General features: G+C 32.5%; 58 protein-coding genes and 1 tRNA gene (1 of these 59 only partly in view). 34 read left to right on the top strand and 25 right to left on the bottom strand.

The window, feature by feature from the left end; all coding sequences use genetic code 11:
- The 3 genes in view from NHF50_RS05325 to gldD are tightly spaced (at most 22 nt apart) and all read left to right on the top strand, a layout consistent with a single transcriptional unit that may run on beyond the window.
- A protein-coding gene (locus NHF50_RS05325; protein WP_109568683.1) for a single-stranded DNA-binding protein crosses the window boundary here: on the top strand, positions 1-262 show its 3' portion. 182 nt of this gene lie to the left of the window's left edge; 262 of the gene's 444 nt are visible here — the last part of the coding sequence; its start codon lies beyond the left edge, outside the window; the stop codon is at positions 260-262.
- A 22-nt stretch (positions 263-284) separates the two neighbouring features.
- The gene (locus tag NHF50_RS05320) at positions 285-1,580 is read left to right on the top strand and encodes a gliding motility-associated protein GldE (protein WP_109568682.1); all 1,296 of its coding nucleotides are present in this window, start codon (positions 285-287) and stop codon (positions 1,578-1,580) included.
- Positions 1,580-2,149, top strand: a complete 570-nt coding sequence (gene gldD, locus NHF50_RS05315) for a gliding motility lipoprotein GldD (RefSeq protein WP_109568681.1) — start codon at positions 1,580-1,582, stop codon at positions 2,147-2,149. Before NHF50_RS05320 ends, gldD begins: the two co-directional genes overlap by 1 nt.
- Positions 2,150-2,201: 52 nt before the next feature.
- Here gldD and NHF50_RS05310 read toward each other — a convergent pair whose 3' ends face one another.
- A complete protein-coding gene (locus tag NHF50_RS05310; protein ID WP_252775292.1) occupies positions 2,202-2,588 on the bottom strand; it encodes a heavy-metal-associated domain-containing protein in 387 nt (128 codons plus the stop codon).
- Positions 2,589-2,684: 96 nt separating this feature from the next.
- Here NHF50_RS05310 and NHF50_RS05305 point away from each other — a divergent pair, with 96 nt between their 5' ends.
- Positions 2,685-3,554, top strand: coding sequence for a DMT family transporter (locus NHF50_RS05305; protein ID WP_109568679.1), 870 nt, complete (start codon positions 2,685-2,687; stop codon positions 3,552-3,554).
- Between the two features lie 51 nt (positions 3,555-3,605).
- Here NHF50_RS05305 and NHF50_RS05300 read toward each other — a convergent pair whose 3' ends face one another.
- On the bottom strand, positions 3,606-5,657 hold the full coding sequence (locus NHF50_RS05300; protein ID WP_109568678.1) for a pitrilysin family protein: 2,052 nt from the start codon (positions 5,655-5,657) through the stop codon (positions 3,606-3,608).
- A gap of 7 nt (positions 5,658-5,664) precedes the next feature.
- Positions 5,665-6,990, bottom strand: a complete 1,326-nt coding sequence (locus tag NHF50_RS05295) for a pitrilysin family protein (RefSeq protein WP_109568677.1) — start codon at positions 6,988-6,990, stop codon at positions 5,665-5,667.
- Positions 6,991-7,174: 184 nt separating this feature from the next.
- Between NHF50_RS05295 and rplU the strand changes: the two genes are divergently transcribed.
- Positions 7,175-7,792 carry a 50S ribosomal protein L21 gene (gene rplU / locus NHF50_RS05290; protein WP_252775291.1) on the top strand — a complete coding sequence of 206 codons (618 nt, stop codon included), beginning with the start codon at positions 7,175-7,177 and terminating at the stop codon, positions 7,790-7,792.
- A gap of 31 nt (positions 7,793-7,823) precedes the next feature.
- Positions 7,824-8,084: a 50S ribosomal protein L27 gene (rpmA, locus tag NHF50_RS05285; RefSeq protein WP_109568675.1), complete on the top strand. Its 261-nt coding sequence runs from the start codon at positions 7,824-7,826 to the stop codon at positions 8,082-8,084.
- Positions 8,085-8,152: 68 nt separating this feature from the next.
- Here the strand turns inward: rpmA and NHF50_RS05280 are convergent, their stop codons facing one another.
- On the bottom strand, positions 8,153-9,349 hold the full coding sequence (locus NHF50_RS05280; RefSeq protein WP_170108172.1) for an ABC transporter permease: 1,197 nt from the start codon (positions 9,347-9,349) through the stop codon (positions 8,153-8,155).
- 1 nt (position 9,350) lies between these two features.
- On the bottom strand, positions 9,351-9,743 hold the full coding sequence (gene rbfA, locus NHF50_RS05275; RefSeq protein ID WP_109568674.1) for a 30S ribosome-binding factor RbfA: 393 nt from the start codon (positions 9,741-9,743) through the stop codon (positions 9,351-9,353).
- A 118-nt stretch (positions 9,744-9,861) separates the two neighbouring features.
- Between rbfA and mce the strand changes: the two genes are divergently transcribed.
- The 8 genes from mce to NHF50_RS05235 all read left to right on the top strand — a co-directional run bounded on the left by mce (position 9,862) and on the right by NHF50_RS05235 (position 16,311).
- Positions 9,862-10,263, top strand: a complete 402-nt coding sequence (mce, locus tag NHF50_RS05270) for a methylmalonyl-CoA epimerase (RefSeq protein WP_109568673.1) — start codon at positions 9,862-9,864, stop codon at positions 10,261-10,263.
- Between the two features lie 51 nt (positions 10,264-10,314).
- A tRNA-Ile gene (locus NHF50_RS05265) sits at positions 10,315-10,391 on the top strand.
- A gap of 107 nt (positions 10,392-10,498) precedes the next feature.
- Positions 10,499-11,791: a hypothetical protein gene (locus tag NHF50_RS05260; protein WP_252775290.1), complete on the top strand. Its 1,293-nt coding sequence runs from the start codon at positions 10,499-10,501 to the stop codon at positions 11,789-11,791.
- A gap of 131 nt (positions 11,792-11,922) precedes the next feature.
- Complete coding sequence (locus NHF50_RS05255) at positions 11,923-12,219, top strand: AlpA family transcriptional regulator (protein WP_252775289.1); 297 nt, start codon at positions 11,923-11,925, stop codon at positions 12,217-12,219.
- On the top strand, positions 12,216-13,109 hold the full coding sequence (locus tag NHF50_RS05250) for a hypothetical protein (RefSeq protein ID WP_252775288.1): 894 nt from the start codon (positions 12,216-12,218) through the stop codon (positions 13,107-13,109). The genes NHF50_RS05255 and NHF50_RS05250 overlap by 4 nt, the downstream gene beginning before the upstream one ends.
- Before the next feature lie 60 nt (positions 13,110-13,169).
- Complete coding sequence (locus NHF50_RS05245; RefSeq protein WP_252775287.1) at positions 13,170-14,423, top strand: site-specific integrase; 1,254 nt, start codon at positions 13,170-13,172, stop codon at positions 14,421-14,423.
- A gap of 30 nt (positions 14,424-14,453) precedes the next feature.
- On the top strand, positions 14,454-15,314 hold the full coding sequence (locus NHF50_RS05240) for an AAA family ATPase (protein ID WP_252775286.1): 861 nt from the start codon (positions 14,454-14,456) through the stop codon (positions 15,312-15,314).
- Entirely contained in the window at positions 15,289-16,311 is a 1,023-nt protein-coding gene (locus NHF50_RS05235; protein ID WP_252775285.1) for a DUF3871 family protein, read from the top strand. Before NHF50_RS05240 ends, NHF50_RS05235 begins: the two co-directional genes overlap by 26 nt.
- 31 nt (positions 16,312-16,342) lie before the next feature.
- Here NHF50_RS05235 and NHF50_RS05230 read toward each other — a convergent pair whose 3' ends face one another.
- The 6 genes from NHF50_RS05230 to NHF50_RS05205 all read right to left on the bottom strand — a co-directional run bounded on the left by NHF50_RS05230 (position 16,343) and on the right by NHF50_RS05205 (position 23,523).
- The gene (locus NHF50_RS05230) at positions 16,343-17,440 is read right to left on the bottom strand and encodes a hypothetical protein (protein WP_252775284.1); all 1,098 of its coding nucleotides are present in this window, start codon (positions 17,438-17,440) and stop codon (positions 16,343-16,345) included.
- Positions 17,441-17,442: 2 nt separating this feature from the next.
- On the bottom strand, positions 17,443-17,664 hold the full coding sequence (locus tag NHF50_RS05225) for a hypothetical protein (RefSeq protein WP_252775283.1): 222 nt from the start codon (positions 17,662-17,664) through the stop codon (positions 17,443-17,445).
- Between the two features lie 85 nt (positions 17,665-17,749).
- Positions 17,750-19,447: a DUF6035 family protein gene (locus NHF50_RS05220; RefSeq protein WP_252775282.1), complete on the bottom strand. Its 1,698-nt coding sequence runs from the start codon at positions 19,445-19,447 to the stop codon at positions 17,750-17,752.
- Position 19,448: 1 nt separating this feature from the next.
- Positions 19,449-20,675 carry an ImmA/IrrE family metallo-endopeptidase gene (locus NHF50_RS05215; RefSeq protein ID WP_252775281.1) on the bottom strand — a complete coding sequence of 409 codons (1,227 nt, stop codon included), beginning with the start codon at positions 20,673-20,675 and terminating at the stop codon, positions 19,449-19,451.
- A gap of 8 nt (positions 20,676-20,683) precedes the next feature.
- A complete protein-coding gene (locus NHF50_RS05210) occupies positions 20,684-22,465 on the bottom strand; it encodes a hypothetical protein (protein WP_252775280.1) in 1,782 nt (593 codons plus the stop codon).
- Positions 22,462-23,523 (bottom strand): hypothetical protein, encoded by a 1,062-nt coding sequence (locus NHF50_RS05205; protein ID WP_252775279.1) that lies wholly within the window; start codon positions 23,521-23,523, stop codon positions 22,462-22,464. The genes NHF50_RS05210 and NHF50_RS05205 overlap by 4 nt, the downstream gene beginning before the upstream one ends.
- 254 nt (positions 23,524-23,777) lie before the next feature.
- Here NHF50_RS05205 and NHF50_RS05200 point away from each other — a divergent pair, with 254 nt between their 5' ends.
- The 3 genes from NHF50_RS05200 (at position 23,778) to NHF50_RS05190 (ending at position 25,425) form a co-directional block, all read left to right on the top strand.
- Complete coding sequence (locus NHF50_RS05200) at positions 23,778-24,197, top strand: hypothetical protein (protein WP_252775278.1); 420 nt, start codon at positions 23,778-23,780, stop codon at positions 24,195-24,197.
- Positions 24,198-24,286: 89 nt separating this feature from the next.
- Positions 24,287-24,727: a JAB domain-containing protein gene (locus tag NHF50_RS05195; protein ID WP_252775277.1), complete on the top strand. Its 441-nt coding sequence runs from the start codon at positions 24,287-24,289 to the stop codon at positions 24,725-24,727.
- Between the two features lie 125 nt (positions 24,728-24,852).
- A complete protein-coding gene (locus NHF50_RS05190; RefSeq protein WP_252775276.1) occupies positions 24,853-25,425 on the top strand; it encodes a hypothetical protein in 573 nt (190 codons plus the stop codon).
- Here the strand turns inward: NHF50_RS05190 and NHF50_RS05185 are convergent.
- Positions 25,422-25,643 (bottom strand): helix-turn-helix domain-containing protein, encoded by a 222-nt coding sequence (locus tag NHF50_RS05185; RefSeq protein WP_252775275.1) that lies wholly within the window; start codon positions 25,641-25,643, stop codon positions 25,422-25,424. The genes NHF50_RS05190 and NHF50_RS05185 overlap by 4 nt on opposite strands.
- A 416-nt stretch (positions 25,644-26,059) precedes the next feature.
- Between NHF50_RS05185 and NHF50_RS05180 the strand changes: the two genes are divergently transcribed.
- From NHF50_RS05180 to NHF50_RS05170, 3 genes are all read left to right on the top strand, one after another.
- On the top strand, positions 26,060-26,773 hold the full coding sequence (locus NHF50_RS05180; RefSeq protein WP_252775274.1) for a hypothetical protein: 714 nt from the start codon (positions 26,060-26,062) through the stop codon (positions 26,771-26,773).
- On the top strand, positions 26,761-27,087 hold the full coding sequence (locus tag NHF50_RS05175) for a hypothetical protein (RefSeq protein ID WP_252775273.1): 327 nt from the start codon (positions 26,761-26,763) through the stop codon (positions 27,085-27,087). The genes NHF50_RS05180 and NHF50_RS05175 overlap by 13 nt, the downstream gene beginning before the upstream one ends.
- A gap of 478 nt (positions 27,088-27,565) precedes the next feature.
- Positions 27,566-27,781: a hypothetical protein gene (locus NHF50_RS05170; protein WP_109568654.1), complete on the top strand. Its 216-nt coding sequence runs from the start codon at positions 27,566-27,568 to the stop codon at positions 27,779-27,781.
- A 25-nt stretch (positions 27,782-27,806) separates the two neighbouring features.
- On the opposite strand, the gene NHF50_RS05165 is transcribed toward NHF50_RS05170, so the two are convergent.
- Entirely contained in the window at positions 27,807-28,397 is a 591-nt protein-coding gene (locus NHF50_RS05165; protein ID WP_109568653.1) for a riboflavin synthase, read from the bottom strand.
- 59 nt (positions 28,398-28,456) lie between these two features.
- Here NHF50_RS05165 and pdxA point away from each other — a divergent pair, with 59 nt between their 5' ends.
- The 6 genes from pdxA to accC all read left to right on the top strand — a co-directional run bounded on the left by pdxA (position 28,457) and on the right by accC (position 33,511).
- Positions 28,457-29,500 carry a 4-hydroxythreonine-4-phosphate dehydrogenase PdxA gene (gene pdxA, locus NHF50_RS05160; protein ID WP_252775272.1) on the top strand — a complete coding sequence of 348 codons (1,044 nt, stop codon included), beginning with the start codon at positions 28,457-28,459 and terminating at the stop codon, positions 29,498-29,500.
- Between the two features lie 86 nt (positions 29,501-29,586).
- Positions 29,587-30,126, top strand: coding sequence for a DUF177 domain-containing protein (locus NHF50_RS05155; RefSeq protein ID WP_109568651.1), 540 nt, complete (start codon positions 29,587-29,589; stop codon positions 30,124-30,126).
- Positions 30,127-30,128: 2 nt separating this feature from the next.
- Positions 30,129-30,323, top strand: coding sequence for a 50S ribosomal protein L32 (gene rpmF, locus NHF50_RS05150; RefSeq protein ID WP_109568650.1), 195 nt, complete (start codon positions 30,129-30,131; stop codon positions 30,321-30,323).
- Between the two features lie 207 nt (positions 30,324-30,530).
- Positions 30,531-31,532, top strand: a complete 1,002-nt coding sequence (locus NHF50_RS05145; protein ID WP_109568649.1) for a beta-ketoacyl-ACP synthase III — start codon at positions 30,531-30,533, stop codon at positions 31,530-31,532.
- A 28-nt stretch (positions 31,533-31,560) separates the two neighbouring features.
- Positions 31,561-32,049 carry an acetyl-CoA carboxylase biotin carboxyl carrier protein gene (gene accB, locus NHF50_RS05140; protein WP_109568648.1) on the top strand — a complete coding sequence of 163 codons (489 nt, stop codon included), beginning with the start codon at positions 31,561-31,563 and terminating at the stop codon, positions 32,047-32,049.
- 112 nt (positions 32,050-32,161) lie between these two features.
- Positions 32,162-33,511 carry an acetyl-CoA carboxylase biotin carboxylase subunit gene (gene accC, locus NHF50_RS05135; protein WP_109568647.1) on the top strand — a complete coding sequence of 450 codons (1,350 nt, stop codon included), beginning with the start codon at positions 32,162-32,164 and terminating at the stop codon, positions 33,509-33,511.
- Between the two features lie 65 nt (positions 33,512-33,576).
- Here accC and NHF50_RS05130 read toward each other — a convergent pair whose 3' ends face one another.
- Entirely contained in the window at positions 33,577-35,472 is a 1,896-nt protein-coding gene (locus tag NHF50_RS05130) for a S9 family peptidase (protein WP_252775271.1), read from the bottom strand.
- A 90-nt stretch (positions 35,473-35,562) separates the two neighbouring features.
- Positions 35,563-39,225 carry a reprolysin-like metallopeptidase gene (locus tag NHF50_RS05125; protein ID WP_252775270.1) on the bottom strand — a complete coding sequence of 1,221 codons (3,663 nt, stop codon included), beginning with the start codon at positions 39,223-39,225 and terminating at the stop codon, positions 35,563-35,565.
- A 232-nt stretch (positions 39,226-39,457) separates the two neighbouring features.
- Here NHF50_RS05125 and NHF50_RS05120 point away from each other — a divergent pair, with 232 nt between their 5' ends.
- From NHF50_RS05120 to NHF50_RS05095, 6 genes are all read left to right on the top strand, one after another.
- Complete coding sequence (locus NHF50_RS05120) at positions 39,458-40,720, top strand: dicarboxylate/amino acid:cation symporter (RefSeq protein ID WP_252775269.1); 1,263 nt, start codon at positions 39,458-39,460, stop codon at positions 40,718-40,720.
- A gap of 1 nt (position 40,721) precedes the next feature.
- On the top strand, positions 40,722-41,411 hold the full coding sequence (locus NHF50_RS05115; RefSeq protein WP_109568645.1) for a DedA family protein: 690 nt from the start codon (positions 40,722-40,724) through the stop codon (positions 41,409-41,411).
- Entirely contained in the window at positions 41,411-42,523 is a 1,113-nt protein-coding gene (locus NHF50_RS05110) for an FAD-binding oxidoreductase (protein ID WP_252777308.1), read from the top strand. The genes NHF50_RS05115 and NHF50_RS05110 overlap by 1 nt, the downstream gene beginning before the upstream one ends.
- Positions 42,524-43,261 (top strand): monofunctional biosynthetic peptidoglycan transglycosylase, encoded by a 738-nt coding sequence (gene mtgA, locus NHF50_RS05105; RefSeq protein ID WP_252775268.1) that lies wholly within the window; start codon positions 42,524-42,526, stop codon positions 43,259-43,261.
- 54 nt (positions 43,262-43,315) lie between these two features.
- Entirely contained in the window at positions 43,316-44,116 is an 801-nt protein-coding gene (locus NHF50_RS05100) for a TIGR00266 family protein (RefSeq protein WP_252775267.1), read from the top strand.
- 181 nt (positions 44,117-44,297) lie between these two features.
- Positions 44,298-44,738: a hypothetical protein gene (locus NHF50_RS05095; RefSeq protein ID WP_252775266.1), complete on the top strand. Its 441-nt coding sequence runs from the start codon at positions 44,298-44,300 to the stop codon at positions 44,736-44,738.
- Positions 44,739-44,816: 78 nt separating this feature from the next.
- Here NHF50_RS05095 and NHF50_RS05090 read toward each other — a convergent pair whose 3' ends face one another.
- Together NHF50_RS05090 and NHF50_RS05085 are read right to left on the bottom strand one after the other, a co-directional pair.
- On the bottom strand, positions 44,817-45,812 hold the full coding sequence (locus tag NHF50_RS05090) for a transglutaminase domain-containing protein (RefSeq protein ID WP_252775265.1): 996 nt from the start codon (positions 45,810-45,812) through the stop codon (positions 44,817-44,819).
- Positions 45,813-45,823: 11 nt separating this feature from the next.
- Positions 45,824-46,495 (bottom strand): carboxypeptidase-like regulatory domain-containing protein, encoded by a 672-nt coding sequence (locus tag NHF50_RS05085; protein ID WP_252775264.1) that lies wholly within the window; start codon positions 46,493-46,495, stop codon positions 45,824-45,826.
- 344 nt (positions 46,496-46,839) lie between these two features.
- Here NHF50_RS05085 and NHF50_RS05080 point away from each other — a divergent pair, with 344 nt between their 5' ends.
- Positions 46,840-47,514, top strand: coding sequence for a hypothetical protein (locus NHF50_RS05080; RefSeq protein WP_252775263.1), 675 nt, complete (start codon positions 46,840-46,842; stop codon positions 47,512-47,514).
- A 315-nt stretch (positions 47,515-47,829) separates the two neighbouring features.
- Here NHF50_RS05080 and accD read toward each other — a convergent pair whose 3' ends face one another.
- The 3 genes from accD to NHF50_RS05065 form a co-directional block, all read right to left on the bottom strand.
- Positions 47,830-48,684 (bottom strand): acetyl-CoA carboxylase, carboxyltransferase subunit beta, encoded by an 855-nt coding sequence (accD, locus tag NHF50_RS05075; protein ID WP_109568639.1) that lies wholly within the window; start codon positions 48,682-48,684, stop codon positions 47,830-47,832.
- 81 nt (positions 48,685-48,765) lie between these two features.
- Positions 48,766-49,833, bottom strand: coding sequence for a class II fructose-bisphosphate aldolase (gene fbaA, locus NHF50_RS05070; protein ID WP_109568638.1), 1,068 nt, complete (start codon positions 49,831-49,833; stop codon positions 48,766-48,768).
- Between the two features lie 46 nt (positions 49,834-49,879).
- Entirely contained in the window at positions 49,880-52,441 is a 2,562-nt protein-coding gene (locus tag NHF50_RS05065) for a BamA/TamA family outer membrane protein (RefSeq protein WP_252775262.1), read from the bottom strand.
- A gap of 36 nt (positions 52,442-52,477) precedes the next feature.
- Between NHF50_RS05065 and NHF50_RS05060 the strand changes: the two genes are divergently transcribed.
- Positions 52,478-53,206, top strand: coding sequence for an RNA methyltransferase (locus NHF50_RS05060; protein WP_252775261.1), 729 nt, complete (start codon positions 52,478-52,480; stop codon positions 53,204-53,206).
- Here the strand turns inward: NHF50_RS05060 and NHF50_RS05055 are convergent.
- From NHF50_RS05055 to NHF50_RS05035, 5 genes are all read right to left on the bottom strand, one after another.
- Positions 53,203-53,895, bottom strand: a complete 693-nt coding sequence (locus NHF50_RS05055; protein ID WP_109568636.1) for a porin family protein — start codon at positions 53,893-53,895, stop codon at positions 53,203-53,205. The two genes, NHF50_RS05060 and NHF50_RS05055, sit on opposite strands and share 4 nt — an antisense overlap.
- 1 nt (position 53,896) lies before the next feature.
- Positions 53,897-54,628: a bifunctional demethylmenaquinone methyltransferase/2-methoxy-6-polyprenyl-1,4-benzoquinol methylase UbiE gene (gene ubiE / locus NHF50_RS05050; protein ID WP_252775260.1), complete on the bottom strand. Its 732-nt coding sequence runs from the start codon at positions 54,626-54,628 to the stop codon at positions 53,897-53,899.
- 36 nt (positions 54,629-54,664) lie between these two features.
- Entirely contained in the window at positions 54,665-55,168 is a 504-nt protein-coding gene (locus NHF50_RS05045) for a dihydrofolate reductase (RefSeq protein WP_252775259.1), read from the bottom strand.
- A 1-nt stretch (position 55,169) separates the two neighbouring features.
- The gene (locus NHF50_RS05040) at positions 55,170-55,994 is read right to left on the bottom strand and encodes a thymidylate synthase (RefSeq protein ID WP_252775258.1); all 825 of its coding nucleotides are present in this window, start codon (positions 55,992-55,994) and stop codon (positions 55,170-55,172) included.
- Between the two features lie 86 nt (positions 55,995-56,080).
- Positions 56,081-57,658, bottom strand: coding sequence for a NupC/NupG family nucleoside CNT transporter (locus NHF50_RS05035; protein ID WP_374672841.1), 1,578 nt, complete (start codon positions 57,656-57,658; stop codon positions 56,081-56,083).
- Positions 57,659-57,671: the final 13 nt, after the last annotated feature.

The following is a 57,671-nucleotide window of genomic DNA, read 5'->3' as shown; positions in this document are numbered from 1 at the left end:
TAAAGCTGCTGAAATTTGTGAAAAATATCTTTCTAAAGGAGATAAAATTTATATTGAAGGTCGTATTAAGTCAAGACAATGGCAGGCTGAAGATGGTAATACCAAATATACCACTGAGATTCAGGTTACAGAGTTTACTTTTCTGACTACTAAAAAAGATCCTGATGCAAACAGACAAAACTTAAAGTCTAATGAACAGGAATCTCCGAAAAATAGTAATTTTGACGACGAAAATTTAGGTAATGACGATTTACCTTTTTAATGTTTAACTAATACGTACTAATTTGGACTCGGACCCTTCCAGTTTTTTTTCTACTATTGATTTTGAAATGCTAACCGGAATGTTAGTTGTTTTCGTTCTGCTTATTTGCTCAGCTTTTATTTCCGGTTCTGAAGTAGCTCTTTTTTCGCTTTCACAGAAAGATATTGATGATTTAGAGCATGAGGATACAAATAAAGGCAATCAGGTTACTAAATTACTTAACAGACCCAAGCAGTTATTGGCTACGATCTTAGTGGCTAATAATTTCATTAATATTGGTGTAGTTATTATTTTTTCTTCTTTTAGCGAAAGGCTTTTTGGAAGTGTTCATTCGGTTGTGATGCGTTTTGTACTCGAAGTAGTTGTCGTTACATTCCTGATATTGCTTTTCGGGGAAGTGTTACCGAAGATCTATGCTAATAGAAATAATGTAACTTTTGCTAAAATGGTTTTAATTCCGGTTTCTCTATTGTTCAGAGTTCTGGCACCAATAGCCATTCCGATGCGAAATATCACCTTGTATATAGAAAAGAAATTTAGTGTTCAAAAAACAAATTTTTCGGTAGATCAGCTTTCTCAGGCTTTAGAGTTGACCAATCAGGAAGAAACAACGGTAGAAGAACAAAAGCTGTTGGAAGGAATTGTTTCTTTCGGGAATACGGAAGTACGTCAGGTAATGAGTCCTCGTATTGACCTTTTCGCATTGGATATAGAAGAAACTTTTGATGAAGTCTTACCGAAAATCATAGATAAAGGATACTCTCGTATTCCGGTGTATAAAGAAAGTGTCGATCAGATAGAAGGCGTTCTTTTTATTAAAGACCTTATTCCTTATATAGACGAAAAGAAAGATTTTAAATGGCAAAGTCTGATCAGAGAACCGTTCTTTGTTCCTGAGAATAAAAAACTGGATAACTTGTTGAAAGAATTTCAGGGAATGAAAAATCACTTAGCCATTGTGGTAGATGAATACGGAGGAACTTCCGGTTTGATTTCTCTGGAAGATATTTTGGAAGAAATTGTTGGGGATATAAGCGATGAGTTTGACGATGAAAACTTGGTGTATTCGCAGATTGATGATAAAAATTATGTGTTCGACGGAAAGATAGGACTGAAAGATTTTTTCAGAATTGTAGAGGTTGATGAAGAAGTATTTGAACAAGCAAAAGGAGAGGCAGAAACCTTAGCCGGATTTATATTAGAGATATCCGGTAATTTTCCTAAAAAAGGACAGAAAATCTCATTTGAATCTTACTTGTTTACAATTGAGAGTTTAGATAAGCGAAGAATAAAACAGATTAAAGTTACGTTATCGTAATGTTGAAAAAGAGTATTATGCGAAAAATTATATTGATTCTGCTTTTTTTAGGTTTACAATCTTGTGGTGAAGACACTTTGCCTAAACCGCAAGGGCAATTGCGATTGGAATATCCGAATCCTGTTTACGGGAAGTTAGAAGGTAGTTGTCCTTTTACTTTTGACGTTAATAATGAAACAAAAATAAAAGGAAATGAGAATTGTTCTTTTGAACTGCATTATCCTAAAATGAAAGCAACAATATATGTTACGTATAAAAAAGTTGAAGGAAATGTAGAAGACTTATTGAGAGATGCTCAAAAACTAACATACGAACATGCCATTAAAGCAGATGAGATCAGTACGCAACCCTATATAAATTCAGAAAAAAAGGTATACGGTATGTTTTCGGAAGTCGGAGGAAATGCAGCTACAAATGCACAGTTTTATGTTACGGATAGTACAAAGAACTTTTTAGTAGGCAGTATGTATTTCTATGCAAAACCTAATTTTGATTCTATTTTACCTGCAGCCAGTTATGTCAAGGACGATATCAGGAGGATTATGGAATCTGTTGAATGGAAAGAATAATAAAAAAGCCTCTGTTTTATACAGAGGCTTTTTTATTAGAAATAAATTTTCATTATGCTTTCGGAGTTACCTGAATATCACTTACGGTGTAAGTATCGCCGCCGGCTACATCTTCAACAGTTGATTTTAAACTTTCAGCAGATTGTTTGTTAGCGTCAAAAACAACAGTAGCTTTTTTCTCTTCAAAGTTTACTTTTGCTTCTTCTACACCTTCCAGACCGGAAAGTTTACTTTCAATTGTTTTAGCACAACCTATTTCGCAAGTCATACCGTCAATTGTAAAACTAGCTGTTTCAACTTTTGCCGGAACGTCATTTTGAGTTTCTGTTTTTGTAGTTTCGGCTACTTGAACTTTGGCAGATTCTTCGTTTTCTTTTTTACAGCTTGTTAAAGCTATAGCAGAAAGGATTATTAGGGAAAAAACTTTTATTTTTTTCATAACAAATTGAGGTTTAACATGAATTATTGACAAAAATACAAAATTTAAAACCGTATTTAAAAATAAAGTTAGAATTTTGAACCTTAAAAAAAAGGTATGGGAAAGAATAATTTAAAGTGGTATTTGTTAGGGTTCTTGGGGTGCGTATGGGGTAGCTCATTTATCCTGATGCAATTAGGTTTAAAAGGCGTAAATCCGATTCAACTAGGTTCGTTGCGGATCATTTTTGCAGGATTGTTTTTGTTAGTGATCGGTTTTAATCATTTAAAGAAAATACCATCCTATAAATGGAAATATATAGCCTTAACAGCTTTATGCGGAACGTTTGTTCCGGTTTTTCTGTTTGCTATGGCTTTGTCAAAAATTGACGGATCCATAAGTTCTATTTTAAACTCACTTACTCCGCTGAACACGCTTTTGGTAGGCTTGCTGTTCTTTAAAATTCCGGTAGAGAGAAGACAGTTTTTTGGTGTAGGTTTAGGTTTTCTAGGATGTGTTTTATTGGTATTATTCGGAAATAATCACGGAACAACAGAAAATTATTTATATGCCGTACTGATAGTTCTGGCTTCACTTTTTTATGGAACCAATGTAAATCTGATAAAGAAGTATCTTTCAGATTTGCATCCGTTGACCATTAGTGTGGGGAATTTTTCAATTATGATAATACCCGCTATTCTGGTATTGTATTTTTCAGATTTCTTTTTGATCGCAGATCAGCCGAAAGTACAGACTTCCTTGTTGTTTATCGGGATCTTGGGAATGGTAGGTACGGGGATTTCGAATATCATTTTCTTTAAGTTGATCCAGTTGTCTTCACCGGTTTTTGCTTCTTCCGTTACTTATATCATTCCGGTTGTGGCTATCTTTCTCGGAACATTTTTTATGAATGAAAGTTTGAACGTTCTTCAGATAATCGGAGCTGTAGTAGTGTTAATCGGAGTCTATTTCTCCAGTAGAAAATAAAAAAAGGGTTTCCGTTAGGAAACCCTTTTCTGTTTGTATAAAAAGTAAGTTTTATTCAAAATCCGAATCAGAAACCCCTTCATTGATCTTAACATCAGAAGTTGTGAATTCAAGATCCATTCCTACGCTTAAAGTCGTATTGTACGGAAACTTGATTCCTTTTACATCTACATAATTATCATAGTAAGTGAACTGAGTCATTTTTTGTCCCATTTGTTCTTTCTCTCTGGATTCAGCAACTTTTAATCCTGATTTTACGTCGTAGTAATATGTTGTTTCGCCTTTTTTGATAGCATAAGCATCTTTGTCTTTGATCGTTTCAATTCCGGCTAATTCAATATCAGGGTTGTTTAAAAGTTTTAACTCTTTGAAAGTTCCTGCAGATTCCTGCATTTGTTTCAAATCATCTCCTGTGATGTCCATTCTTTGTCCTTGGTTAATAGTGTAACCGTATTTAGGAGTCACAACGGTTTTTGAAACAGTCATTCCCATCATGCTGATCTCAGCAGAGAATTTATCCTGAGCTGATTTAGTAACCATATCAAGTTTTTGTCCTTGAATAGTAGCACCTGAAAAGCTCATAACACTTTTTACTTTTTTAAGAGCTTCTAAGCCACCGATAGCCTGAATGTGTTTCTCAATTACAGATTTTGCAGTTACGCCTGCAGGAATTGGTTTTTTTACAACAGGTTTGTCAGTAGGGTTACCATATTTGTCAAAATAGAAAATAGGTAATTTAGCGGATTTGCTTAAATCCTCAAGTCCCGGTAAAACATCTGCTGCTTTCCCAACGATGATTACTCTCGTATTGTCAGCTAAGAAATATTTTTTGGCAGCATTTAGAACATCCTCTGAAGTTACAGCGTTGATGTTTTGCATGTATTTTTCGTAGAAATCATCCGGTAAGTTCTGTGTTTCTTTGTTTAAAGCATAACGAGCGATAGTTGTAGGTTTCTCGATCTGCATTACAAAGTTACCGATGTACTTAGCTTTAGCGTTTTTCAGTTCTTCTTCAGAAACTAATTCTGTTCTGATTCTTTTTAATTCATTGAATATTTCAACAACAGCACTGTCAGTTACAGTATTACGTACTGAAGCACTTGATCTGAATTTATTGATATATTTTCCGGCTCCTATTGAAGAGTAAGAACCGTAAGTCCAACCGTGTTTTTCACGAAGGTTTAAGAATAAGCGACCTTCTCCGCCACCGCCTAAAATTTGGTTCGCAATTAAAACTGCAAAGTAGTCTTTGTCTGTCATTTTCAAATTAGAAAGATTTACTAATGAAATCTCAGACTGTACAGCGTTTGAAGCATCAACGAAGTTGATTTGGCTATATTGAACGTCTTTAGGGTCGTTGTAAGCAATTTGCGGAGCAATTGCTTTTTTCCATTTACCGAAAAGTTTTTCTACTTGTTTTTTTGTTTTCTTATAATCAATATCTCCTACGATCACTAAATAAGCATTTCCCGGAACGAAATATTCGTTGTAGTTCAATTTAACATCTGCTAAGGAAACATTTTTTAAAGTTTCTTCTGAAACGAATTCTCCTTTATAGTGTTTTTTACCGAAAGTCAATGCGTTTTCAACTCGACGAGCAATTGAAGGAACGCTTTTTTCGTCAGCTTTTAAGCCTTCGATCATTTTATCTTTTTGCTTGTCAAACTCTTCTTGAGTGAATACAGGGTTTAAAGCACCATCTGCCATTAACTCTAAAATTCTGGAAGAATAACGAGATAATCCGTTTGCAGAAGCTCCTTCTGACCAAAAGTTGATATTTGCTCCTAAGAAATCGATCTCTTCATTAAAAGCATCTTTAGAGATGTTTTCAGTGCCACTTCCTAACATGGAACCCAATAAGTCGGCAACTCCTTTTTTATCGCCCTGAGCATAAGGAGCATTGTCTAAAGTTAAGGTGTAAGAAACTCTGGGTAATTTATGATTTTCTACAATCAAAACTTTCAATCCGTTTTTCAAAGTGAACGTTTCAGGATTTTTAATATTAATTGTAGGAGCCGGGCCCGGTTTCGGCATGGATCTGTCTTGTGCTTGCATTGTTATTGTTAAAAATAAGCAGGTAGCAATATATACTATTTTCTTCATTGTCGTCTTAGTTTTGAGTTTTTTCCTTAGCAGGTACGTAATCTAAAACCATTCTTTGGTTAGGTTTTAGGTACTTGTTAGCTACTTCTTTGATTTCTTCTCTGGTAATAGAACGGAAAATGTCAATTTCTGTGTTGATCAGATTGATGTCTCCATATAGTAAATAGTAATTGGCTAAGTTGTTAGCAATTCCTTCCACACTTGCATTACTGTTTACATAGTCACTTTCAAATTTATTCTGAAGTTTTTCATAGTCTTTTTCAGAAATAAGTTCTGTTTGCAGTTTGGTTATTTCTTCATCTATACCTTTTAATAAGTCTTCTTCTGTAGTTTGTCCCATTGGTAAACTGTAGATAAAGTACATACCATAATCTTCCTGACTGTAGTTAAAAGCGCCGATTTGCAATGCTTTTTTCTGATCGTCAACTAACTTTTTGTATAGTTTTGAACTTTTTCCGTCAGAAAGGTAAGAAGAGATCATGTCTAAAACTCTGGCATCACGTGTTTTCATAGAGGGTGTTCTGTAGCAAGCCACATACATAGGAATCTGAATGTTCGGGTCTTCCCAGGTGGTTTTGAATGACTCAGTGATCGGAGCTTCTTCATAATGCTTGCGGGTTACAGGAGTCCCTTTTGGAATAGGACTGAAATATCGCGCAATCCATTCTTTTGCCTGAGCTGTATCAAATTGACCGGCAACTACTAAAACAGCGTTGTTAGGAATGTAGAATTTTTTGTTAAAAGCTTGGAATTCTTCTAAGGTCGCTGCGTCTAAATGTTCCATTTCTCCGATGGTTGTCCAACGGTACGGGTGAACTTTAAACATGTTTTGTTTTACGGCTTTAATAAGATTTCCGTAAGGTTGATTGTCAACACGAAGTCTTTTTTCTTCTTTTACTACCTCATTTTGCGTGTCAACACCAATTTGATTGATAACCGGATGCATCAAACGTTCCGATTCCATCCAAATGGCTAATTCTAAGTTGTTTGAAGGGAATACTTCATAGTAGTATGTTCTGTCGTCGGTAGTATTGGCATTATTTTGCCCTCCGTTGGCTGTAACAATCTTAAACCATTCTCCACGGTCGATGTTTTTAGTGCCTTCAAATAATAAGTGTTCAAAAAAGTGAGCGAATCCGGTTCTGTCCGGTTGTTCATCTTTAGCTCCTACGTGGTACATTACAGATGTAATGACTACCGGTGCTGAGTTGTCTTGGTGAAGCACAACGTGTAATCCATTGGCTAAATCATATTCTTCAAATGCTACCTTTTGAGCATTGGTAACACCTCCAAGTAGTAATGCAGTACTCAAAGCCATTAAAGATTTTTTCATAAATTATAATTTAATTAAAAAACGTTTTTAATAAGTTGCAATTTCTGATTTTTTGTTACAATAGAGGGCTGTTTTTTGTCTTTTTTAACAAAAAGTAGTCAAGGTGATTTTTTAAGTGTTGGAAATTAAAGAATTAGTTGTATATTTGCACACTTGAAATTTTAACTAAAAAAATTCATACTGTATGTACGCAATCGTAGAGATAGCAGGGCAACAATTTAAAGTAAGCAAAGACCAAAAAGTTTTTGTACATCGTTTAACAGGAGCTGAAGGAGATAAAGTTTCTTTCGATAAAGTTCTTTTGTTAGAGGATAATGGTACAGTAACTTTAGGCGCCCCAGCTATAGAAGGTGCTTCTGTGGAAGCCAAAGTTTTACAACATGTAAAAGGTGACAAAGTAATCGTTTTCAAAAAGAAAAGAAGAAAAGGTTACAAAAAGAAAAATGGTCACAGACAAGCATTGACTCAAATTATTATTGAAGGTATTGTAGCTTCAGGAGCTCCTAAAAAAGCTGCTGCGCCAAAAGCAAAAGCTACTGCTAAAAAAGGAGATGATTTGAAAAAAATTGAAGGTATCGGGCCTAAAGCTGCTGAGGTGTTAGTAGCTGCCGGAGTAGATACTTATGCTAAATTAGCTGGAACTTCTGCTGATAAAGTAAAAGAAATTTTAGATGTAGCTGAAGCTAAAGTACAACATTTAGATCCTACTACTTGGGCTCAACAAGCACAATTAGCTGCTGACGGGAAGTGGGATGAATTACAGAAATTACAAGATGAATTAAACGGTGGTAAAGCTGTTTAATTTGAGTATTAACTTTTAAAATCAAAACGTCATGGCTCATAAGAAAGGTGTCGGTAGTTCGAAGAACGGTAGAGAATCAGAATCGAAACGTTTAGGCGTTAAAATTTATGGTGGTCAAGCTGCTATCGCAGGGAACATCATCGTTAGACAAAGAGGTTCTAAACATAACCCAGGTGAAAACGTTTACATGGGTAAAGATCATACTTTACATGCTAAAGTTGACGGAATTGTTCAGTTTCAAAAGAAAAGAGATAACAAATCTTATGTTTCTGTAGTTCCGTTTGAAGCTTAATAAGTGTAAAAAACAGATAAAAAAAGGGTTGTGAAATTTCACAGCCCTTTTTTTATATTAATATGTGTTTATTTTATAAACTTAGAAATACTTCTGCTGGCAATTAAGGAGGCTAAGTAGCCTAATGTGGTAATAGTGATGATAACGATAGCTATGTTTTGTATTTCAAAAACAACAGGGTAAGCTAAGTTAGGGGTGATCATAATTAAGCTGAATTGTTGTTGTAAAATAACAAGCAAAATGCCTAAAAGTAGACCGATTATTCCTCCTGAAAAGGTCATTAACAGACCTTGGTATAAAAATATTCTGGAAAGTTCCTGTTTTAAACACCCTAAAGAGAGTAGTGTTTTTAAATTGTTCTTTTTGTCGATAATCATCATGATTAAGGCGCCGATCAGGTTAAAAAGAGCAATGATGATGACAAGGGTAAAAATAAGATATACGGCAATATTTTCGGAATTGAGCATTTTGTACAGCGCATCGTTTAATTGAGCTCTGTTTTTAATCTTGATCTGGTCTTTAAAAATTCTGTTTAATTCTGTAATTCCTTGATCTTCACTTATGCCTTCGTTGAGTTTGACTTCAATAAAACTAATCTGGTTCGGTTTGAAGAATAATAAATTTTGAGCCAGACTTAAATCGCAAAATACATATTTATTGTCAATGTCTTCACTAATACTGAAAATACCTGTCGGGGCTAGTTTTTTTATGGTAAAAGCATCTTCTATATTGTCAATAGCGCCTTTTCCGGCTTTTGGTGTGTAAACTTCTAAGGCATTGTTGAAATCAAAAAGCCCTAAGTTTAATTTTCTGCTTATCTCAGAACCGACAACCACTTCGTTCGATTGGGTTTCAAGCCAGTTACCGGCATAAAGATGTCGCTTGATGTCGGTTACCTTGCTGAAATTTGAGTCTACACCTTTTATATAAGCGACTTGTTCTTTTTCCTTGTAGTAAAAAAGTACGCGTTCTTCAATAGTTTTGCTGAAATCGGCAATGATGGTACTTTTTTGGAGTTCTTTTTCAATTTCCGGAGAAAGTGTTAAAACTTTGCCCTGAATAGGTTGTATACGTAAATCAGGATCTGTTGCATTGGTAAAGCTCAGGCTGAAATCGCGTAAGCCGCTAAAGACAGAAAGGACAACAAAAAGAGCCATGGAGCTGGCAATAATGCCTATAGAGGCAATAATGGTGATAAAGTTGATTGCTGAACTTTTACTGAAAGAAATGCTATACCGTTTAGCTATGTATAGAGAGAAATTCAAATTATGATTTTTTTCTTTTGGCTAATAGATCAGGGTTTTTAACCGGATTTTCTTCTCCGCTTAGTGCTTGATCTATCTTTTCTATGTAGTCTAAGCTGTCATCGATATAGAAAACTAAGTTCGGTACTTTTCGTAATTGGTTTTTAACACGTTGAGCTAAGTCATTTTTGATTAAGGGACTGTTTGATTTTATTGCTTTTAAGATTTCTGCTCCTTTTTCAGAAGGGAAAACGCTTAAGAAAATCTTAGCGATCGATAAATCAGAGGTGACATTTACTCTTGATACGGATATAATAAGATTGTGAATTCCGTTTTTTCTCACTTCACCTTGTAAAATATCAACCAAATCATTCTGTATGAGGTTGCCAATTTTTTTTTGTCTGTTTGTTTCCATACTGCAAAAATACATAAAAAGTAATTTAGTTTTTTAGTGCTGAAACTTTGTTTTACTTTTGTGAGTCAGGAATTCAAATTTGTTTTGGTATAATAGGTAAAAATAAATTATAAAAAAGATGAATAAAATAGAACATATAGGAATAGCGGTAAAAGACTTGAAAGAGTCTAATTTGATTTTTGAGAAGCTTTTCGGGCAGCCGGCTTATAAAGAAGAAGAAGTGGAAAGTGAAGGGGTGAAAACTTCTTTTTTTATGAATGGTCCTAATAAAATAGAATTATTGGAAGCAACCAGAGAAGATAGTCCTATTGCAAAATTTATAGAAAAAAAAGGAGAAGGAATTCATCATATTGCTTTTGATGTAACAGATATTGTAGCTGAAATTGAGCGTTTAAAAGCAGAAGGGTTTGTGGTTTTAAACGAACAACCTAAAAAGGGAGCGGATAATAAATGGGTAGCTTTTTTGCATCCAAAAACGACAAATGGAGTTCTAGTTGAACTTTGTCAGGAAATAAACTAAAATTTTCTTGCAACAAAAAGAAATTAGTATTAATATTGCAACCTCAAAACTGGTCCTATAGCTCAGTTGGTTAGAGCACCTGACTCATAATCAGGTGGTCCCTGGTTCGAGCCCAGGTGGGACCACCAGTAAAACAAAGCCTTCCAAGACAATTGGGAGGCTTTCTTTTTTTTAGGTAAAACATAGGTAAAACATATAATTTTAATTATTACTTTGCGGTATTAATTAAGTAAGTATGTTATCCAATTTTACAGATAATCCACTTCATATTTTTCATTTAATTTACTTTGAGGATTTCTTGAATATTCTCAAGCAAGATTACTATTCCGATAAAGTTTATTTAAAAGAAATTTTAGGCGTAGAGAATTTTGAAGAATACCCAAATGAAAAAGATTATATTCATTCATTTTTTCAAGAAATAAGGAAAAAGATAGTTAATAATGTTATTAAAGAAATTTCAAATTTAAATGAACTTGAAATTGAAAACTACATTAGTACTTTAATAAGCAAACTCAATAATTACAAATCAAATATTGACCGCATTAAAGATTACCAAGAAGATGTAAATTTTGAATTAGAAAATATCATTAAATACATTAAGATAAACTATAGCGATGTATTAGAGAATGTTGAAATTAAACATAATACATCTATTTACTTTAATTTAGGTTCTGATTTAACTCCTTTTAAATTTTTGGATGATTTATTATATAGTGATGGGTTTGAAAGATTAAGCCAATCATATGAATATAAAACAATCCATACTAAAGATTACAGGTATATTTTTCATAGGGATGAAAATATATTTTTTGAATCTTGGGTTCAGAAAAAAGACATGAGTTATCAAATGGATTTTCCAAAATATAGTAAAGTTGTAAGTGATTATTATTCTACTGCTGGTTTGGAAATAGTGTATAATAACTCTCAACAAACTGATTTTAAGAATTATTTAATTCAACAATTAGATACTTTGTTCAATTATTATTTAAAAGCAGAAGATTTAAAGCAACATCAATTTGAATTAATTTGCTATTCAGTAAATAGTATTGTATCAGTATTGTACTCAAAATACAAATCATTAGATATAAATCATAAATTATATAGAATTATTATTGAAGGCGATGACGTTAGTAAATCTGATTTTAAACCAAAAAGAAATTTAAGAATAGAACTTTTTATTGATTTATATATAAAGTCAGAAGAAATTGAAATGTTTGATTCAGAGGAATTATCAGAGGATGATTTTTTGAGTATTTTGGTTTATAAGGAAAGTGAGAATGATTTGAAATTGAAGTTTACAAAATCAAATCCTTTCATTGCTTACTACTTAAAATCAATTGAAGTATTTTTTGATAATTTGAATCCTCTTACAATTGAAAAAAGCCAAAAATTTTATAATAAACAAAATAAGCTTATCAAATCATCAGATTTATATACCGCATTATCAAGAGGGAATATTGAAAATACCAGATTGAAAAGTGATATAGATTTATTAATAAACGAACTTACTAAAAAATATTTAGAATAAGTGTCTTACACTTTACCTTACACTTTGCCTTACACCCTTATTACACTATAGAAATAAGGGTTTTTTTATGCGTTTTCTTTGCTTCATTATTAACAAGGAAAAGCAGCTTTTCCATAATTTTTTTTAAGATTATGGACTTATTCCAAAAACTAAATGAAATTGAAGCATTATTAAAGAGACAATATGCTTTAAGTAAAGAAATTTTAACACTTGAAGAGAGTGCAGATTATTTATGTCTATCAAAATCTGCGTTGTATAAAATGACCAGCAAAAAGGAAATTCCTTTTTATAATCCTGGAGGTAAAAAAATTTATTTCAAAAAGTCAGAACTTGATAATTGGGTTTTGAATAGCAAGTCAATTTCTACTGAAGAAATAGAAGATGAAATAAATTCATATTTAGGTCGAACTCAAAAATCAAGATTATGATTGACTTTGTAAGAGTTCACTATAATGATAAAAGCAAATTAGAGACTTTTATCAAAGACCCAAATAATTTTGAGAAGATGTTTTCTGTCTTAGAATATCATTCAGCAGAAGTATTATATCCTTATAAAGTTAATCTCGAAAATATTGAGGTTGTAGTTAATGAGAAAAGTGGATATGCAAAGAATTCAATTCACAAACTGAATAATTTGTTGATTGAGGGTAAAGAACACAATCATAACGATTTTACTTATTCTCAATTATGTTCTGTTATTGATTACTTAAGAGATAATGTTATTGAAATAACGAATAAAAAACTAACACAACTTGAATTCGGATTTAACTTAAGAATTCCTATTCCAGCTCAAGAATTAATTTCAAAAAGTGTATTAATGCACAATTTTGACAGACATTCTATGATAAATAAGTTTAAAGGAAAAGGTTACTTAATGAGTTTTGAACATTTCAATTATATCATAAAAATTTATGATAAAGCAAAACAATATAAACTTAGTAATGAGAATATTTTAAGATTTGAAATTAAGTTTTTAAGCTCAAAAGAATTTAACCCACTTGGTGTTTACAATTTAAATGATTTAAAAAATAAAGAAGTACTTGAAAACTTATTTGACTATTTACTAAAGAGATTTAATGAGCTATTAATTGTTGATGATTACTCTGAGGATTTAATATCTGAGAAAGATTATGAGAAGTTAAACATGTATTCGAGTTTCATTTTTTGGAATAAACTAAATGAGGCAAATAAAAGACAAGTTAAATCCAATCATAAGAAGAAGTACTTAGCTCTTTTAGAAAAGCACAATCTTCAGAAAGTAAAAAATCATTTGAGAATACAATTAACAGAAAAGTTCAATCAATTATTAAGCAAATAAAAATATTGACAAATTCCACACTTCCTATTGTTAGAATTTGTCAACTCAAAATATAAAATTATGGCAAGTATAAAAATATTATTAAGAGATAAATCAACAAATGAAGGACTTTATCCAGTCATATTGAGAATAACTAACAACAGAAAGTCAAAGATTATTTCATTAGGATTTAAGTGTAATATATCAGATTGGGATGAAATTAATATTCAATTTAAGAAGACATTTCCAAATCATACACAAAGTAATTTGTTGTTAGCTAAGATGAGAGAGAAAGCATTGAAGATTATCAATGACTTTGAATTAGAAGAGATTGATTTTAGTCTTGACCAATTTGAAGAAAAGTTTAGAGGTATTGAGCCAAACAAAATTACTGTGTTAGAATTTTGGAATGAAGTAATTTCAGATTTGAATAAGTCAGGAAAAGCTGGAAATGCAAAAGCATTAAGTGAAACAAAGAAATCCGTATTTAATTTTCATAAAAAAAACAACTTGATGTTTAAGGAGATTACACCAACTTTTTTGGAGAAGTACGAAGTTTATTTGAGAGAAAACAATAATTCAGATGGAGGGGTAGCTTTTAAAATGAGAGAATTACGTTCACTATATAATAGAGCAATCAAGAAAAATGTTATTGATGAAAAGTATTATCCTTTTAAGGTTTATAAAGTATCTAAGTTAAAAGTTGGAAATATTAAAAAAGCATTAACAAGAGAAGAGGTAAGATTGATAGAGAATTTTGATGAAACAAAATATCCAAATCTTGCAGAAGCTAAAAGAATTTTTCTCTTTTCTTATTACTGTAGAGGGATGAATTATTTTGATATTATGATGTTAAAATGGTCAAGTGTTTCAGGAGATAGAATAACCTATATTAGGTCAAAAACCAAAGGTAAGTTTAACATCAACATACTAAAACCTGTCAAAGAAATTTTAGATTTTTATAGAAATAGACCATCAACAACAGATTATGTTTTCCCAATATTATTAAGTAATAATTTAACTGCAACTCAGATTCAAAATAGAAAACACAAAAAGCTTAAAAAGTTTAATAGTGACTTGAAGAAAATTGCAGAAATAGTTGGAGTTGATAAACCTTTAAGTAGTTATGTTGCAAGACATAGTTATGCTACAAATTTGAAACAAATTGGTGTTTCAACTGATATAGTATCTCAATCTATGGGACATAAAAATGTTGCAATCACAACAGCATATTTAAAGGATTTTGAAGATGATGTTATTGATAAAGAAAACGAAAAATTACTTCAAGAGAGTTTAGTTAGTTATAATCAAAACAATTTACAACCTGCTGTATAGCAGGTTTTTTTATTTAATCAAATTACAAATATGCAATTAAGAAAATCAGAAAGAAGTAAAGCTAAAATCAAGATGGCTTTACAAGGACCAAGTGGTTCAGGAAAAACTATGAGTGCAATTTTAATTGCACAAGGATTGACAAATGGAAACCTTAATAAAGTTGCCATCATTGATACAGAAAATGGAAGTGCTGACTTATATGCTCACTTAGGAAAGTTCAATGTACTTACATTGGATAATCCACATTCACCTGAGAGGTATATTGAAGCAATTGAAGTTTGTGAAAAAGCAGGTATGGAAGTAATTATTTTAGATTCAATCTCACATTGCTGGGATTTTCTACTTGATTATCATTCTTCTCTTGCTGGTAATTCTTTTACTAATTGGAATAAAATCACACCAAGACAAAAAGCTTTTGTAGATAAGATACTTAATAGCAATTCTCATATTATAGCAACTATGAGAGTAAAACAAGATTATGTTTTATCTGAAAAGAATGGTAAAATGGTTCCTGAAAAGGTAGGATTAAAAGCAATTCAAAGAGATGAGATTAGCTACGAATTTACCATTGTGTTTGACATTGATAGTAAACATTTTGCTACTTCCAGTAAGGACAGAACTTTACTATTTGAAGGCAAACCACAATTTATCATTAATATTCAAACAGGTAAGAAAATCTTGAATTGGTGCAATAGTACCATGACTAAAGAGGAACTTAAAGTAAAAGTAATTGAATGTAATACTTTGAAAGAACTCACAGAACTCTATCAAAATAATCTTGATTTGGCTAAAACTATTGAGAAAGATTTCATTGATAAAAGAGATTTACTTCAGAACCTAATTAATAACGCAATTAAACCAACAAATGGAAATGGAACTACACACAATTGAAACTGATGTACAAATACCAGCAAAGCAAATAATTATTTCTTCTGCTGGTTTTCACAGAGAAGCACCAATTTTTAAAAAGACTTCTCCATTTATAGAGGCTAACACAGAAGAGGTTAGCCTTTCTAAATTAAAACAAGACTGCATTATTCCTGTTTTTACAAAGGATAACGAAATTACCATATCTCACCAAGAGTTTATTGATTCTGCTTTTGCTGGTATAAGTAAATTGTTCCCAAATGAAGTGATTGATACTCCTGAAATTAGAACAAGTCATTTAATCAGGGGTAGAACCCCTGATGCTTTACATGTTCCAGCAAAGGAATTATTGGAACATCAAAGAACAATGTATTATGAGAGAATGGCTTTTATTATTAGGATTCCTTCCATTACTGAAAATATTAATGGTAATGAATTAGCTTTAACCATAGGCGGAGTAAGAAGCTACAATTTGGAAAACCTTTACAACAAAAAGACTTTTGAAAAGTTCAAGTTTTTTATTGGCTTCCAAAATATGGTATGCTGTAATCTTTGTGTTTCTACTGATGGATTTAAAGATGAAATTAAAGCCACAAGTAGTCATGAACTTTCAGGTAAAATCATGGAAATAGTACAATCATATAACATACACCAGCAAATAAAGAATATGAATGATTTGGTTGATTATAAATTAACTGAAAAGCAGTTTGCTCAAATTATTGGCAAAAGTAGATTGTATAATTACTTACCAAAGAGTGAAAAAGCACTTTTACCTGAATTGCTTATGAATGACGGACATATTTCTACTATTGCAAAGGATTATTACAATGATGAAAGTTTTTGTAGAGAGAGCAATGGAGAAATCAATCTTTGGAATATGTACAACCTATTCACAGGAGCAAATAAAAGCTCTTACATTGATACTTTCCTTGATAGAGGAGTGAATGCCTTTTCATTTGTAAAAGGTATCTCAAATGCACTAAGTGATAGTAATTCTAACTATTCTTGGTTTTTGAGTTAAAGATGACAACCCCTAATTGGGGTTGTTTTTTTTAATATATAAAGTATAAAACTGCACCAAAGATTATTAATAAAATAATTTTTAAAACGAAAGCCTTACCCCCAATAAACTCAACTTTTTTATCTTTCAAATTAATTGTAAATGGGGTAAATAGTCCTAAAAATATATTTATCGTAAACAATAAAAGTATTTTATACCAAAAACCTTTTTCTATTAATGAATTTAAAAAATCATTCTTAAAAATTTTAAATGAGAATAATAATATTATAAGAGAAACGAAAAATGCAATTACGGTTATTATTTGTGAAGTTATTAATAGATATTTTTTTGAGTTGAATTTCTTGGTTTGAATTTCATCTTCGTTGTAAAAGACATAAGTACAATTAATATTTAAAATCTTATCTCCTATGATTGTAAATAGATTTCCAGGTATATTTTTAATTGCTGTATTGTTGTTTACCTTTTTATATCTTGTGGCTTTAAGTAAATGAATACGTTCAATTTTATTAATGTTTTCTGAACATAAATCATAATCTGCTAATAAACCTGAATACAATGAAGGCTTATCACTTTCTTCTGCAACCAAAACATCAACAAAAGTATATTTGACTTTAAGAGTGTTTTCTAAACTATGTTCAGAGTATTTTTTGAATTTAAAAATTTTACCACTGAAAATATAATGCCAATTATTTTTGAACCTTAAAAATTTAAAACGAGTATCCCAATTAAAAAGAATTATTATTTTACTTGTAAAAAAACCAATTGTTCCTGAAAACACATATAAACTTAAAATAAAAGGGAAGTAGTATTTATAGATGTCTTTAGTTGTACCCTTAAAATCTGTTGGGGTCACTTTTTCGCTATCAATTGAGATAAATTTTTTATCAAACTGTGTTAAAAAGTTGTCTAAATTAATTTCTAATTTGTCAAAACAATTTAACAAAGAGATAAACACTAAAATTGTTATTAAGCCAACAAAAGAAGAATAAATTAAATGAACAAATACATTTGTTGAGTGGTTAATTTGCTTGGAAAATTCACCATGATAAAAAAATCTTCTAACAATAAATCCAGGTATTAAAACATAGATAAATATTATTGTTATTGCATATATACCTAACGATACCAAATCTATTCAATAATAATTAGATTATGACCTGAATTTTCTATTTCTCTTGATTTGTTTATTTCCGTAATTATTTTTTCATATTCTTCTTCATTATCTTGATTAGCTAAATTAAGATTATTAGTAGAGATGGCAGATGTATTAGTTTCTCTATTGATATTTCTTAAATCACTTATCACGGGCAGAAATAATTCCTTCCAATCTAAATCTGAAAAAAAATTTGACATAATAATAAGTTTTGTTTGTTATACGAATATATAACATTAAAAGTTACAAAAGTATTTAATTAACCTTTATTTAAAATAATTATTTTTAAAATGTAGTTAACCTGTCTATATTTGGATATAAGGCATTGAATAAATAATCTATTGAATAATCAGTTTTTATTTCTTTACTATAAAATGAATATAATTTTTTTTGAAAAGTTTTTTTATGGTCTAATTTAATCAGATCATCAAATAACCCAAATTTCTTAAATGTCAACTCTATATATTCCCAATATTCAGGGTAGTGTTCAATGGCATTATTTGCAAAATTTATCCATTCATTAGGTTTATATTTATAACCAATTATTCTTTTTTGTTTTGCACTTTCAATAATGCAAATCTCTTTTTCAAAGTCAAATAAATATTGAATAAATATTGAATTTTCAAAATTGTTAGCTAAATAAGAAATTGTTATTAAGCTATCTGCTTTATGAGGTTCATTAGGAAAAGAATTTAAAATATATTTTTCATCCTGTTTTGTAAATTTATACCCTCTTTTAAGTGCCAACTTAAAAAAGTAAACGAAGTTCAAATTTTTACTGTTAAATATATAATCAAGTATGTTTTTTTCCTCTTTATCAGCAATTAGATTTATATTGTATTCAAGGTAGTTAGTCTCTAAAATAAATTTAATGAAGAAATCATTATAAGATGCATTTGAAATCCAATTTAAAAGTTTATCGTTTTTATCTAAATTAAATTTTAAATTAAATTCTAATAACTCATTTTCTTCAAAATTCATTAACTCATCGGTTACACTTTTATAAACAGCTATTTTATTGTCTTTAAGTCTTTTAATTTCATTGAGAACATTATTAATTTTCGATTCTAACCTTTTTTTGGTGTTTATTTCTTCCTCAATTTTCTGTTTTTCTTTCTGTAATTTTTCTTTTAATAACTTTTCAGCTTTGATTTTTTCTTGATTCTTTTTTTGAAGCTCAAGAATTACAGTTTTTTCATGTCCAAAATTGTAAAAATAAACTTCGTAATTGTCAGAATCAAATTTCAATTTATCAATTGGAATGTACACCTCATTCCATTTGTCCATGAATATGTTTTCATTTGATAAATAGGTAGATTTGTATTTACATGTCAAATTGAATTTTTCTTCTTCTTCATTAAGTTTAAAGAAATTTTGATGATTTGATAAATATTTGATATCCTTCTCAGTTTGACTTTGACCTAAAACATCAAAATTATCTAATATCCATATTAAGTAAATTCCTTTAGCTTTATAAAAATCATACCTACTTAAAATATATTTTTGAGATAAAGATGATAATTGAATTTCAAAAACAATTTCTTTATCATAATACTTGCAATAAACATCAGGTTTTCTTTTGTTTTTGCCTTCAAAAATAAACTTGTCATCTATACTAACATCTGAAATGCCTTCAATCTCAGAAATAGAAGCTCCAATTCTATTTTTTAAGTATTTGTGTCTATCTGATTCTTTTGATTTTAGACAATCAAAAAAATCTTTCTTTTCTTTTGGACTTAAATTTTCATCTTTTAGTATGCAAATATCATCTGTTGGATAATGTTTAAAATATACTCTATCATATACACTTAAAGGAACAGATAATTTGTTATTACATTCTAAACATATGGGTTTAATCTCTCCTCTATTGTATTTTTTTCTTGTTTCAAATCCAATTAGTCTATCATCATATAGTTCATCTGCATCAATAATTTCTCCAGTATTTTTATCAATAGCGAATTTTATAGCTCTTTCTGTTGCCATTTTACCATTTATTTTTAGAATTTAAAATAGATAGTTTTCTTAAAAATTCTTTTTCACCATCAGAATTATTTTTAATAGTTGGTCTGTCTATTAATTTCAAATCATTTAACCGATATTCCACACTAACTTTTGAAACATTAAAGTGTAGGGCTAATCTATCAATTATGTCTCTATGTGCAATTTTATTGCAATCTTGACTATCTAAAAAAATTCTTCCAGCTTTACTAATTCCCATATTTTTTTGGATTACATAGAGTACTGCTTTAAAACTTTTTTCAGGCATTAACAAACATGAGGCAAAACAATTTGCTTGCCATTCAACCCAGTTTTTAGGATTGTTTAACACATAATTTTGTTCAAAGAAATTAAAACAGGTGTCTTTAAAGTTATTGTATAATGTTTTATTTACTTTTAACTCTTTATGTAATACATAATGTCCTAATTCATGAGCTAAAACAAAAGGTTCTCTTGGTGTGTTTTTTATTGACTTATTCAATATTATTTCATTAATTTCTGAATTAAAGTAACCTAAAACATCATTTTTTTTATCATCTTTAATTTGAGAATATTTGAATTTTAAATTATCTTTTTGTTCAAGATGTTTAAGTAAATCAAATAAAGGTATTGCTAAACCATAATTTAAAATTTCTGGTCTAAATTCATTGATAAAATTTGATGCAATCTCATCAATTTGTTTTGCTGACAATCTTCTAAGTCCTTCTATATCGTCAGGTAATAAGGACTTTTGAATAGCATTGATTATTACTGAATCAAAATCCTCTGTTTGATTTTTTTGTTTCTCATTTTTGTAATGGATAATATTGTAATTTTCATCATCAACTTCAATTAGCATTATCCCATGAGAAGTTATCTCTTCTATTGCTCCACTTTGAAGTTTATTATTTGTTATGAAAACTCCTTTAATTGCATAGTCGTGAATTTCACTAATATATTTTGCAAATAATGCTACATCATCTACAGGGATAGTTGAGGAATATTTTTTACATTCTATTAAATAAAGTAAAGTAGGTTTATCAGCTTTTGCTGGTGTAACTTCAATTGATAAATCAAAAATTATATCTTTTTTTCTTCTTGAAGAATAATATCCTTTTTTTCTATATACTTTACAATTTTCAGGGATTAATCCTAAATCTTTATTGTTTAAAGCATTCTCAATAATTTTATATGATTTATCTTCAAAATCATTGCCTATTTTAACTGTATTCATTTGATAAACTATTCTAAAATTAAAAAGTCTACGGAATCAGGAATAATATACTCAAACTTAAAAATAACTTTAACATTAACATTATTGTTTTCTAAAACATCTACTTCGTCATGATTGTAAGTTATGTTGTCTTTTTCTTTCCATTCTCTAATTGTTTCATCTGTGATTATCTCTTTTTGGTATTCAGTAACATCAACAATTAGCATATTTTTATACCAATTTTCTTCATCATTTGTGTAGACTTTTATTTCAATGTCACTAAAATCTACAATAAATATGTAATCTTTATAGGAATTAAAAACATTAATGATTGGTATATTATTGTAGGTTTTGTTAGAGAAAGGAAAATTGTTTTCCACATTTTCTTCAATATTTGTAAGTTTTTTTTCAGTTCTCCAATTCGCGAAAATTATTAGATTATTTTTATTTTTCGATTTTTCAATGAACAAATCTATTTGTCCAATGATATTTTTATTTATTATTTTAGTGTTAAAATCGATTAATTTCTTAAAAAATAAATCATCCATACTCTTTGCTAAACTTGCGCCAAAATCAGCTAACCCAATTATGTTTTGATGATGTTTACCTTCTATAAAAGCGAACCTCATTTTTAACATAGTTCTGAAAAAACCAAAACCATCAATACTTCTATCGTTAGCTAAATAAATTACTTTCTCAAGTTTTTGTAGAACATTAAAAATTACTGCGTTTCTTTCCCATAATTCACCTACATTGCTTCTGAATTCTTTAATTTTATTATTAGATAAAGGAACTCTCATTATTTGTTTGTAGTTTTCTATCTCTATTTCCTTTTTCAAATAACTAAATAGGCTTATTATTTTCTCTTTTCTATAATTAAGTTGAACATCATCAGTTTGTTCAGTTCCATTGAAAACAAAATCCATATATTCTTTATTTTCAATGGTAATCCCGTTTAATATTTTTTCAATATCGTCAAAAATATATTTGAATCTATCTTTAAGTTTTATTTTTTTTAAGTCATCTGTAGCTCTAATAAGATAGCTGTATTTTAATAGTATCATTACAAAACCAAATGTAAGCCAAGTTTTTGGTTGTAAAACAAAATAGGCTTTATTCATTGGAGGTTTTTTAGTTTCCCAATTATTTACAGACCAAAGATTTTCCTTTTCTATTTCATCAAATAAATTAAAAAAATCATTAAAAAAATTATTATCATATCCTACAACAGAATCATAATTATCTTCAAAGTAACTAAAGTTAAATTTATCAAATGATATTTTAGTGTGGAATTTTAAATAATAACCCCAGCATAACATTATCGTCAGAAATTTGAATGAATAACCACTATTATCTTTTCGATAATCAATACTAAACAAACTATTTTCAATCTTTTGAAATCCTTCATTAAATAAATCAAAGTCCTCTTCTTCAAGAATTAATTTTGATAAATTGATTAATGGGAGATATGATAATTCTACATAGTTAAATTCTTCTTTATCGTATTTTTCAGAAAGACTGATTTTCATACTCAATGAATCAAAAATCCTTTCAATATAGATTTTTTTAAAATTAGAATTTAGATTTGGATACAAGTAAATTAAGTTTGTACATGCTTTAGAATAACAATTTAAAGAACGCTTAAATGAACCTGTTAAAAGAGTATACTGAATGAAATCAAGAAGTTCATTAAAAGATTCAATATTGTTTTTCTTTGAAGCATTTGCTACCCCTTTATTGACAGCAAAAAATATATCATTTATATAATTTAAAGATATAGTGTCATAGTATTTGTTTAATCCGAAATTCATCCCTCTAAATCGATATATTTTTTATAAATTTCTTCTAAATTCTCAAGATTGCTTTTTAAGGCGACAGAATTATTTTTAGTTGAGTTGTCATCAATTTTGTTCAATAATTTATTCAGTTGTTGTTTTTCAAACTTATCTTCAAATCTTTTATTTTTTGCAAATGAGAAATATTTAGAAAGTTTGAGGTTTATATTATTATTAAATGAATAGATTTTAATCTCTTCTTTTTTAGGAAACTCATCATCAATATTTAATTCATGAAAATACTTTTTCTCAGAATTAACCTTATCTAAAGCTTTTTTTAAGCCATCTAAATTGATGTCATTTAAAAATGAAACTTTATTTTTTGAAATATAAATATGTGTAATATTAGCATCTGTAAAAAAAGGAAATCTTTCAAAAGATTGTTCTTTCAAAATAAATTTTTCATATCTCGATTTGAATTCATTTTTGATAAAATTATTATAATAAGCTCTTGAAAATTCTAACATTAATTCTTTTCGAATAATCTTTAATCTTTGTTCTTTGTTAATAAATTTGAAAACGTTGTTGTATAACTTTATTAATAAAAAGATATAAAAAACAAAAGATATAAAAATAAAAATAAGAATATTTGATTTTATATCCTGATTGTAAATAGTATTACTAAAAAAATATAAGCAGAGAATGCATATTATTATAGAAAAACCTAAATAGGTTATAAATTTAAAATTTACTCTTTCATCAATAATATTTTGAATATCATCCCTTTCATCTTTTAGGTGTGTAAATAATAAATTTGTGACAAATAAATTCATTGATACCAATGTTATTACTCCTGATGTAAAAGTTTTGACATTGTCATCAAAATTCACTTTAAGAATTTTTAAAAACTCAAAATTTATATATAAGGAATAAATTGTAATAAGTGATATTACAAATAAATAAGCACAAAATAATTGCCAAAAATTTGACGCAAAAATTATAGTTTGAAATTTTATAAATAAATTATTATTGTCTTTATGAATTTCAGGATATTTTGTTTTGAAATCATTTTTTATTTTGCTCTTTAAGCTCATTTACTACAAAATTTTTATAAAGTAATAGATTTTTTTTGAAAAATAAAATTAGCTTCAAAAATAAATATCCACAACTTACCCCCACAAACTACCCCCGCCTATCTAAAGCTCATCGAAATACCCCCACCCATTAGGAGCAATCCAAAATTTACCAGCAGGATAAATAATATTCATTTGTAGTGAATGTTTCTTTCCTACTGCTGGTTTATCAAAGGTTGCTACAAATTTTATGTTTAACTCAAAAAACTAAAGAAATGGTAAGAATTGTAAACTATCAAAAAAGAACAACGGAGGAGGGAAAAGATTTCTTCGTGTTAGAGATTCAAGGTGGAATTGAATTAGTAAAATCCCAAGCTACTGGGAAACATTATGTAACTGCAAGAAAGGCAAACATTGCAAGTACATTTGATGAAATGACTTGTCAAGCTTTAATAGGTTCTGAATTGCCTGGTAAAGTTGAGAAAGTTGCTTGTGAACCTTACGAGTATGTTATCAAAGATACTGGTGAAGTTATCACATTGGCTCACAGATTTGAGTATGTAGAAGAAAACCAGCAACAAGAAAACGCTATTACATCAAATGTTGAGAAAAGCTCTACTAAAGTAGATGATTTCATTCAAGGAATTGATGAAGAGCATACCTTTTCCAAAAATGGTGTTTTAGAACATGCTTAACAAATTGCAGTATTAACCTTGTGTCTGAAATTTATACAAACTCAATAAGAGAAGATTATAAATTTCAGACACTCTTTTATTTTTTAATCATGGAAAATAATGTTGCCGAAATTCAGGTTAGCTATTCAACTAATAGCAGAGTAAGACCAAAAGTAACTTGTGGAAAATCTGCTTTTGATTTGTTTTACAATTCATGGTCTCAAAATACAATTGAACTACAAGAGGAATTCAAAGTTTTACTTTTAAATAGAGCTAATAATGTATTAGGGATTTATCCGCTTTCAAAAGGTGGTTCTGCTGGAACTGTAGTCGATTTAAAATTACTTTTTGCTGTAGCTTTGAAATGTAATGCTACTTCAATAATTGTAGCACATAATCATCCAAGTGGAACACTAAAAGCAAGTGAACAGGATATTAAAATCACCAAGAAAATTAAAGAAGCTGGAAATTTGTTAGAAATCACACTTTTAGACCATATCATTATTACCAAAAACAACTTTTTGAGTATGGCTAATGAAGGATTATTTTAAGTTCATGTAAATGTGAACGTATTCAAAAACCCATCTTTATGATAGTAAATTGAAATGTGTAAAAAATTTAAGATTATTATAAATAGCTTTTTCTTATTTTTATCATTTATGACAACTTTGTGATTGTGGAGAAAAGCTTAAATGAATATCCTTTAGAATACCAAAACCAAATTTTAAGAGAAGTATTGTTTACTTTCTTCCCATTTACATTTGAGGACATGCTGGATTATGAAAGTAGCATTGATTTCAAAATACTTTCAAAGAATCAGTATGTAAATTGGAATGAAGAAATACTAATAAAATTCAAAGATAAATGGGATTGGGAAGCAATACAAACCAATCCCTTAATCATTGCGTATCACAATTTAGCAGTATTGTTTCCTGAAATTGCTGGTTTACCAGCAGTAAAATGTAAATGTGAAAATCAATTATCAGCTTGTAATCGTGCTAAAATTTGTTACACCGAATATAATGATGAATTAATGAAAAAGGATATGAAGAATCCTAAACATATTCAGTTTACATATTGGGTAAATTTCCTTATTGAGGAGTCCTATATAAATAGCGAAAATTTAAGTTACTACCTTTTGTATGATACTGTAATTGAAGATGGAAATACTTATAATACTGAATCTATTAATCCTGAAAATGTAGAAAAAAATAATAATCAGATTAATAGGGAAGATGTTCCTTTTTAGAATTTGAATAATTCTACAAGTTCTACATTTAAAGCTTTGGAAACCTTTTCAAGAGTTGTAACCGTCATATTAGTTTTTCCAGATTCCAATCTGCTCATATTACTTTTGTCATAATTGATTTTAGCAGCAAAATCCTGTTGAGATAAATTTTGCAATTCTCTCAGTTCTTGGATTCTTTTACCAATTTTCTTAAGCGTATTATTTTCAATTTTAGACAAATCAGAGTTGTATTTTACGACAAGTCAAAATTTGTTATAAATTTGCTTAGTTGGTTATCATAAAATACAACTGAAATTTATTTAAAGATTAAATGAAAAAAATTGAAGTTTTATTATTAACTGTTATAATAATGATAGTAGTGTCTTTAACTACTTGTTATGTTTACACAGAGGAAATAAGGTTACTTATTTCTGATAAAAAGAATTTCATCATTTTCTTTTTACTCATGTTTATTGCTTTGGTAATAATTAATTCTTACAAAAGAGTTAGTAAAAAAAATTCTCAGAAAGGGTTAGGGTACTTGTCAATTTTAGCTGTTTCAACATTTACATCATTTGCACTCTTTATATCAATGCACATCATACTTTTTATTATAGAATGGATTAAATCACTTTTAAATTAAATACAGAACAACATGAAAAAAATTATATTCGTTTTAGCTCTATGCTATTCTTTCATTGCAAACTCTCAAAATCAAACAAAGAACTATTATTTTGATTTAGGAGAAGAATTTTTATCAAAGAGAGATTATGTTAATGCTTTAAATAATTTTGATTTGGCAATTAAAAGCAAAAGCTTTTCAAAAGAAAACCAAAATTTAAACTATCCGTTAACTAACTCCAAATTATATTATTTCAAAGGTTTTACATTGTTTAAAACCAATAAATATAGTGAAGCATTAGAGTATTATAACCTATCAATTAGTTCAATGAATACAAAAGAGTATTATTGGAATCAAGCTCTTCAAGAAAGAGCAATGTTAAAATGCCAATTAAATCATTTTGACAGCGCAATTGAAGACCTAAATACAATAATCAATAGTTATAATGATTCCAAAGCTAATTATGGATTACAAATATTTTTGAAGTTGAATAAACCAGCAGAGATAAGTAGAGCTTATTGTTTAAGAGCATTTGCTAAAATAAAAATTAATCAATTTGAAGCAGCTTATGAAGACGTTGATTTAGCACTTTCTTATAATCATGAAAATAGTGAAGCTTATTTATATGGTGGTTTATGTATGTTGAATACAGGAGAAAAAGACAAAGGCTGTTTGAAATTGATTATTGCAGAGAGTTTGGGTAATCAAGAAGTCAAACCCATATTTGAAAAATATTGTACAAATTAATCTACCACCTTTTAGGTGGTTTTTTTATGCTTATGGTAAAAGTATCAATTCCTTTGTTCAAATTAGGAGAAGAATATGAGTTACATGAGTTTGATTTAAATCCTTTAGGTTGCTTTTTAGCTGAAAACAATTTTGCTTATGAATTATATAGATATAGAAAGATTAGAAAATATCAGATTTATCTCTTTTATAATTGTGATATTTTAAGTGCTTTTTGTGTATTTGATAATAAGGAGAATTTAATTAAAATTAAAACAAAGCGAAATTTTAAAAAGGAGATGGTTTTAAAAATTATAACAAAATTTAAAGAATAAGTTTTGTAAAATAGATATTTAGAATATATTTGCACCTCGAAAGAACTGGTTCTGAAAAAGACCAATTGAATTTGAGGTCAAACATAGGTCAAACATTTTTGCTGAAAAGAGTAAAAATCTGAAAACAAAAGAAACTATTAATATTAGTAAATCATTTGTTTTCAAACATTTACAAAGAAAAGCAATAATCTGTAAGACATTTGTTACAGTCTCATAATCAGGTGGTCCCTGGTTCGAGCCCAGGTGGGACCACAAGTTGAAAGAAATAGTCGGTAAAAGACTATTTTTTTTTAGCTGATGAGGAAGAAATTAAGATTTTTTTAAGTTTTTTTTTAAAAATCATTGATTAATATAAAAATATTTTTATTTTCGTGTTTTCAAAAGCAATGTTTTAACGACTTTGTTTGCAAATCGTTAATAAATAATTAAGAAAACCCATTTTCTTCCATTAAAGAATAAAAATTTATACTTTAGGCCTATGAAATTAGCAGTACAAAAAATAGTTTTAGTTTTCGTGGCATTACTAAATGTTGATATGGCTTTGGCAGCTGATCCGACCCCGCCGCCACCAACGCCACCACCACCGCCAGGTTTACCTATTGATGGGGGATTAGTATTTTTGTTCTTCTTGGCATTAATATTTGGCTATTTTATATCAAAAAAATATATATCAGCAAAAAAAAGCTCTTTTTAAAAAAGAGCTTTTTTTGTTATTGTTACTACTGATTTAATTCATGGATTCGTTTTACATATTTGCCTAAAACATCAAATTCTAAATTGACTTCTGTTCCTTTTTTAAATGTTTTGAAATTAGTGTGCTCATACGTGTAAGGTATAATGGCTACGCTGAATTCATTTCTTTTGGAGTTGACTACTGTTAGACTGGTTCCGTTTATGGTAATTGACCCTTTTTCTATTGTAATGTTGTTGAGCTTGTCATTATATTCAAAGGTGAAAAGCCAGCTTCCGTTTGTTTCCTGAATATTTATGCAAGTTCCTGTTTGGTCAACATGGCCTTGAACAATATGTCCGTCTAAGCGGTCTCCTAATTTCATGGCTCTTTCTAAGTTGATTAAGTCTCCTTTTTGCCACAATCCTATGTTGGTTTTGTCGATGGTTTCTTTAATTGCAGTGACAGTGTAGTTGTTTTCGTCTATTGCTACAACTGTGAGGCAAATGCCGTTATGAGCTACACTTTGGTCTATCTTTAATTCGTTAGTAATGGTGGAGTTGATTGTAATATGGAGGTTATCTTGCTCTTTTTGAATATCTTCTACTGTTCCGAGTGTTTCTATAATTCCTGTAAACATAACTGATTTTATTTTATTAAATTTGCAGTTCAAAAATACGTAAATAATAATAACCGAAAATGGTTAAAAAGGTAGAAAATATAATAGTTGGTATCTCAATAGGTGATTTGAATGGGATTGGGCCTGAGATTGTTTTGAAAACTTTTGAGGACAATAGGATGTTTGATTTTTGTACGCCGGTTATTTTTGCCAATACAAAAATAATTTCCTTTATAAAAAAAACATTAAATGCAGAGGTTAGTGTTCAGGGAATCGATAATTTAGAACAGATTGTCCCGGGTAAGCTGAATGTGTTGAATGTTTGGCGGGAAGGTGTGAATTTAGATTTCGGTAAAGCAGACGACAATGTCGGACGTTATGCCGTTAAATCGTTTGTAACTGCTACCAAAGCTTTGAAGGATGGTTTTGTCGATGTTTTGGTTACTGCTCCGATCAATAAATACAATATTCAGTCGGATGAATTCAAGTTTCCGGGACACACAGATTATTTGAATCAGGAAATTGAAGGGAGTGCTTTAATGTTGATGGTGAGTGGAAACTTGCGAATAGGTTTGTTGACTGATCATGTTCCTGTAAATGAAATTACAAAATATCTGACTCCGGAATTGCTGGAATCAAAAATAAGAACCATTCAACAATCTTTAATCCGGGATTTCGGAATTGTAAAACCTAAGATTGCAGTTTTAGGACTTAATCCGCATAGTGGAGACAATGGAGTTATAGGAAAAGAAGAGCAAGATATTATTCGTCCCAAAGTTGAAGAATTATTTAATAGCGGAATAATGGCTTTCGGACCTTATTCTTCAGATAGTTTTTTCGGATCGAATCAGTATGAGAAGTTTGATGCTATATTGGCAATGTATCATGATCAGGGTTTGATACCGTTTAAAACGCTGTCTTTTGGTAATGGGGTGAATTATACTGCAGGATTGGAAAAAATAAGAACATCTCCCGACCATGGTACGGCTTATGAGATAGCCGGAAAAGGAGTGGCTAGCTATAATTCTTTCAGAGAAGCAGTGTATCTTGCGATTGATGTTTTTCATAAAAGAAATGAATATCAGGGGCTTATACAGAACCCTTTGAAAATAAAACAAGGGTAGTTGTAAACAAAAAAATGTTTATAACTGGTTTTGGATTTGTAATAATTTTATATATTTGCATCCCTTTTAGAGGGTAAACTGTTGTTATGAAGAATATTAAAGAATATTTGATCCCGTTTTCAGGATTAAAGATAGGTAAGCATCAGTTTGATTATCAGATAGATAATTCGTTCTTTAAACACTTTAATTATGATGAGTTTGATGCGGCTGATATTAAAGTGAATATAGTTCTGGAGAAAAAAAGTACAATGTTGGAGTTGGCTTTTAAGCATAAAGGAGAAGTTAGAGTGCCTTGTGACTTGACTAGTGAATATTTTAATTTACCTGTAAAAGGAAAATTAAAACTAATAGTGAAGTTCGGAGAGGAGTTTAATGATGAAAATGAAGAATTGCTGATATTGCCACACGGAGAGTTTCAAGTAGATGTTTCACAGTATATCTACGAGATGATAGTGCTTTCAGTTCCGGCTAAGAGAGTGCATCCGGGAGTGAAAGACGGAACTTTACAAACGGACGCTTTACAGAAATTGGAGCAGTTGGCTCCGAAAGAAGAGAAAAAAGAAAAAGAAGATATAGACCCAAGGTGGGAAAATTTAAAAAAACTATTAACGGATAAAAATAAGTAAAAATGGCACATCCTAAGAGAAGACAGTCGTCAACAAGAAGAGATAAAAGAAGAACGCACTACAAAGCATCTGTTCCACAGATCGCAACTTGCCCGGTAACAGGAGAGGCTCATTTGTATCACAGAGCTTACTGGCATGAAGGTAAATTATATTACAGAGGTCAGGTAGTAGTTGATAAAACTGAAGCAGTAGCGTAATTGTTTTAAAATACAGAAAACTCTCACGAAGTGAGGGTTTTTTTGTTACTAGTAAAGCTCTTTTATTTAGCATTGGTTTTATAATCGTATATTTTTTTGTAATTTCCACCACTTTTTTAGGAGATTACAAATTTTTGGTGCGCTAAAAATAACCAAGGCTGTTTTTCTATATAAAAAAGTAGTTACCATTTTTTAAAAAATTGACAAATGAGTAAAATAACGGCTGCCATTACAGCAATCGGTTCTTATGTGCCTAAATATGTTTTGTCTAACCAGGTATTGGAAACAATGGTAGACACTAACGATGAATGGATTACAACCCGTACAGGGATAAAAGAAAGAAGGATTTTAAAAGAGGATGAAGGAGTCGGGACTTCTTATTTAGCTATAAAAGCAGCTCAGAACCTTATAGAAAAGGCAAATCTTGATCCTAAAGAAATTGATCTGGTTATTATGGCAACTGCCACACCGGATATGCCTGTAGCTTCAACAGGAGTTTATGTAGCAACACAGATCGGAGCGACCAATGCTTTTGCTTTTGACTTGCAAGCTGCTTGTTCCAGTTTTCTTTACGGAATGTCAGTCGCATCTGCTTATATTCAATCAGGAAAATATAAAAAAATATTATTAATAGGTGCTGATAAGATGTCATCTATAATAGATTATACAGATAGAGCCACTTGTATCATTTTCGGTGATGGAGGTGGCGCTGTTTTATTTGAACCTAATGAAGAAGGTTTCGGTCTTCAGGATGAAGTATTGAAAAGTGACGGTGTAGGGCGTGAATTTTTAAAGATCGATGCAGGAGGTTCAATATTGCCGGCTTCAGAAGAAACAGTTAAAAATAAGCAACATTATGTTTTTCAGGATGGAAAAACAGTATTCAAATATGCTGTTTCCGGAATGGCTGATGTGAGCGAGAAGATCATGCAGCGAAACAATTTGTCGCATGAGGATGTAAATTGGCTAGTTGCTCATCAGGCTAATAAACGAATTATTGATGCTACAGCAAACAGAATGGGAGTTGATGATTCAAAAGTTCTGATTAATATTCACAAGTATGGTAATACAACTTCGGCTACATTACCGTTATTACTTTGTGAATTCGAAAAGCAAATTAAAAAAGGAGATAATATAATTTTTGCAGCATTCGGAGGTGGCTTCACTTGGGGAGCTATTTATCTGAAATGGGCATACGATACAAAATAACAACAAGCTAAACCAAATTTCAAAGAGTATGGATATTAGAGAAATTCAAAACCTAATTAAGTTTGTAGCTAAATCTGGTGCTACAGAGGTGAAGTTAGAAATGGAGGATTTTAAAATCACCATTAAAACCACTCAGGAAGGAACTGAAACAACTTACGTTCAACAGGTTCCTGTAACTACAGCTTTGCCACAGGCTGCGGCTCCTATGCCAGTTGCTCCTACAACAGCAGCTGCGCCGGTTGCTCCGGAAGTTAAAAGTTCAGAAGAAAATAGTAAATATATCACTATAAAATCTCCTATCATCGGTACATTCTATAGAAAGCCGGCACCGGATAAACCTGTGTTTGCAGAAGTAGGAAGTACAATTTCAAAAGGAGATGTGGTTTGTGTGATTGAAGCTATGAAACTATTCAATGAGATTGAATCAGAAATTTCAGGGAAAATCGTTAAAGTATTAGTAGACGATGCCTCCCCGGTAGAATTTGATCAACCTTTATTCTTAGTAGATCCATCTTAATAAAGTTAGAAATTAGAAGTTAGAGATCATATTTTTTGATTTCATTTAATTGTCTAATTGACACAACTTGTCCCGTTTTTTCGGGATGGACTAATTATCTAATTTGATTATTATGTTTAAAAAAATATTAATCGCAAACAGAGGAGAAATTGCACTACGTGTGATTAGAACCTGTAGAGAAATGGGGATCAAAACAGTAGCAGTATATTCCACTGCAGATGCTGATAGTTTACACGTTCGTTTTGCAGATGAAGCAGTGTGTATTGGTCCGCCGCCAAGTAATTTGTCTTACTTGAAAATGTCAAATATCATAGCTGCTGCAGAGATCACGAATGCAGATGCAATTCATCCCGGATACGGATTCTTATCTGAAAATGCTAAGTTTTCAAAGATTTGTGAAGAGCACGGAATAAAGTTTATCGGTGCTTCAGCAGAAATGATTGAAAAAATGGGAGATAAAGCTACCGCAAAAGCAACAATGAAAGCAGCGGGTGTACCTTGTGTTCCCGGTTCAGACGGAATTTTGGAATCTTTTGAACAAGCTAAAAAAGTAGCTAAAGAAATAGGTTATCCTGTGATGATGAAAGCCACTGCCGGTGGAGGTGGAAAAGGAATGCGTGCTATTTGGAAAGAAGACGAATTGCAAAAAGCTTGGGAAAGTGCTCGTCAGGAAGCTGCTGCAGCATTCGGAAATGACGGTATGTACATGGAAAAATTAATTGAAGAGCCAAGACATATCGAGATCCAAGTTGTGGGAGACCAATACGGAAAAGCGTGTCACCTTTCTGAAAGAGATTGTTCTATTCAACGTCGTCACCAAAAATTGACAGAAGAAACACCTTCGCCTTTTATGACGCAGGAGTTACGTGATAAAATGGGTGAAGCAGCTGTGAAAGCAGCAGAGTATATTAATTACGAAGGAGCAGGGACTATTGAGTTCTTAGTAGACAAACATCGTAATTTCTACTTCATGGAAATGAATACTCGTATTCAGGTTGAACATCCTATTACGGAACAAGTTGTAGATTATGATTTGATTCGTGAGCAAATATTAGTTGCATCAGGAGTGCCGATTTCAGGTAAAAATTATTATCCGCAATTGCATTCCATAGAGTGTCGTATTAATGCTGAGGATCCGTATAATGATTTCAGACCATCTCCGGGTAAAATTACTGTTTTACACGCACCGGGAGGTCATGGAGTACGTTTGGATACTCATGTTTACGCCGGATATACTATTCCGCCGAATTATGATTCTATGATTGCTAAGTTGATTACAACAGCTCAAACAAGAGAAGAGGCAATTAATAAAATGAAACGAGCTTTAGATGAGTTCGTAATTGAAGGAATCAAAACAACTATTCCTTTCCACAGACAGTTAATGGAGAATCCGGATTATGTTGCCGGAAATTATACCACTAAGTTTATGGAGGATTTCAAAATGGAAGAAATTAAAGAATAGTGAAATATAATTTCAATAAAAAATCCCGATTCAAAGAATCGGGATTTTTTTATTATTGATTACAGCTACAGAGTTTCTTTTAACCATTTAAAGAATTCGCGTTGCCAAACAATTCCGTTTTGAGGTTTTAAAACCCAGTGGTTCTCGTCAGGGAAAAACATAAAACGGCTGTGTATTCCTTTCAGTTGGGCTGCCTGAAAAGCTTCTTGTCCTTGTCCGATCGGAACCCGGAAATCTTTTCCGCCCTGAATTACAAAAATCGGAGTATTCCATTTATCAACGAGTTTAATAGGATTGAACTGTTGATACGTTTTTTGAGCAGCAACATTATTTTTATCCCAATAAGGTCCGCCTAAATCCCAATTCGTAAAGAAGACTTCTTCCGTTGTTCCATACATACTTTCAAGATTGAAAACGCCACAATGCGAAATGAATGTTTTGAAACGATTGTTGTGAATTCCTGCTAAATAGAAAACCGAATAACCACCGTAACTTGCACCAACAGCTCCTAAACGTTTGTTATCTACGTAAGGTTCTTTGGCAACATCATCAATAGCACTTAGATAATCCTGGATAGCTTGTCCCCCCCAATCCTTGCTGATATCTTCATTCCATTTTACACCGTGTCCCGGCATACCTCTGCGGTTAGGGGCAACTACAATATAACCTTGTGAGGCCATTACCTGAAAATTCCAACGGAAAGAATAAAATTGTGAAAGAGCCCCTTGTGGTCCCCCTTGGCAATATAATAGGGTTGGATATTTTTTAGTTTTGTCAAAATTTGGCGGTAAAATAACCCAAACTAACATGTCTTTACCGTCGGTAGTTTTAACCATTCTTTTTTCAACAGTTGGCAAAGCTAATTTGGCATATGTCTTGGTATTTACATTGGTAATCTGATTCCATTTTTTCTTTTTCAGGTCATAGGAAAAAATTTCATTGGCATGGTTCATATCACTTCTTGTAACTAAAACATTATTTCCGCTAAAACCGATAATCTGATTGACATCGAACTGACCTTCTGTTAGTTGCTTAACTCTTACCATAATCTTACTCAGCCCCGGAAAATTCACTTCAAAAAGTTGTTTGGTTCCGTCAACAGGCGCTAAAAAATATACTTTTTTCCCATCTTCGCTCCAAATGAAACTGTCTACAGTTCCGTCCCAAGCAGAAGTTAAGTTGATTAAAAAGCCTTTGTAGTTAACTACAATATCATTTTTATCGGCCTCATAGCCTTCTCGTTTCATTTGCAGCCATGAGAGATCGCCGTTAGGAGAAAACTGTGGGGCAACATCATATCCTTTGTTTTCCTTCGTTAAATTTTTAGTTGTTTTGGTGTTTATATCGTACTCATATAGGTCTGTATTAGTACTAATAGCGTAAGCTGCTCCTGTTTTCTTTTTACATACATATATTATTTTTGAACCATCAGGAGACCAAATGTAGTCCTCATCCCCACCGAAAGGTTTTTGCGGTGAATCAAAAGGTTCGTTAGCCATAATATCAATTTCTTCTTTTTGGTTATTCGTAAAAATAATATGGTTGTGAGTACCGTCGTTCCAAGTATCCCAATGACGGTAATCTAATCCGTTATAGATATGAACTTCGCTTTTTTCTAATTCAGGATAAAAGTCTTTTCCATAAACGTTATCAATTTTAACTTCTTTATGAGAAAGAGTGCCGCCTTTTTCATTATTATTTTTATCATTTACTAAATCAGAAGCGTTTTCAATTACAGTTGCTTTGCCGCCTGTTACAGGGATACTGTAAAATACACTATTTGATTTGTTTTCTTCAACAGAAGGGGTTGATACTTTATAAATGATTGATTTTCCGTCTTTTGAAATTCCTAAAGGAGAAATGCGTCCGAGCTTCCATAAAAGTTCGGGTGTCATGACTTCTTGAGCACTAAGTGAAAGTCCTGCCATAATTAAAATAATAGATAAAAATTGTTTTTTCATAGGGTTTAAATTTGTAGCGTATAAAATTACTTAAATAAAGGCTATAAAAAAAGCCTCATTTCTGAGGCTTTCTTGAAGTGATTAAAGATTTTATTTTTTGATAAATCGTTTCGTTGTGATTTGGTCATTATTTTGAATTTCAATTATATAATGTCCTTGTTCTAAACTCTCTACGTTAATCATATTGTTTTCTGCATTTCCTTTTTTAATCGGTTGACCTAATAGATTGTAGATTGTAAAAGCACTACTATTACTCAATCCGGTAATGTTTAGAATGCTACTGGTCGGGTTCGGATATAAAGTGATTTCAGTTGAAGTAAACACAGTATCTTCAGTTTCTTTTCCACTTGAAGTGATATTTACAGTATAATCTTCAACTTGTCCGTAAGTGAAAGATTCGCAAGAAGTCGGGATTGCATTATACTTCATCGAAACTCTCATTCTTGTAGCTCCAAGTGTAGCTGTTGAAGGAATTGTAATGGTTCCGGAAACCGGAGTTGTTTTACTTGCAGATTTGCTCCATACTAACTCTCCGGAGTCGTCAAAGTCACCATCTTGGTTGAAATCGATCCAAACCGCATAACCTTCACTGTAAACAGTTCCTGACCAATAAGGGGTTATGGTAATGGTTTGAGAAGAACCTCTGGCAGCATTAGTAGATACAGAAGTAAAATCTTCATATCCGGAAGTTCCTGTTGAAGAATTGTTGATAGAACCGTAAACTACTTGTGCAATTCGCTCATCAGAAGTGTTGTTACCTTGTGAAGAACAATACGTTACTGTGTTAGCAGATGTCGTTACACTAACCGTATTACTGGATGCGGATATGTTTCCGGCAGCGTCTTTGGCTTTTACTGTAAAGCTATATGTAGTAGAAGCTGTTAATCCGGTAACACTATAAGATGTAGCAGTAGTGGTGGTTCCGATCTGACTTCCGTTTTGGTAAACGTTATATCCCGTTACGCCTACGTTGTCCGTAGAAGCTGTCCAACTTAAATTAGTGGTGGTTTGGGTTGTTCCGCTTGCTGAAAGAGTAGGTGCTGAAGGAGCTGTCGTATCTGCAGTTCCGGTAGCTAAATTAACGGTGTAATCTTCAACTTCTCCGTAAGAGAAAGTCTCGCAGGAAGTCGGAATTCCGTTGTATTTCATGGAAACTCTCATTCGAGTTGCTCCGCTGGTAGCTGTTGTCGGTATAGTGAAAGTTCCGGAAACCGGAGTTGTTGTGCTTGCGGCATTACTCCAAACCAGTTCTCCTGAGTCATTAAAGCTTCCGTTTTGGTTATAGTCGATCCAAACCGCATAACCCTCACTATAAACAGTTCCTGTCCATGTTGGAGTAATAGTAATGGTATAAGCTGTTCCTTTTGTAAGGTTTGTAGATATAGAAGTAAAATCAGAATAGCCGTTTCCGTTACCTGATGAATTATTGATGGTGTTCAATTGAACTCTTCCGATATATTCGTCCGTAACTGTATTTCCTTGAGAAGTACAATAAGTCGGTGTGGTGGAACCGGATAATGTTGTAACGTTTACGGTATTACTTGTGCTTGAAATATTTCCGGCAGCATCCTTAGCTTTAACAGTAAAACTGTAAGTAGTGGAAGCTGTTAATCCGGTAACATTATAAGAAGTGGTAGAAGAAGTTCCGATTTGAGTTCCGTTTTGATATACATTATAACCTGTCACAGCCACATTATCTGTTGAAGCGGTCCAGTTTAAATTGGTAGTTGTTTGTGTCGTTCCTGAAGCTGCTAAATTGGTCGGTGCGCTTGGTGCTGTTGTATCATTTCCTGAACCTGCAGTAATGGTAAAATTAGTATTAGAAACATCGAAGAAAATATGATTGGTTCCTTTGATCATAATTCTACACTGTGAAGAAGGTGTGTTTGGTATAGTAACATCCTGTGTTCCGTCGTTCGTTGTAGCTGCTAAAAGAGTTGTCCAAGTGCTTCCTCCGTTTGTAGAAAGTAAAATATCTACATTAGCACAGTTCACACCGTTAGAAGTAGTTCCTGCAACATTCCAAGTGATTGTTTGCGTACTTCCACCTGTATAAGTTACGGCGGTATTAGGAGCTGTAACTACAAATGGTCCTGCCGTGCCATTTACAGTTACGACCATATCGTCACTATTATTAGCTGATCCGCCGGCTCTGTTATCTCTTACAGTAAATCTGAAATTTAAAGTTCTGGCTACCGAAGAAAGAGCTTCAACGGTAATTTCTGAACCTGAAGTTGTTGTAGCGCCTGCCAGAACTCTGGACATCATTGGGAAATAACGAGTAGGTGAAGTCGTTGGAGTATAGGATCTGAAATTCGGACCGCTGGTTTTAGTTGCGCTAGCGGCTGAGCTAGATCCTGTTTGTGAGCTTGAAGCATTGTCCATTTGTTCCCAACAATATGTAAGTGCATCTCCGTTAGCATCTGTTCCGGAACCGGTTAACATAAATGGAGTGCTTTTAGGAATAGTGTAGTCAGAACCCGCATTTGCAGTCGGAACACTATTTCCTGTACTGGTAAGGGTCGGACAAGATTTTGCCTTAATGTTATTAGTGACTTGTTGTATACTGATAGCGTGGAAGTAAGCATCAGAATGTGCTTGAATATCTTGAGAAGTAATACCGGCATATCCCATAATTGTGGAGCCAGATCCCGGTTCCATATTGGCTCCGGTTCCTTCATTGCTCATTGAAAAAGTGTGATTAGCCCCTAATTGATGTCCTAATTCGTGAGCTACATAATCAATGTCAAAATTGTCACCTGAAGGAATTCCGTCAGCCGGAGAAGTGTATCCGCTACCTTTTTGTCCGTCTACACAAACACAACCGATACAACCGGCATTTCCGCCGCCGCCGTCTTTTCCGAATAGGTGTCCGATATCATAGTTAGATTCGCCGATTACACTAGTTAAAGTCGATTGTAATTGTGAATTCCAATTCGACATACTACTTGAAGGTGAATAAGGATCAGTTGAAGAATTGGTATAAATAACTGAATCAGTATTTGAAATCAGAACCAGTCGAACGCCAAAGTCTTTTTCAAAAACACCGTTAACACGTGTCATAGTGTTATTGATAGCAGCCAAGGCATTTGTCTTTGTTCCTCCGAAATAAGCTGTGTATTCACCTGTTACAGACATAGCTAAGCGGAATGTTCTCAGGGTTGAATCGTCTGCATTAGGGCGTAGTTGAGTGCCAACAACAGCAGATTGGTTTACCTGATCTATTACAGAACATTCAAATTTTGAAAAAGCTTGTCTTTTATCTGATTTTCTGTAAACCGCATAAGAAGATAGATCTGAAGTATAAGGTTCAATAAATAGTGCTGATTGATCGGGATAGAGAGTCATGGATTGGAACCCAAGCGGGGAAATACTGATGTAAATTGTTGCTCCCGGGTTTTCGACACCTTGTCCGACATAAGATTTAATATCCGGATAACGATTAGCCAGATCGGGATCCATAACGGAATACTCAATAATTTTAAAATTTTCAAGTGCACCTTCTGCATTTGGGAATGATAAGGTTAAGTTAGATTGGTCAGCTGAAGTTGTTTTGTGGGACAATTGACTTAGCTTTTGTTTCATTTTTACCATATCCAATCCGAAGAGTTTTGGATTTTGGATCATTCTTTTGTTCTGAACTATTTCAGAATCTGCTTTTTTCTGGGTTCTGGACCAGAATGAGTCTCCGTTTTGCCCAAAGGCAAAGGATGAGATTGCCAGTAAGGCAATTCCTAGGAATTTTTGTTTCATAAAAAAATAGTTAAGGTTAATTATCAAATCAAATGTATTTATTCTAATGTTAAAATAGTTACAGTTTTTCTGTATATTTTGTTAAAATATAACAAAACGATAAAAAATAGCTGTATTTATTACATTTAAGAAATGAATTTTGTTAGAATTTGGGGTAATTAGAGAGAGAGTATTGGGGTGTGATTTGAAAAAATATCCGTATTTTCACAGCTTAATATATTAATTAGCTGTTATGAGGAAACTGGCATTACATTGGCAAATACTTTTAGGGATGTTTCTGGGGGTACTTTTTGCTGTTGTTTTGATACAATTTAGTTGGGGGAAAGAAATTATTGTGGATTGGATTAAACCCTTCGGTAATATTTTTATTAACCTGCTTAAACTGATAGCCGTTCCCTTGATTTTAGCATCTTTGATAAAAGGAGTTTCCGATTTAAAAGATATATCGAAACTATCCAGAATGGGAGGGAGAACTATAGGGATGTATGTGCTGACTACTGTTTTAGCAGTTTCGATCGGTTTAGTTGTTGTAAACATAATAAAGCCGGGAAGTTATATTTCCAAAGAAACACGTACTGAATTGGTCGGAAACTATGCCAGTGATGCTAACTCTAAGATCATGGCGGCTGAAGAGCAGAGCGAAACAGGACCTCTACAGGCTTTAGAAGATATGGTGCCAAGTAATATCATGAAGGCGGCTTCAGATAACGGTAATATGTTACAAGTGATCTTTTTTGCAGTCTTTTTCGGGATTGCCTTAATCCTTATTCCACAAGATCAGGCTGCTCCGGTCAAAGCTTTTTTTGACGGATTTAATGAAGTGATCTTGAAAATGATAGATATTATCATGTTAGCTGCTCCGTTTGGTGTTTTTGCACTTTTAGCATCATTAGTGGCTGAATCGCCTAGCTTTGATCTGTTTAAAGCTTTGGGGATGTATGGGATAACAGTGCTGATAGGATTGGGGATAATGATATTGGTTTATATGTTTTTAGTGAAAGTATTGGCAAGAAAATCTCCGAAGTTCTTCTTTAATGGTATATCTCCGGCTCAATTATTAGCCTTTTCAACAAGTTCAAGTGCGGCAACTTTACCGGTTACGATGGAACGAGTAGTCGATAATTTAGGCGTAGATGATGAAGTAGCCAGTTTTGTATTACCGATAGGGGCTACTATTAATATGGACGGAACCAGTTTATATCAGGCCGTAGCGGCTGTCTTTATCGCACAGGCTTTCGGTATGGATTTAAGTTTGGGAGTTCAGTTAGGAATTATTACAACAGCAACTTTGGCTTCTATAGGAAGTGCAGCAGTTCCGGGTGCAGGTATGGTAATGTTGGTAATTGTTTTGGCACAAGCAGGAATACCCGAAGCAGGATTAGCCTTGATTTTTGCCATTGACAGACCTCTGGATATGTGCAGAACCACAGTAAATGTAACCGGAGATGCAGCAGTTTCAATGGTTGTGGCAAAATCAGTAGATAAATTAGCGTAATATGGAAGATTTTCACTGGACGAAATTATTTAATCCTGAGTTTTACATCACAATGGAAATCGGTGGGGTTCCTGTCGGTATCTATATGGTTTTATTTATTGTGTTTGCCGAAACAGGGTTATTTGCCGGTTTTTTCCTGCCCGGAGACAGCTTGTTGTTTCTATCCGGAATCTACTCCAGAGAATTAGTGGAGACTTTTTTCTATATACCGGGTGATTTTTCTAACGTTACAATTTTAGGTTTGTTGATTGCTGCGGCAGCTACTTTGGGAAACATATTCGGTTATTGGTTCGGAGCGCGTAGCGGACAATTTTTATACCAAAGAGAGGATAGTTTTTTCTTTAAGAAAAGATACTTGCACGAATCACAGATATTTTTTGAAAGACATGGAGGGAAAGCTATTATTTTTGCTCGTTTTTTACCTATCATAAGAACCTTTGTCCCGATCATTGCCGGAATTGTTCACATGAAAAAAACACGCTTCATGTTTTATAATGTATTGAGTTCTGTTATGTGGTCGTTTATTTTAGTTTTTGCGGGACATTATCTCTATGGTTTGTTCTTAGAAGAGTTTGATCTGGACTTAAAAAAACATATTGAAAAGATTATTTTTATCCTTATTGCTGTAACTACTTTTCCTTTAGTAATGAAAGCAATAAAGTCGGCTAAAAACAAATCTAAAAAGGAATGATACCATTAAGTTACTGGGAGTTGAAAAACTGGTTTACGAATGTAGATTTTGCTATTGTAGGAAGTGGAATAGTAGGATTGCATTGTGCGATAGAATTAAAACAACGCTTTCCGAAAGCTAAGATATTGGTCTTAGAAAAAGGAATATTACCTCAGGGAGCCAGTACAAAAAATGCAGGTTTTGCCTGTTTTGGAAGTCTTTCCGAAATTTTAGATGATTTAAAAACACATACGGAAGATGAAGTAGTTTCTTTGGTAGAAAAAAGATGGAATGGATTACAATTGCTTCGTAAGAATTTAGGAGATAAGATTTTAGATTTCAGACAATATGGAGGTTATGAGTTGTTTTTACAGCAGGATGAAGCTTTTTTTGATGAATGTGTAAATCAGCTTTCATTAGTCAACCAAATTTTAAGTCCGATTTTTAAAGAGAAAGTTTTTATTAAAAAAAGCAATGGCTTTGGTTTTCAAAACATTTTTAATTATTTGCTGTATAATTCTTTTGAAGGTCAGATCGATACCGGAAACATGATGCAGGCTTTGTTAAAAAAAGCAATAGCAAATGATATTTTAATTCTGAATCAACAAAATGTTACTACTTTCCATGATTCGGGTGCTAAAGTAGAGGTCGTTACCAATGGTATCTCTTTTTATACCAACAAACTATTATTGGCTACTAACGGATTTGCTTCTGAATTGATGAAAGGAGATATCAAGCCGGCCCGGGCTCAGGTATTGGTAACAAAGCCTATAGAAGGCCTTTCGGTCAAGGGGACTTTTCATCTAGACAGAGGGTATTACTATTTCCGAAATATTGAGAACAGAATTCTTTTTGGTGGCGGAAGGAACCTTGATTTTGAAGGTGAAACTACAACTCATTTAGGGCAAACAAAAATTATTCAGGAACAGTTAGAACAATTACTTAAAAGTGTAATTTTGCCGCAATTTGATTTTGAAATTGAACACCGTTGGAGCGGAATAATGGGAGTAGGAAATCATAAAAGACCGATTGTAAAACAACTTTCTGATAATGTGGCCTGTGGTGTTCGTTTAGGCGGAATGGGAGTAGCAATAGGAGGTTTAACAGGAAAAGAATTAGCGGATTTACTATAAATGACAGCAAAGAAGACAACTACCAAAAAGAAACCGGCTAAAAAACCGGTAAAAAGAACTTTTAAGCAAAAATTACTTCGTTTTGTACTGAAGTTCATTCTTTGGTTTAATGGGATCTGTATTTTCTGGGTGTTGTTGTATAAGTTCGTTCCGGTTCCTTATACTCCTTTAATGGCTATCAGAGCAATTGAGCAAAAAAATGTCGGGAAAGAAATGACCTGTTCACATCATTGGGTGGCAATAGAATACATTTCACCAAATTTACAAAAAGCAGTTATAGCCAGTGAAGACGGCCATTTTTTAGAGCATAATGGTTTTGATTTTACAGCTATGCAAAAAGCTTTTGAAGGCAATCAGAAAGGAAAAAAAATAAAAGGAGGGAGTACAATTTCACAGCAAACAGCCAAAAATGTGTTTTTATGGCCGGGTCGTAGTTATGTTCGAAAAGGATTTGAAGCTTATTTTACGGTTTTGATCGAGTTGTTGTGGAGTAAAGAGCGCATTATGGAAGTCTATCTGAATAGTATAGAGATGGGAGACGGAGTGTATGGTGCAGAAGCCGCTTCCAGACATTGGTATCATAAAGAAGCCCGGAATTTATCGCGTTATGAAGCGGCAGGGATAGCGGCTATTTTGCCTAATCCTCTAAGATATAAACCTGTAAATTCAACGCCTTATATTAATCGTCGTAAGAAAACAATTAGCCGTTATATTGGCTATGTGAAGTTGGAGTATTAGTTTTTCAGTAACAAAAAACGCTGTTTTTCGACTAATCAATCAAAAATATAAATTATGACTGCACACGAAATTGACTACCATATTTATGGTGAAGAAATGCAATATGTTGAAATAGAACTGGATCCACAAGAAGTTGTAGTTGCTGAGGCCGGAAGTTTTATGATGATGGATAATGGTATTAAAATGGAAACTATTTTCGGTGACGGAAGCAATCAAACAAGCGGGATCTTCGGAAAATTGTTGTCTGCCGGGAAACGTGTTTTAACAGGTGAAAGTTTATTCATGACGGCTTACCAAAATGTGGATTTCGGTAAGAAGAAGGTTTCTTTTGCATCGCCATATCCCGGTAAAATAGTTCCGATAGATCTACAAAAATACGGTGGTAAATTTATATGTCAGAAAGATGCTTTTTTATGTGCTGCCAAAGGAGTTTCAGTAGGAATTGAATTTTCAAAGAAATTAGGTCGAGGTTTGTTCGGAGGTGAAGGATTCATTATGCAGAAGCTGGAAGGAGACGGAATGGCATTTGTTCATGCCGGAGGAACGCTGGCAAGAAAAGAATTACAACCCGGAGAAGTTTTAAAAGTAGATACAGGTTGTATTGTAGGCTTTACAAAAGATGTACACTACGATATTGAATTTATAGGAGGGATCAAGAATACTATTTTCGGAGGCGAAGGAATGTTTTATGCTACCTTACGAGGTCCCGGAGTGGCTTATATCCAGTCTTTACCATTTAGTAGATTGGCAGACAGAGTAATCCAGGCTGCACCTCAAATGGGAGGGAAAGATAAAGGCGAAGGAAGTTTATTGGGAGGTTTAGGAAACCTTTTAGATGGAGATAATAGTTTTTAATTATAATTAATATAACATACTAAAGCCAACTTTTAAAGTTGGCTTTAGCTTTTTATTTTTTGTGAGGAAATATTTTTTAGTCGAATAGAGATGCTAATTTTAATTTAACGTAATTTTATGTATTGATTATCAATGTTTTATATTGATATTTTGTAACTTTATAGTTTAAATTTTGTTAGTCATGAATAATTCGGTTTTAAAAAATGCAGTTCTAATTTTTATAGGAATTGCCTTGTTTTTCCTAGTAATGGATTTTTTGGGTTTAGCAAGTAAAAATTACTTAAGAGCTTTAAATGCGTTTATCGTTTTGTACGGTATTCGTAAAACCATAAGAGAAAGTTACTTAAAAGGTAAAATAGACTATTTTGAAAACTTTTTTTCTGGCTTCATTACTGGAGTTTTAGGTGTTTTTTTAGGAATCGTTGGTCTTATCATTTTTATCTATTTAAAAGGAGGAGAAACGTATCTAAACACTTTATCTAATACTTTCTTTTTTGTGGGTAAAGTAAGTATTCTACAATATTGTGGAGTGCTATTCTTTGAGGGAGTTGCTTCTTGTGTAATAGGCACATTAGTGCTAATGCAAATTTACCAAGATGTTAATGTAAGTCATAAGTATTAATTTTTAGTAATGACATAACTTTATTTACAAAATTGTTAAAAATAAAAACCGCTCATTGAGCGGTTTTTTTATTGTATTTTAGTCTACTATTTTTATGATATAAGTTGCAACTATATAATCGTTGATTTTAAGATGTACATCGTAGTTTCCTTTCTTGTTAAATTTATATACGAATGATGTTATATCATCTTTTTTTTGAATATTATAAATTTCAAAAGGAATTTCTCTTGATCCTATTAATTCTACAAGCGATGTTTTGTATTCACTATTTGAGCTTTTATAGCTAAATGCAATTTCTTCTCCTATTTTAAATCTATTGATCATTTCATTGGGCAATATGGGATCAATATTTAACTTAAAAGTTTCTCCGTAAACAAGTGGAAATATTTCTTTTGTTTCTCTACTATTAGTTTTGAGAGCCCATTTTGAGTCTTCTGGGATATGATTTTTTTCAAATAGATTAGGTTCTGTTAAGAAATATCCATCATTATATTCTTTAATGAAATATCCTTTTTCATTTAAATAACCGCTTGCCCAAGTAGCATCGCATAAATACCATTTGTTATTTACCTGAACAGCATTCCATGAATGATTGACCAGATCTAAAGATTTGACATTGTCATCAGATGTTCTTCCGTATCCATTAATAATTTCGCATTTAATATTTGCAAAAAAGCACAATTCTTTAACTAAATAAGCATAACCGGTACAGGCAGTTGTTTTTTGCTTGATCAGTTTTTTAAAAGTCTTTTTCTTATGCTTATTGCTCCAGGCGATATAAGCTAAACTGTCGTTTTGGAATTTTTTTCGCATTTGGATGACTTTTGAATTTAGGAAATCATCCGCAGAGATGTTATGGCATACCCAATAAAAAATAGCTCTGAACTTTTCGATATCAGTTGAAAGCTTATGTGTGAGTTTATACGAAAGGACAGGAAGGTTCTCTAAGTTTTCTCCGTCGTTTAATTTAGCGATATTATCTGCTTTTTTTAGATCAATTGAATTAAAATCAGAAATTTGAGCATTTGCAGTTGTAAAGAAAAGAAATAAAAAGAGTATGAGGATACTTTTCATGCAAGGAAATCTTATTTTTTCTTCTTTGAAGAGTATACCCCTTTTTTAGCAACTTTTCCCATCATGTAAAGAGTGCAGGAACTCATATTAACGTTTAATTCAATCTGTAAATTGGAATTCTCGTTGCCCATGATAACCTTTTTTGATTCCAGGCCTACATAACTAAAAAGTAATACGTCTCCTTTTTTAAGTTTTTCAGGAAATTCAAAATTTCCATCAAAGTCAGTTGTTGTTCCTATTGCAGTTCCTTCAAGAACAACATTAGCGCCGGCAACAGGTCCCAATTCATCTACAACCGTTCCTTTTACGGTAATGTATTCTTGTTGCTGTTTACTTTCTTCAATGGGTTTCTGGTTAGGGTCTTCCTGAGATTTTATTTCCTGAGCCTGAATGTTTCCGCTATTAAAAAAAGATAGACAGGCTAAACCAATTCCGCTAAAAAAACTTAAATATTTCCTTTTTGGATGATTCTCTTCATAAACTTTTAATTGATCGGGTTTAAACCTACCACAGATAACATCACCTTTTTTAAAGTATTGGATGATTTCGTCAGAATTCATTTTACTAAAATCGATAACTTCTTTTTTACAGGAATCACAAAATCCACCTTTAGCAGTAGACGAAAAATTATTAAAGTCCTCTGAACAAGGATTGTCGATATTTAAGCTGAATTTGTTTTTCATAATCTGTAGTTTAAAGAATTGGCTAATGCAATATAATAAAAATACTCTTAGATAGTGTTTAAATTTTTTGAGGCAGTCTATTTTTTTGAGCGATTTTATTTTATGTTGAAAATTGAAGTTTTTAAAGGTAACGTATGTTTCTTTGTTAAATAATTTGGTTTAAATAACTTACAAAAAATTAATATATTTGTCGGTATATACTAATTGTTTCGTGTTATTGAAAATAACATTATGAAAAATTTCAGAAGACAAAAAATCTTTCCGACTTTTGTGAGATAGATTGAGATCTACTCACAAAACTTACAGTTGAAATAAATTAAAAAACAATAACAATAAATTTAAATATGAATATCTTAAAATCATTTAGAAAACCTTACATATCATTACTTTTTGCATTATCAATATTATTTGTTTCTTGTTCTCAACAAGATGATAGCCAAATTAATCAAACAAAAATTTCTACTTTTAAAATGGCTAACAATGGTTCAACAAATAGGCTTACAGATGATTTTTATATTGATTTAGAAGCTAACGAGACCGTTCCCACAATCGTAAATGGAGAAATATCTGCATTTGATGAACTTTTAAATGTCGAAATGGATATTTCGAGCGGTATAGAAATTAACAATCCTGTAAATATTTCTGATAATGAAATCCAGTTTTATAGTAATGGAGAATTATTAAAATATAAAATTTTAAATTCTGATAAAACTGCAACAACTATAAGATTTGAAACTACAACGGTAATAAAGGACTTTATTGTTGATGGTCAAATGTCTTTTGCTGGTTTTTCAAATTATTATTCCACAACTTCTCCTACATTAGATAAAGCGTGTCCTCCTTGTGCTGTAGTCGGTGTAGTTGTCGTTGTTGGTGGGGCTTATTGCCTATGGAAACAACACAATGCTTCAAGTACGTGTTTAGCCGCTTATCAAGCTTGTGTTAGTGCTCATGGTAATTGTAGCTATCAATTTCAATCATCATCTTGCGGTGGAACTTGTAATGTAAATCCTCATTAATAAATTTATATAGATATGAAAAATTGGACTGAGCAAACTTGGAATGGTTTCTTTTGTACTGTGATTTTTTTAGGTGTTCTTGCATTTGTGGCAATTTTCGCTTAATAAAAATATAGTACATAATAAACTTATAGCAATAGCGGCTTTCAGGTGTAATGAAAGCCGCTATTATATTAAATGTAAAACTTAAAATTAGTTCATATTGCTCGCAGAACTAAAAAAGAGAAAACAAAGCGTATTAAATCTATATAATAAAATTCCGAAAAAAAAACAGAATAATTTTAACCGCTCTAATTTTTTTGAGCGGTTTTTTTATTATCTGACTTCCTGATTTAATATTAAGTCAAGATATAAATTTACCTTGTTTTTAAGCTCTTTTCTGTGGATAATAAAATCAAGGAATCCGTGTTCTAATAAGAATTCTGATGTTTGGAAGCCTTCCGGCAAATCTTTTCCGGTTGTGTCTTTTACGACGCGAGGTCCGGCAAATCCGATCAAAGCTCCGGGTTCACCGATGTTAATGTCTCCTAACATTGCATACGAAGCTGTTGTACCACCTGTAGTAGGATCTGTACACAATGAGATATAAGGGATTTTAGCTTCTGCTAATTGTACCAATTTAGCAGAGGTTTTAGCTAATTGCATCAGTGATTGTGCTGCCTCCATCATACGAGCTCCACCGGATTTTGAGATCATTAAAAAAGGAACGTTGTGTTTGATCGAATAGTCAATTGCACGTACTATTTTTTCTCCTACAACAGCCCCCATAGAGCCTCCGATAAAAGCGAAATCCATACAGGCTACAACAATGTCTTTACCTTTAGATTTTCCTACAGCAGTTCTGACAGCATCTTTTAAATGGGTTTTAGCCATTACATCTTTTAAACGATCGCTATATTTTTTGGTGTCAACGAACTTTAGAGGATCCTTTGAAGTCATATTCGGATTTAATTCTTCAAACTCATTATTGTCAAAAAGAATTTCAAAATATTCAGCACTACCGATTCTTACGTGGAAATCATCTTCCGGGCTTACCCAAAGGTTTTTAGCTAATTCTTCTGTGTCAACAATTTTCCCGGTTGGTGATTTATACCATAAGCCTTTAGGTACATCCTTTTTTTCTTCCGTTGGAGTTTGTATACCTTTTTCTTTTCTTTTAAACCAAGCCATAGTCTTTAGTTAGATGTCAGAGTATTAGCCGGAAAAATCCGGCTAAGATCTCGACCGATTAATGATTAATATTTTGTGTTTTTATAACGTGTTTACGTTATTTAAATCTGCAAATGCTTGTTCTAAACGTTTGTTGAAAGTTATTTCGCCTTCACGAACCCATTTTCTAGGATCGTAATATTTTTTATTCGGGCTATCCGAACCTTCAGGGTTACCGATCTGTGTTCTCAGATAGTCGATTTTAGAAGTTACATAGTCACGAATTCCTTCAGTATAAGCAAATTGTAGATCGGTATCAATATTCATTTTGATTACTCCGTAAGAGATAGCTTCTCTGATCTCTTCTAAAGTTGAGCCACTACCACCGTGAAATACAAAGTCAACCGGATTCTCTTCTGTTCCGAATTTTTTCTGAACATATTCCTGAGAATTTTTTAAGATTTTTGGAGTTAGTTTAACGTTTCCGGGTTTGTAAACTCCGTGAACGTTACCAAAAGCAGCAGCAATTGTAAATCGAGGACTAATTTTCATCAGCTCTTCATAAGCGAATGCTACTTCTTCCGGTTGTGTATATAATTTAGAGCTGTCAACGTCAGAATTGTCAACACCATCTTCTTCTCCTCCTGTAATTCCTAATTCAATTTCAAGAGTCATTCCCATTTTACTCATTCTTTCTAAATATTTTTTAGAAATTTCAAGGTTTTCTGCAATCGGCTCTTCTGAAAGATCAATCATGTGGGAACTGAATAATGGTTTTCCGGTTTCGGCAAAGTGCTTTTCCGAAGCATCCAACAATCCGTCGATCCAAGGAAGTAATTTTTTAGCGCAGTGATCAGTGTGTAAGATAACGGTTGTACCGTAAGCTTCAGCTAAGGTGTGGATATGCTTAGCTCCTGCAACTGCTCCTAATATAGCGGATTTTTCATTTTCATTACTTAAGCCTTTTCCGGCATTAAATTGTGCACCCCCATTTGAAAATTGGATGATTACAGGTGCGTTTAGCTTTGAAGCTGTTTCTAAAACACCGTTAATTGTGCTTGAACCTACTACGTTTACTGCAGGTAGCGCAAATCCTTTTGCTTTTGCATAGTTGAAAATTTCCTGGACTTGATCACCTGTTGCAACGCCCGGTTTAATATTGTGCTTCATAGTTTTGTTGGTTTATGATTAATAAGCAAAATTAATAAAATCTAAATTAGAAAGGATAATTAATACCAAAATTTAAAACAGTTTTGCTGAAATTGATGCCTTTAAGCCAACGGTCACTCATCTCTCTTGAAGGATCATAAGTTTTATATCCTAAATCGATCCTGAAAACAAAAAAGCTAAAATCATATCGGAAACCGATACCGGATCCTACCGCCAGATCTTCAAATGATTTAAGACCGTTAAAGGTAAAATCTTTATTTTCAACATTGTCAAATACATTCCAAATGTTTCCCATATCTGAGAATAAAGCACCATCTAAATTTCCAAAGAAATTAAAGCGATATTCGGCACTAAATGCCAATTTCATGTTGGCTTCATTGAAGTCTAATATGCTGGAACTCCTTCCGGGACCTAAGCTATAGGCTTGCCAACCTCTGTTATCATTTGATCCACCACCGAAATAACTTCGGGAGAAAGGAATAGACGTTCCGTTTCCGTATGGGATAGCAATACCGGCAAAAGAGCGTATTGCAATACTTTTTTTGCGTCCCAGATCCCAGTGTTTGATGTATTCTACTTCGCCTTTGGCATATTGAGCATATTCAATACCAAAAACTTTTTGGTTTCCGGCAGCACTGGTTTGGTCTGAATTGCTAAAACTATTTGCAAGTAATCGCAGAAGATTACCGGCAGATTCAAGTTTTGTTCTGAAATTGTAATAATTCTTATCAGTAATGTTGTTCTTTGTAGTTCTGCTGAACGTAAAACTCGAAGAAACGATCAGGTTGTCTTCAATCAAACGGACATATCGTTCGGAAATACTTAAAATCGATTTGAAATCCGCATCTTGTGGCGATAAATAACTTCCGCTTAATGCTTCAGCCATAAAATTGACAGCTCCTTCACTGGTTAAATTACCATATTCGTCAAGATTTGCAGGGGCAGTGCCATAGATAGTCGCAAATTCATTCAGGCGATTGTAGGAAGTTCTGTAGACATTAAAGTAATTGCCAACATTTAAGTTTCTGACATAATTAACACCTAAAAGCTCAAGCTTAAAGTTGTTTCTTTGGTTGTTGGTTTTCCAGTTGTAATTTAAACTTCCTGATACACTCTCTTTGTCTAAACCAATATTTCGTTGACTTGAAAAACCAACGGAAACTTGAGTTGTAGGAAGCATTTCTTTTTTAATGATCTTTTGGGTGTTGATAGGAAAGAAGATACGGGGGAAATTCAGCTTCATATCGCCACCGTATTCCGAAATGTTAAAAAAGGTGTTGTTTGGGTTGGCTAAATCTCTTGAAGATCCGATATTTCCTCTTCCTGAAATTTCCAGAATTTCTGCTCCTTTAAAAATGTTTCGGAACATTAAAGATAAATTACCAGAAATACCAAAATCCTGAATATTAGAATGAGTAAAGTCGGTTGAAAAGTTGAGGTTGTATTTTTTTTTCGGGACTAAATAAATATTAGCAATTAAACCGTCATTGTCTACACTCAGACTGTCTTCAACGTATTCTATGGTTGGAAAATTAAATACTTTGAGATTACTTATAGACTGTGAGGTTAACGATTTTTTGTCGTCACTGAAATAGTCTCCTTTTTCAATAAAGATAGCATCAGTTAGAGCTTTAGGCCTATAATTTAATTTTCCGGAGCTATATATGTTGTACTCTTTGTAGAAAACACTATCTTTTATTTGATCGGTTTCCTTTCTGGAAGAATTGGATGTGAAAACATTAACCTGACTGATCTTGTAAATTTTAAAAGGGGTTTTGATCAGAGTGTCTCCCTTTTTAACGCTTCGATCCTCAATGTCAACGACAACATTCACTTTGTAATTTGGGTTTAAGGTATCAATGTCATATTTTACATTGTTTACCTGAAAATGATATACTCCATGGTTTCTGAAATAATTAGTGATACGCGATCTTTCACTTAAGAAATTTTGAGAATTAAAGACGTCTCCTTTTTTGAGCAAGGACTCTTGCTCGATATCTGTAAATAATTTTTCCAGTTCCGGGGTTTCAATTCTATGTGAAATAGTATCGAGAACGGATGCTTTTCCGGTTGTGATCTTGTAAGTGACCTGACCTTTTTTGGGACCTGAAGAATCTATTTGCGTTTGCACATCGGCTTTAAAATAGCCTAAATTGTAATTGTAGTAGGCTTTAAGTTTATTACGGGTACTTTTTATCTTTTTATCATTGATAATTACTGGAGCCTGTCCTGTATTTTTAAGAAAGTTGCTCAGTCCGGAAACTAAAAAAGATTGACCTAAGCGGTCTACTTGTTTGTCAGAAAGTAATTTGGCCAGACGCTCTCTACGGTTTGGTTTGCGGCTTAACCAGTCATAGTATAATGAATCCGGATTGTCTTTTGCCATGTTATACATAGCCAAACGCAAAGGGTAACCGAAAAATTTTCCGTTTGGTTTTTGGTAATAAAAATTTTCCAGAATCTCATCTTTTTTAACGGTGTCATTAACTAAAATGGTGTTTTTAGTCAGGAGCTGTTGTCCTTCCGGGACTTTTTTTGTGATGGAACACGAATAAAAACCAAGTCCTATTCCGAATAATAATAGTATTTTTGGGAAACTTTTTTTCAAAATAGCATTATATAATTAGTCAAAAATACAACTTTTATGGTTAGTAAAAACCAAATTAAACTTATAACGAGTTTACAGCAAAAAAAATATAGAAATCAACATCAATTATTTTTTGCAGAGACTAAAAAAGTAATTGATGAGTTTCTTGATGCTCAATTTGAATTAGTACAGATTTATACAATTCAAGAAGGACTGTTTTCTCAGGTTGATCAGAGCAAGATATGTGCCATTTCTGAAGCAGAATTAAAAAAAATAAGTGCTTTGGTTACACCTAACGAATGTTTGGCTGTTTTTAAAATACCTGTTCATGCTTCTTTTGAGGCTAGAGGATTAATAGTTGCCTTAGACGATATCAGAGATCCGGGAAACTTGGGTACAATTATTAGGTTATGCGATTGGTTTGGAGTGGAGACATTATTGTGCTCCAAAGAGACTGTAGATGTATATAATCCTAAAGTAATCCAGTCTACTATGGGGTCGATTAGCAGGGTAAAAGTGATCTATGAGGATCTGATCCCTTTTTTAAAGGAAACAAAGTTACCTGTTTATGGTACTTTCATGGACGGAGCTACTATTTATGCTGAAAAATTGCCTGAAGATGCTGTTGTTGTGATGGGGAATGAAGCAAACGGAATTTCACCGGAAGTAGAACTAGCGGTAACAAAGAGAATTGCGATTCCTCGTTTCGGGAATATTCAAAAAACAGAAAGTTTAAATGTAGCTACAGCTACGGCAATTACATTGAGCGAATTCAGACGAAATTAGTGAAATGCGAAGTTAATGAAGATCCCGCGTGTTTTCATGGATTGAACGTTTCCTGTCCACGGGCTGTTTGGGTTATTGTCCCGAATTAATTCGTCTTTAGTGCTGAACACTCCGCGAATAGAGGGCGAAAATTTAAAGTATTCAAAATAAACATCAATTCCGAAACCTATTTCGTAAAAGCTAGACCAATTGGTCATTCTGAATTTACGATTATAATTGTCTTCAGGTGATTTGGCTAAACTCCCTAAGTTTAAAGCTGTAGATAAACCTCCGATCAAATAAGGTTTGATGTTGCCTGTTCTTTTTGAAGAAAATTTTAATAAGGCAGGAAAGAAAATATAGGTTGATTTTACTTCGCGAAACCTCTCGATCGGATCCTCAATAGTAGGATAAGTTAAATTGCGTTGTGTAATATAAAGCCCCGGCTCAAAACGAAAATCAAAATGATCGCTCAGGCGAAGATTTCCTATCAGTCCTACATTAAATCCGATAGTGGAGTTTACCTGAATGTCTTCGGTAACGGATAAGTAATCAAATTTAAAATCTAAGCTGTTGAACCCTAAGAAATATCCCCAATGCACACGTTGCTTATCAAAGTTTTCTTTATTGATAAGAGGATCTCTGCCGAACATTTTAAATTGCCCGTAAGAAGAAATACTGATTAAGAATAGAATTAGAATCTTTTTCATACTACTTTTTAGAAGCTTGATAAATAGTTGCCACACCAAAAGTTTGCGGCAAGTGTTTTACCTCTATAAACCCGATTTTTCGCAAAATATTGTTCAATGCCTCTCCGAAAGGGAAAATATTTGCAGAATCAGATAGATATTGGTAAGCCACTTTGTCTTTTGAGAACAATTTTCCAATAGTAGGTAAGATATATTTGGTATAAAAGGCATAACCTTGTTTGTATGGGAATCTTGTAGGAACGGAAGTTTCCAAAATTACAAAAATTCCACCCGGTTTTAAGACTCTTAAAATTTCAGCCAGACCTTTTTCTAGGGTTTCAAAATTGCGAACACCGAAAGCAACTGTAATGGCATCAAAATAGTTATCCGGATAAGGAATGTTTTCACTATCTCCTAAAACCATTTTAATTTTATGATCCAGATTTTGGGCTTTTATTTTTTGTTTTCCTACTTCAAGCATTCCGGCAGAAATGTCTAAACCAACGATTTCTGTAGCGGAAGTTTTGGTCATTAAAATAGCAAGATCTCCGGTTCCCGTTGCAATGTCTAAAACAGTTTGTGGCTTTTTGTCGGCAACTAATTGCAATACTTTTTTACGCCATTTGATGTCAATTCCAAAAGAAATAACCCGGTTTAAACCATCGTAATTTTCGGAAATAGTATCAAACATTTGGGCAACTTGCTCTTTTTTACCCAATTGTGAATCTTTATATGGCGTAATATTTTTAGACATTCTATATCAAATTAGTGGGAAGCAAAAGTACAAATTTTATTCAGACAAATCTCTTTTTACATAGGTTAAAAAGGTAAAGGGGAATGAATGTTTTTCATCAGAGGGATGAAAGCTTTCTTCGGCAAGTTTCCAATCTTCCGATTTGATTTCCGGGAAAAAAGTATCGGCTTCCACTTCTGTATGAACTCTGGTTAATTCTATTTTAGTAGCCACTAACATAGATTGTTTGTAGATTTCGCCTCCCCCGATGATGAATAAATTTTCTTCTTGAGGACAGACTGATATGCCTTCTTCAATTGAAGAAACAACTAAACAACCTTTAGGAACTTTATAGTTCTTTTGGCGTGTAATAATGATATGCGTGCGGTTTGGTAATGGTTTTGGGAAACTTTCGAAGGTTTTTCTTCCCATGATAATATAATGTCCCGAAGTTAAGGTTTTAAAACGCTTAAAATCATCCGGTAAATGCCACACCAAAGTATTGTCTTTTCCTAAGGCATTGTTTTCAGCAGCAGCAGCTATAATAATTATCTCCCTCATGTTAAACAGCAACTTGACCTTTAATGTGTGGGTGCGGATCATAACCTTCCAATGTGAAATCCTCATACGTAAAATCAAAAATATTTTTGATCTCAGAATTCAGCTTCATGGTCGGTAAAGGTCTGCATTCTCTTGATAATTGTAGGTTTAGCTGCTCAATGTGGTTGTTGTAAATATGAGCATCTCCGAAAGTGTGAACAAAATCTCCAAGCTGCAGATCGCATACCTGAGCAATCATCATGGTTAATAAAGCATAAGATGCAATGTTAAACGGTACTCCTAAGAAAATATCAGCACTTCTTTGATACAATTGACAGCTTAATTTTCCATCAGCGACATAAAATTGAAAGAATGCATGACATGGAGGTAAAGCTGCTTTTCCATTGGCAACATTTTCAGCAAAAGAAACAGAAGTATCCGGTAAAACGCTTGGATTCCATGCAGAAACCAACATACGACGACTGTTTGGGTTGTTTTTTAACGTTTCGATCAATTCAGATATTTGGTCTATCTCTTCGCTATTCCAATTGCGCCATTGGTGACCGTATATAGGACCTAAATCACCATTTTTATCAGCCCATTCGTCCCATATTTTTACGCCGTTTTCTTTGAGGTAACCAATATTGGTTTCTCCTTTTAAGAACCACAACAACTCGTAAATAATAGATTTTAGGTGTAATTTTTTAGTAGTGACCAAAGGAAATCCTTCACTTAAATTAAAACGCATTTGGTAACCGAAAACACTGATAGTTCCGGTTCCGGTTCTATCGCCTTTTTGGTGACCGTTTTCTAAAACATGCTTTACTAAGTCGTGGTATTGTTTCATTTTCTTTTTTTTTATTGTCATGCTGAATTTATTTCAGCATCTAATTTTCGAGATTCCGAAACAAGTTCGGAATGACAAGGTTATGCTTATCCTATAATCATTCCGGCAATAGTAGCTGATAGTAATGAGGCTAAACTACCCCCGATTACAGCTTTTAAACCGAATTCAGACAACGTTTTACGTTGGTTTGGCGCTAAAGATCCGATTCCTCCGATCTGAATACCAATAGACGCAAAATTAGCAAAACCACACAACATATATGTTGCCATAATTACAGACTTCTCATACGTAAAATGTATATCGTTTGCTGCATTTTTAAGCTCAGCTAATTGAATGTAACCCACAAATTCCGAAGCTGCTAATTTTATACCTAATAATTGCCCCATCAACATCATGTCTTCTTTTGCTACACCGATTAACCACATCAGCGGAGAGAAGATGATTCCTAGGATGGTTTCAAGTGAAAACTTAGTATATGGTGTATGAGCGGCAATAATATCATTTAAACCTGTAAGATCACCAAAATAGCCTAGCATATAATTAATCATAGCGATAAATGCAATGAAAACCAATAGCATGGCTGCAACGTTAGCCGCTAATTTCAGACCTTCAGTTGTTCCTGTAGCAATAGCGTCTAATATATTAGAGCCGATCTTGTCTTTGGTAACTTCAACTTGTGTATTTATGCTTTCGGTTTGCGGATATAACATTTTTGAGATAACAATAGCTCCGGGAGCTGCCATTACTGAAGCTGCCAGTAAGTGTTTTGCAAATTCCAGGCGAAGTACAGGATCATTTCCTCCTAAGAAACCAATGTAAGCTGCCAAAACGCCACCTGCTACTGTGGCCATACCACCGACCATAACTAAAAGGATCTCACTTTTGTTCATTTTCTCCAAATACGCTTTGATCATTAGCGGCGCTTCAGTCTGTCCTAAGAAAATATTACCGGCTACTGAAAGGCTTTCTGCACCTGAGATCTGAAGTATTTTGGTTAAAACCATAGCCATTCCTTTTACTACAATCTGAATAACTCCCAAATAGAACAGTAGAGAAGTTAATGCCGAAAAGAAAATAATAGTTGGAAGTACTTGGAAAATGAAGATAAAACCAAAGGTTTCTACATTCATCATTCCGCCTAATAAAAATTCGCTACCGGCTTTAGTAAAGTCTAGGATTAAGACAAATAAATTCCCGACGTATTCAAAGGCTAATTTTACAAAAGATATTTTCAATACGCCAATGGCTAGGATCAATTGTGATAATAACCCTAAGCCGACAGTTTTCCAGTTGATTGCTTTTTTGTTAGAGCTAAAAAGGAAAGCAATCGCTAATAAAGCAAGCATGCCTATGATTCCTCGAATCAGCCCGGAAGTTGTTAATCCCTGATTAGGAATAATTGTATCTTGTTGAAGCTCTTTTTTCTTCACTTTGTTAGAGGCAAAGAAAGAATAGGCTTCATTTCCTTTTTTTAATGTTAAAGTAGAGTCTGTTTTGGTTTCGATTAAGAAACGTTTGGTTGGGGAATCAGCTCCGTTCTCAAATAAGAAAAGATAATTGTCCTGTATCCAATAATCCCCTTTTTGAAAAATGCTGTCAGAAGAAAGTTTAAGTTGATAGGTTCCTTCCTTTAATTCTAAATAATCATTTTTGGAAGAGCTCAGTTGCCATTTTTTT

Source organism: Flavobacterium sp. NRK F10 (assembly GCF_024054235.1).
Classification (GTDB): Bacteria; Bacteroidota; Bacteroidia; order Flavobacteriales; family Flavobacteriaceae; genus Flavobacterium; species Flavobacterium sediminis.
This window is presented reverse-complemented; position numbering and strand designations above follow the sequence as displayed.

Bases quoted from the DNA above. Each gene is read 5' to 3' on its own strand.
- mce (WP_109568673.1), top strand. From the start codon at position 9,862: ATGAATAAAATAGAACATATAGGAATAGCGGTAAAAGACTTGAAAGAG.
- NHF50_RS05100 (WP_252775267.1), top strand. From the start codon at position 43,316: ATGACTGCACACGAAATTGACTACCATATTTATGGTGAAGAAATGCAA.
- mtgA (WP_252775268.1), top strand. From the start codon at position 42,524: ATGACAGCAAAGAAGACAACTACCAAAAAGAAACCGGCTAAAAAACCG.
- NHF50_RS05195 (WP_252775277.1), top strand. From the start codon at position 24,287: ATGGAAAATAATGTTGCCGAAATTCAGGTTAGCTATTCAACTAATAGC.
- NHF50_RS05040 (WP_252775258.1), bottom strand. From the start codon at position 55,994: ATGAAACAATACCACGACTTAGTAAAGCATGTTTTAGAAAACGGTCAC.
- NHF50_RS05125 (WP_252775270.1), bottom strand. From the start codon at position 39,225: ATGAAACAAAAATTCCTAGGAATTGCCTTACTGGCAATCTCATCCTTT.
- rbfA (WP_109568674.1), bottom strand. From the start codon at position 9,743: ATGGAAACAAACAGACAAAAAAAAATTGGCAACCTCATACAGAATGAT.
- NHF50_RS05245 (WP_252775287.1), top strand. From the start codon at position 13,170: ATGGCAAGTATAAAAATATTATTAAGAGATAAATCAACAAATGAAGGA.
- NHF50_RS05115 (WP_109568645.1), top strand. From the start codon at position 40,722: ATGGAAGATTTTCACTGGACGAAATTATTTAATCCTGAGTTTTACATC.
- NHF50_RS05215 (WP_252775281.1), bottom strand. From the start codon at position 20,675: ATGAATACAGTTAAAATAGGCAATGATTTTGAAGATAAATCATATAAA.
- accC (WP_109568647.1), top strand. From the start codon at position 32,162: ATGTTTAAAAAAATATTAATCGCAAACAGAGGAGAAATTGCACTACGT.
- NHF50_RS05055 (WP_109568636.1), bottom strand. From the start codon at position 53,895: ATGAAAAAGATTCTAATTCTATTCTTAATCAGTATTTCTTCTTACGGG.
- rpmF (WP_109568650.1), top strand. From the start codon at position 30,129: ATGGCACATCCTAAGAGAAGACAGTCGTCAACAAGAAGAGATAAAAGA.
- NHF50_RS05080 (WP_252775263.1), top strand. From the start codon at position 46,840: ATGAATATCTTAAAATCATTTAGAAAACCTTACATATCATTACTTTTT.
- pdxA (WP_252775272.1), top strand. From the start codon at position 28,457: ATGGTTAAAAAGGTAGAAAATATAATAGTTGGTATCTCAATAGGTGAT.
- NHF50_RS05305 (WP_109568679.1), top strand. From the start codon at position 2,685: ATGGGAAAGAATAATTTAAAGTGGTATTTGTTAGGGTTCTTGGGGTGC.
- NHF50_RS05310 (WP_252775292.1), bottom strand. From the start codon at position 2,588: ATGAAAAAAATAAAAGTTTTTTCCCTAATAATCCTTTCTGCTATAGCT.
- NHF50_RS05210 (WP_252775280.1), bottom strand. From the start codon at position 22,465: ATGAATTTCGGATTAAACAAATACTATGACACTATATCTTTAAATTAT.
- NHF50_RS05155 (WP_109568651.1), top strand. From the start codon at position 29,587: ATGAAGAATATTAAAGAATATTTGATCCCGTTTTCAGGATTAAAGATA.
- NHF50_RS05165 (WP_109568653.1), bottom strand. From the start codon at position 28,397: ATGTTTACAGGAATTATAGAAACACTCGGAACAGTAGAAGATATTCAA.
- NHF50_RS05260 (WP_252775290.1), top strand. From the start codon at position 10,499: ATGTTATCCAATTTTACAGATAATCCACTTCATATTTTTCATTTAATT.
- NHF50_RS05205 (WP_252775279.1), bottom strand. From the start codon at position 23,523: ATGAGCTTAAAGAGCAAAATAAAAAATGATTTCAAAACAAAATATCCT.
- NHF50_RS05130 (WP_252775271.1), bottom strand. From the start codon at position 35,472: ATGAAAAAACAATTTTTATCTATTATTTTAATTATGGCAGGACTTTCA.
- NHF50_RS05235 (WP_252775285.1), top strand. From the start codon at position 15,289: ATGGAAATGGAACTACACACAATTGAAACTGATGTACAAATACCAGCA.
- gldD (WP_109568681.1), top strand. From the start codon at position 1,580: ATGTTGAAAAAGAGTATTATGCGAAAAATTATATTGATTCTGCTTTTT.
- NHF50_RS05300 (WP_109568678.1), bottom strand. From the start codon at position 5,657: ATGAAGAAAATAGTATATATTGCTACCTGCTTATTTTTAACAATAACA.
- NHF50_RS05145 (WP_109568649.1), top strand. From the start codon at position 30,531: ATGAGTAAAATAACGGCTGCCATTACAGCAATCGGTTCTTATGTGCCT.
- accB (WP_109568648.1), top strand. From the start codon at position 31,561: ATGGATATTAGAGAAATTCAAAACCTAATTAAGTTTGTAGCTAAATCT.
- NHF50_RS05250 (WP_252775288.1), top strand. From the start codon at position 12,216: ATGATTGACTTTGTAAGAGTTCACTATAATGATAAAAGCAAATTAGAG.
- NHF50_RS05120 (WP_252775269.1), top strand. From the start codon at position 39,458: ATGAGGAAACTGGCATTACATTGGCAAATACTTTTAGGGATGTTTCTG.
- rplU (WP_252775291.1), top strand. From the start codon at position 7,175: ATGTACGCAATCGTAGAGATAGCAGGGCAACAATTTAAAGTAAGCAAA.
- NHF50_RS05045 (WP_252775259.1), bottom strand. From the start codon at position 55,168: ATGAGGGAGATAATTATTATAGCTGCTGCTGCTGAAAACAATGCCTTA.
- rpmA (WP_109568675.1), top strand. From the start codon at position 7,824: ATGGCTCATAAGAAAGGTGTCGGTAGTTCGAAGAACGGTAGAGAATCA.
- NHF50_RS05090 (WP_252775265.1), bottom strand. From the start codon at position 45,812: ATGAAAAGTATCCTCATACTCTTTTTATTTCTTTTCTTTACAACTGCA.
- NHF50_RS05200 (WP_252775278.1), top strand. From the start codon at position 23,778: ATGGTAAGAATTGTAAACTATCAAAAAAGAACAACGGAGGAGGGAAAA.
- NHF50_RS05240 (WP_252775286.1), top strand. From the start codon at position 14,454: ATGCAATTAAGAAAATCAGAAAGAAGTAAAGCTAAAATCAAGATGGCT.
- NHF50_RS05095 (WP_252775266.1), top strand. From the start codon at position 44,298: ATGAATAATTCGGTTTTAAAAAATGCAGTTCTAATTTTTATAGGAATT.
- NHF50_RS05220 (WP_252775282.1), bottom strand. From the start codon at position 19,447: ATGGCAACAGAAAGAGCTATAAAATTCGCTATTGATAAAAATACTGGA.
- ubiE (WP_252775260.1), bottom strand. From the start codon at position 54,628: ATGTCTAAAAATATTACGCCATATAAAGATTCACAATTGGGTAAAAAA.
- NHF50_RS05225 (WP_252775283.1), bottom strand. From the start codon at position 17,664: ATGTCAAATTTTTTTTCAGATTTAGATTGGAAGGAATTATTTCTGCCC.
- NHF50_RS05060 (WP_252775261.1), top strand. From the start codon at position 52,478: ATGGTTAGTAAAAACCAAATTAAACTTATAACGAGTTTACAGCAAAAA.
- NHF50_RS05255 (WP_252775289.1), top strand. From the start codon at position 11,923: ATGGACTTATTCCAAAAACTAAATGAAATTGAAGCATTATTAAAGAGA.
- NHF50_RS05085 (WP_252775264.1), bottom strand. From the start codon at position 46,495: ATGAAAAACAAATTCAGCTTAAATATCGACAATCCTTGTTCAGAGGAC.
- NHF50_RS05295 (WP_109568677.1), bottom strand. From the start codon at position 6,990: ATGAAAAAATCTTTAATGGCTTTGAGTACTGCATTACTACTTGGAGGT.
- NHF50_RS05180 (WP_252775274.1), top strand. From the start codon at position 26,060: ATGAAAAAAATTATATTCGTTTTAGCTCTATGCTATTCTTTCATTGCA.
- fbaA (WP_109568638.1), bottom strand. From the start codon at position 49,833: ATGAAGCACAATATTAAACCGGGCGTTGCAACAGGTGATCAAGTCCAG.
- accD (WP_109568639.1), bottom strand. From the start codon at position 48,684: ATGGCTTGGTTTAAAAGAAAAGAAAAAGGTATACAAACTCCAACGGAA.
- NHF50_RS05170 (WP_109568654.1), top strand. From the start codon at position 27,566: ATGAAATTAGCAGTACAAAAAATAGTTTTAGTTTTCGTGGCATTACTA.